This window comes from Acinetobacter sp. UBA5984 (assembly GCF_002429925.1).
Classification (GTDB): Bacteria; Pseudomonadota; Gammaproteobacteria; order Pseudomonadales; family Moraxellaceae; genus Acinetobacter; species Acinetobacter variabilis.
The window spans coordinates 1-48,987 of record NZ_DJBE01000019.1; the positions used below are offsets into that span (position 1 = coordinate 1).

At 44.7% G+C, this 48,987-nt stretch carries 46 protein-coding genes and 2 pseudogenes; 24 read left to right on the top strand and 24 right to left on the bottom strand.

The features are described from left to right. Positions 1-375 precede the first annotated feature (375 nt). The 8 genes from argA to ubiG all read right to left on the bottom strand — a co-directional run bounded on the left by argA (position 376) and on the right by ubiG (position 6,334). Positions 376-1,719, bottom strand: coding sequence for an amino-acid N-acetyltransferase (gene argA / locus B3J29_RS03185; RefSeq protein ID WP_175966556.1), 1,344 nt, complete (start codon positions 1,717-1,719; stop codon positions 376-378). Between the two features lie 132 nt (positions 1,720-1,851). Next, a complete protein-coding gene (locus tag B3J29_RS03190; RefSeq protein WP_175966558.1) occupies positions 1,852-2,214 on the bottom strand; it encodes an RcnB family protein in 363 nt (120 codons plus the stop codon). Between the two features lie 222 nt (positions 2,215-2,436). After that, the gene (locus tag B3J29_RS03195; protein WP_175966560.1) at positions 2,437-2,832 is read right to left on the bottom strand and encodes an RcnB family protein; all 396 of its coding nucleotides are present in this window, start codon (positions 2,830-2,832) and stop codon (positions 2,437-2,439) included. A 307-nt stretch (positions 2,833-3,139) separates the two neighbouring features. Continuing rightward, entirely contained in the window at positions 3,140-3,295 is a 156-nt protein-coding gene (locus B3J29_RS03200; RefSeq protein WP_004781372.1) for a hypothetical protein, read from the bottom strand. A 183-nt stretch (positions 3,296-3,478) separates the two neighbouring features. Then, the gene (locus B3J29_RS03205; protein ID WP_004781373.1) at positions 3,479-3,898 is read right to left on the bottom strand and encodes a hypothetical protein; all 420 of its coding nucleotides are present in this window, start codon (positions 3,896-3,898) and stop codon (positions 3,479-3,481) included. Between the two features lie 226 nt (positions 3,899-4,124). After that, on the bottom strand, positions 4,125-4,871 hold the full coding sequence (locus B3J29_RS03210) for a YciK family oxidoreductase (protein ID WP_125278865.1): 747 nt from the start codon (positions 4,869-4,871) through the stop codon (positions 4,125-4,127). A 48-nt stretch (positions 4,872-4,919) separates the two neighbouring features. Beyond that, positions 4,920-5,609 carry an HAD family hydrolase gene (locus tag B3J29_RS03215; protein ID WP_005232806.1) on the bottom strand — a complete coding sequence of 230 codons (690 nt, stop codon included), beginning with the start codon at positions 5,607-5,609 and terminating at the stop codon, positions 4,920-4,922. Then, positions 5,606-6,334 carry a bifunctional 2-polyprenyl-6-hydroxyphenol methylase/3-demethylubiquinol 3-O-methyltransferase UbiG gene (gene ubiG, locus B3J29_RS03220; protein ID WP_005232805.1) on the bottom strand — a complete coding sequence of 243 codons (729 nt, stop codon included), beginning with the start codon at positions 6,332-6,334 and terminating at the stop codon, positions 5,606-5,608. Before ubiG ends, B3J29_RS03215 begins: the two co-directional genes overlap by 4 nt. A gap of 226 nt (positions 6,335-6,560) precedes the next feature. Between ubiG and B3J29_RS03225 the strand changes: the two are divergent. Continuing rightward, a pseudogene (locus B3J29_RS03225) lies at positions 6,561-7,122 on the top strand (thiol:disulfide interchange protein DsbA/DsbL). A 98-nt stretch (positions 7,123-7,220) separates the two neighbouring features. Here the strand turns inward: B3J29_RS03225 and B3J29_RS03230 are convergent. Beyond that, on the bottom strand, positions 7,221-7,850 hold the full coding sequence (locus tag B3J29_RS03230; protein ID WP_125278864.1) for a TetR family transcriptional regulator: 630 nt from the start codon (positions 7,848-7,850) through the stop codon (positions 7,221-7,223). A 194-nt stretch (positions 7,851-8,044) separates the two neighbouring features. Between B3J29_RS03230 and rph the strand changes: the two genes are divergently transcribed. Together rph and B3J29_RS03240 are read left to right on the top strand one after the other, a co-directional pair. After that, complete coding sequence (gene rph, locus B3J29_RS03235; RefSeq protein WP_004781384.1) at positions 8,045-8,761, top strand: ribonuclease PH; 717 nt, start codon at positions 8,045-8,047, stop codon at positions 8,759-8,761. Between the two features lie 149 nt (positions 8,762-8,910). Next, a complete protein-coding gene (locus B3J29_RS03240) occupies positions 8,911-9,033 on the top strand; it encodes a hypothetical protein (protein WP_005232802.1) in 123 nt (40 codons plus the stop codon). An 87-nt stretch (positions 9,034-9,120) separates the two neighbouring features. Here B3J29_RS03240 and nadC read toward each other — a convergent pair whose 3' ends face one another. Next, positions 9,121-9,966 carry a carboxylating nicotinate-nucleotide diphosphorylase gene (gene nadC, locus B3J29_RS03245; protein WP_108675721.1) on the bottom strand — a complete coding sequence of 282 codons (846 nt, stop codon included), beginning with the start codon at positions 9,964-9,966 and terminating at the stop codon, positions 9,121-9,123. Between the two features lie 181 nt (positions 9,967-10,147). Here nadC and ampD point away from each other — a divergent pair, with 181 nt between their 5' ends. After that, a complete protein-coding gene (ampD, locus tag B3J29_RS03250; RefSeq protein WP_108675722.1) occupies positions 10,148-10,720 on the top strand; it encodes a 1,6-anhydro-N-acetylmuramyl-L-alanine amidase AmpD in 573 nt (190 codons plus the stop codon). 77 nt (positions 10,721-10,797) lie between these two features. Further along, positions 10,798-12,348 carry a murein biosynthesis integral membrane protein MurJ gene (gene murJ, locus B3J29_RS03255; RefSeq protein WP_171248451.1) on the top strand — a complete coding sequence of 517 codons (1,551 nt, stop codon included), beginning with the start codon at positions 10,798-10,800 and terminating at the stop codon, positions 12,346-12,348. A gap of 83 nt (positions 12,349-12,431) precedes the next feature. Here murJ and B3J29_RS03260 read toward each other — a convergent pair whose 3' ends face one another. Next, a complete protein-coding gene (locus tag B3J29_RS03260; RefSeq protein WP_004647174.1) occupies positions 12,432-12,590 on the bottom strand; it encodes a DUF1328 domain-containing protein in 159 nt (52 codons plus the stop codon). A 192-nt stretch (positions 12,591-12,782) separates the two neighbouring features. On the opposite strand from B3J29_RS03260, the gene B3J29_RS03265 reads away from it, so the two are divergent. Further along, the gene (locus B3J29_RS03265; RefSeq protein WP_004781392.1) at positions 12,783-13,235 is read left to right on the top strand and encodes a YcgN family cysteine cluster protein; all 453 of its coding nucleotides are present in this window, start codon (positions 12,783-12,785) and stop codon (positions 13,233-13,235) included. Positions 13,236-13,278: 43 nt separating this feature from the next. Here the strand turns inward: B3J29_RS03265 and B3J29_RS03270 are convergent, their stop codons facing one another. Then, complete coding sequence (locus B3J29_RS03270) at positions 13,279-15,441, bottom strand: putative bifunctional diguanylate cyclase/phosphodiesterase (protein WP_414632193.1); 2,163 nt, start codon at positions 15,439-15,441, stop codon at positions 13,279-13,281. Positions 15,442-15,678: 237 nt separating this feature from the next. Between B3J29_RS03270 and B3J29_RS03275 the strand changes: the two genes are divergently transcribed. Continuing rightward, on the top strand, positions 15,679-16,950 hold the full coding sequence (locus B3J29_RS03275) for a replication-associated recombination protein A (protein ID WP_008305874.1): 1,272 nt from the start codon (positions 15,679-15,681) through the stop codon (positions 16,948-16,950). A 205-nt stretch (positions 16,951-17,155) separates the two neighbouring features. On the opposite strand, the gene purC is transcribed toward B3J29_RS03275, so the two are convergent. The 3 genes from purC to dapA are packed head-to-tail and all read right to left on the bottom strand — an operon-like array spanning position 17,156 to position 19,431. Next, positions 17,156-17,875 (bottom strand): phosphoribosylaminoimidazolesuccinocarboxamide synthase, encoded by a 720-nt coding sequence (purC, locus tag B3J29_RS03280; RefSeq protein WP_004781395.1) that lies wholly within the window; start codon positions 17,873-17,875, stop codon positions 17,156-17,158. 38 nt (positions 17,876-17,913) lie between these two features. Then, on the bottom strand, positions 17,914-18,519 hold the full coding sequence (locus B3J29_RS03285; RefSeq protein WP_004781397.1) for a hypothetical protein: 606 nt from the start codon (positions 18,517-18,519) through the stop codon (positions 17,914-17,916). A gap of 12 nt (positions 18,520-18,531) precedes the next feature. Beyond that, on the bottom strand, positions 18,532-19,431 hold the full coding sequence (gene dapA / locus B3J29_RS03290; RefSeq protein ID WP_008305869.1) for a 4-hydroxy-tetrahydrodipicolinate synthase: 900 nt from the start codon (positions 19,429-19,431) through the stop codon (positions 18,532-18,534). A gap of 727 nt (positions 19,432-20,158) precedes the next feature. On the opposite strand from dapA, the pseudogene mhpT reads away from it, so the two are divergent. The 4 genes and pseudogenes from mhpT to ppk1 all read left to right on the top strand — a co-directional run bounded on the left by mhpT (position 20,159) and on the right by ppk1 (position 25,524). Continuing rightward, positions 20,159-21,365: pseudogene (gene mhpT / locus B3J29_RS03295) on the top strand (3-(3-hydroxy-phenyl)propionate transporter MhpT). Positions 21,366-21,598: 233 nt separating this feature from the next. After that, positions 21,599-22,228 (top strand): bifunctional nicotinamidase/pyrazinamidase, encoded by a 630-nt coding sequence (pncA, locus tag B3J29_RS03300; RefSeq protein WP_034170263.1) that lies wholly within the window; start codon positions 21,599-21,601, stop codon positions 22,226-22,228. A gap of 107 nt (positions 22,229-22,335) precedes the next feature. Next, the gene (locus B3J29_RS03305; RefSeq protein WP_034170262.1) at positions 22,336-23,283 is read left to right on the top strand and encodes a bile acid:sodium symporter family protein; all 948 of its coding nucleotides are present in this window, start codon (positions 22,336-22,338) and stop codon (positions 23,281-23,283) included. Between the two features lie 177 nt (positions 23,284-23,460). After that, on the top strand, positions 23,461-25,524 hold the full coding sequence (ppk1, locus tag B3J29_RS03310) for a polyphosphate kinase 1 (RefSeq protein ID WP_175966564.1): 2,064 nt from the start codon (positions 23,461-23,463) through the stop codon (positions 25,522-25,524). 95 nt (positions 25,525-25,619) lie between these two features. On the opposite strand, the gene B3J29_RS03315 is transcribed toward ppk1, so the two are convergent. Further along, positions 25,620-26,873, bottom strand: a complete 1,254-nt coding sequence (locus B3J29_RS03315) for a hypothetical protein (RefSeq protein ID WP_004781411.1) — start codon at positions 26,871-26,873, stop codon at positions 25,620-25,622. 77 nt (positions 26,874-26,950) lie between these two features. On the opposite strand from B3J29_RS03315, the gene serB reads away from it, so the two are divergent. The 3 genes from serB to B3J29_RS03330 all read left to right on the top strand — a co-directional run bounded on the left by serB (position 26,951) and on the right by B3J29_RS03330 (position 29,544). Next, the gene (serB, locus tag B3J29_RS03320; protein ID WP_004781413.1) at positions 26,951-28,171 is read left to right on the top strand and encodes a phosphoserine phosphatase SerB; all 1,221 of its coding nucleotides are present in this window, start codon (positions 26,951-26,953) and stop codon (positions 28,169-28,171) included. 417 nt (positions 28,172-28,588) lie between these two features. Continuing rightward, positions 28,589-28,924: a ciprofloxacin tolerance protein AciT gene (gene aciT / locus B3J29_RS03325; protein WP_175966566.1), complete on the top strand. Its 336-nt coding sequence runs from the start codon at positions 28,589-28,591 to the stop codon at positions 28,922-28,924. A 140-nt stretch (positions 28,925-29,064) separates the two neighbouring features. After that, on the top strand, positions 29,065-29,544 hold the full coding sequence (locus B3J29_RS03330; protein WP_004781417.1) for an SCP2 sterol-binding domain-containing protein: 480 nt from the start codon (positions 29,065-29,067) through the stop codon (positions 29,542-29,544). A gap of 101 nt (positions 29,545-29,645) precedes the next feature. Here the strand turns inward: B3J29_RS03330 and dtd are convergent, their stop codons facing one another. Then, entirely contained in the window at positions 29,646-30,086 is a 441-nt protein-coding gene (gene dtd / locus B3J29_RS03335) for a D-aminoacyl-tRNA deacylase (protein WP_175966567.1), read from the bottom strand. A 227-nt stretch (positions 30,087-30,313) separates the two neighbouring features. Here dtd and B3J29_RS03340 point away from each other — a divergent pair, with 227 nt between their 5' ends. The 5 genes from B3J29_RS03340 to asd all read left to right on the top strand — a co-directional run bounded on the left by B3J29_RS03340 (position 30,314) and on the right by asd (position 35,751). Further along, complete coding sequence (locus B3J29_RS03340) at positions 30,314-31,828, top strand: catalase (protein WP_175966569.1); 1,515 nt, start codon at positions 30,314-30,316, stop codon at positions 31,826-31,828. Positions 31,829-32,014: 186 nt separating this feature from the next. Further along, positions 32,015-32,542: an ankyrin repeat domain-containing protein gene (locus B3J29_RS03345; RefSeq protein WP_175966571.1), complete on the top strand. Its 528-nt coding sequence runs from the start codon at positions 32,015-32,017 to the stop codon at positions 32,540-32,542. Between the two features lie 128 nt (positions 32,543-32,670). Then, positions 32,671-33,876 (top strand): nicotinate phosphoribosyltransferase, encoded by a 1,206-nt coding sequence (gene pncB, locus B3J29_RS03350; RefSeq protein WP_005232748.1) that lies wholly within the window; start codon positions 32,671-32,673, stop codon positions 33,874-33,876. A 178-nt stretch (positions 33,877-34,054) separates the two neighbouring features. After that, positions 34,055-34,903, top strand: a complete 849-nt coding sequence (locus B3J29_RS03355) for a sulfurtransferase (protein WP_034580384.1) — start codon at positions 34,055-34,057, stop codon at positions 34,901-34,903. Then, on the top strand, positions 34,900-35,751 hold the full coding sequence (gene asd / locus B3J29_RS03360; RefSeq protein WP_005232744.1) for an archaetidylserine decarboxylase: 852 nt from the start codon (positions 34,900-34,902) through the stop codon (positions 35,749-35,751). The genes B3J29_RS03355 and asd overlap by 4 nt, the downstream gene beginning before the upstream one ends. A gap of 163 nt (positions 35,752-35,914) precedes the next feature. Here asd and B3J29_RS03365 read toward each other — a convergent pair whose 3' ends face one another. Together B3J29_RS03365 and argS are read right to left on the bottom strand one after the other, a co-directional pair. After that, positions 35,915-36,529, bottom strand: a complete 615-nt coding sequence (locus B3J29_RS03365; protein ID WP_005232743.1) for an SPOR domain-containing protein — start codon at positions 36,527-36,529, stop codon at positions 35,915-35,917. Between the two features lie 313 nt (positions 36,530-36,842). After that, positions 36,843-38,633, bottom strand: a complete 1,791-nt coding sequence (gene argS / locus B3J29_RS03370) for an arginine--tRNA ligase (protein ID WP_005232742.1) — start codon at positions 38,631-38,633, stop codon at positions 36,843-36,845. 253 nt (positions 38,634-38,886) lie between these two features. Here argS and B3J29_RS03375 point away from each other — a divergent pair, with 253 nt between their 5' ends. Continuing rightward, positions 38,887-39,174, top strand: coding sequence for a DUF2798 domain-containing protein (locus B3J29_RS03375; RefSeq protein ID WP_005232741.1), 288 nt, complete (start codon positions 38,887-38,889; stop codon positions 39,172-39,174). Positions 39,175-39,261: 87 nt separating this feature from the next. On the opposite strand, the gene B3J29_RS03380 is transcribed toward B3J29_RS03375, so the two are convergent. From B3J29_RS03380 to B3J29_RS03390, 3 genes are read right to left on the bottom strand one after another with little or no spacing between them, the layout of a single operon-like run. Further along, entirely contained in the window at positions 39,262-40,563 is a 1,302-nt protein-coding gene (locus B3J29_RS03380) for a DUF445 domain-containing protein (RefSeq protein ID WP_005232740.1), read from the bottom strand. An 11-nt stretch (positions 40,564-40,574) separates the two neighbouring features. Further along, a complete protein-coding gene (locus B3J29_RS03385; protein WP_005232738.1) occupies positions 40,575-41,144 on the bottom strand; it encodes a CC0125/CC1285 family lipoprotein in 570 nt (189 codons plus the stop codon). Positions 41,145-41,185: 41 nt separating this feature from the next. After that, positions 41,186-41,725: a DUF924 family protein gene (locus tag B3J29_RS03390; RefSeq protein WP_004781435.1), complete on the bottom strand. Its 540-nt coding sequence runs from the start codon at positions 41,723-41,725 to the stop codon at positions 41,186-41,188. Between the two features lie 212 nt (positions 41,726-41,937). On the opposite strand from B3J29_RS03390, the gene gshA reads away from it, so the two are divergent. Together gshA and B3J29_RS03400 are read left to right on the top strand one after the other, a co-directional pair. Next, positions 41,938-43,515, top strand: coding sequence for a glutamate--cysteine ligase (gene gshA, locus B3J29_RS03395; protein WP_004781436.1), 1,578 nt, complete (start codon positions 41,938-41,940; stop codon positions 43,513-43,515). An 18-nt stretch (positions 43,516-43,533) separates the two neighbouring features. Further along, a complete protein-coding gene (locus tag B3J29_RS03400) occupies positions 43,534-44,061 on the top strand; it encodes a disulfide bond formation protein B (RefSeq protein WP_004781437.1) in 528 nt (175 codons plus the stop codon). A gap of 88 nt (positions 44,062-44,149) precedes the next feature. Here B3J29_RS03400 and B3J29_RS03405 read toward each other — a convergent pair whose 3' ends face one another. Further along, the gene (locus tag B3J29_RS03405) at positions 44,150-45,481 is read right to left on the bottom strand and encodes an alpha/beta hydrolase (RefSeq protein ID WP_104426752.1); all 1,332 of its coding nucleotides are present in this window, start codon (positions 45,479-45,481) and stop codon (positions 44,150-44,152) included. 247 nt (positions 45,482-45,728) lie between these two features. On the opposite strand from B3J29_RS03405, the gene B3J29_RS03410 reads away from it, so the two are divergent. Together B3J29_RS03410 and parE are read left to right on the top strand one after the other, a co-directional pair. Then, on the top strand, positions 45,729-46,322 hold the full coding sequence (locus tag B3J29_RS03410; RefSeq protein WP_005232728.1) for a YqiA/YcfP family alpha/beta fold hydrolase: 594 nt from the start codon (positions 45,729-45,731) through the stop codon (positions 46,320-46,322). Position 46,323: 1 nt separating this feature from the next. Further along, entirely contained in the window at positions 46,324-48,204 is a 1,881-nt protein-coding gene (gene parE / locus B3J29_RS03415; protein ID WP_005232726.1) for a DNA topoisomerase IV subunit B, read from the top strand. Between the two features lie 62 nt (positions 48,205-48,266). On the opposite strand, the gene B3J29_RS03420 is transcribed toward parE, so the two are convergent. After that, positions 48,267-48,987, bottom strand: a 721-nt coding sequence (locus B3J29_RS03420; protein ID WP_414632194.1) for a hypothetical protein, incomplete at its 5' end; no start/stop codon positions are given.

Here is a 48,987-nt window from a genome sequence, read left to right on the forward strand (position 1 = left end):
ACCGCAGTTTTTGTGAATAATTGAATGTGTGATTGGCACATGAATCAGAACTCCTGAAAATTTAGAAATGTGAAATGAAGAACTTAGGCATACGCTAAAGCTTTTTACTTTTCTAAAAAAATAACTATTCAGGAATTTCTAATGAAGAAAAAAGATAAATAAAAAAGTGCAAAACTTATGCAGGAAAGTGATTTACACATTAATTTAGGAAGAAAGAATTATTTATATAAGGCAATGAAATATAAAATTATTTATTCTAAATAAAGTGGCCAGATATGCTTATTAGAAAATCAGCAATAGGATTTTTATGCTGAATACAGGTTTTATGAATATCGTTATCTAAAATAGAGATATGAGAGCGAATAAAAAGTCACTTTAAAGTGACTTTTTACAGACAATTGAATTGCGCTGATAATTATAAAAAGCCTGTCGGGCATCGGGCAAATCATCTACTGATGCCGGTTCAAAACCCTGTTCCAGAAACCAGTGTGCAGTACGGGTCGTTAAAATAAACAGTTGCTGAATACCCAGACTTTTGGCCTTATCTTCCAGATAATGCAGGATCTGGCTACCGCGGTTGGATTGACGGTAACTTGGATCTACTGCAACGCAGGCGATTTCTGCGGAACGCAGTTCATTGCCCGTAGTCGGAATCGGATACAGGGCAGCACAGGCCAGAATCATGCCGTCACGCTCAATTACCGCGAACTGGTCAATTTCATTTTCCAGACGCTCCCGCGAACGGTAAACCAGAATACCTTCTTCTTCCAAGGGGCGAAGCAAACGGATCAGGCCACCGACATCCTGAATATCGGCCATGCGCACTTCTTCATAATGCGCATCGGTGATCATGGTGCCGGAACCATCCCGGGTGAACAGTTCTTCCAGTAAGGCGCCGTCATAGGTATACGAAATTAGGTGAACGCGATTGACACCATTTCGGGAAGCTTCCTGAGCGGCCTTGAGCTGGAGCCGAATTTCAATATCCTGTTTATCAGAGAGAATATAGTCATCCAGTTGCTGTGGGGTTACTTCCCGTTTTAACTGACCTTTACTGTCGAGCAGACCATGCTGTCGACCCAAGATAATCAGTTTATCGGCTTTGAGGCGAATCGCAGTTTTGGTTGCGACTTCCTCAGCTAGAAGATTAAAAACTTCACCTGTGGTTGAATAGCCGGTCGGACCGAGAATCACAATATTATGATTATCCAGATGACGTTGAATCGCATCAGTATCAATCGCCCGAACTTCACCAGTTAACTGAAAATCGACCCCGTCACGGATGCCATAAGGTTTAGCTGTCACAAAATTTCCTGAAACGGCATCGATGCGCGCACCATACATGGGTGAATTGGCCAGCCCCATCGACAATAGCGCCTCAATCTGTAAACGGATCGATCCTACTGCATTCAGTACACAGCTTAAGGATTCACGAGTTGTGACCCGACGCTGCTGGTGGAAGGGGGTCTCGAAGCCACTCGCAGCCAGATTCTGGTTAATTTGCGGACGCGCGCCATGTACCAGAATCAGGCGGATTCCTAAAGAATTGAGCAGGGCAATATCATGAATGATGTGCTGAAAGTTGCCATGCAATACCGCTTCACCATCAAACATGATCACAAAGGTTTTATTGCGATGAGCATTGATATAAGGCGCAGAATGGCGAAACCAGTGCACATATTGCAAGGTGTTGCTCGGTGAGGTTTCTGCTGCAGTCATAGCTGTGCCTATTTCAATATTTAAAGATCTAGCTTTGATTCTAATGAAAAAATACTGAAGTGGAAGTACAGATATAAAAAAACACCTGAAGCGAGCTTCAGGTGTCTGCTAGAAGGGCAGAAAAGAGAATGATTAGTTGATGATTCGAACAATCTTGTCATTACGATCGTTGACTAGTACATAGTCACCATTGATTTTATACCATTGCTGGTTTTTACCTGCTTTCGGCAAACGGCGTGCTTCATAGCCACTGACTTCAAAGCGACGGTTGTCATACTGGTTTGGCAGTTTTTGACCTACACGCCAGTCACGGCTTGGGTTAACCCCACGGTTGTTGTAACGACGGTCATCCCATTTTTTCGCATCTTTATGATTCCAGTGCGGTGCTGATTTATGCGGTGCATAACGTGGATCATGATGCTGCGGTGCTGCCATTGCAGAAGTAGCAACCAGCGCACTAAGAGATAAGGCAATTGTAGTTAAAACTTTTTTCATGGCTCTCACCTAAAAATCTGTACATGTTTTCGATGAGATTAAATTAGCGAATAAGTAGATAGAAAGCGTGAGGCCAGTTTAGTGGAATTGTTAAATTCATGAAGGAATTTAGGAGATTAGCCACGATTAAAAGGAAAGCTCTAAAATAAGAAAAAGCCTAAAAAGGCTCATCCGAAAAATCAAAAAGCCCAAACGAGGTTGGGCTTTGCATCAGGTTCTAAATCAGTCTCCGATAATCCGGACAATACTGTTATTTTCAGAGTTCACCAGAATGTAGTCATTGTTGACTTTGTACCATTGCTGCTTACGGTCTGGTTTAGGCAGTTTATGGTCCTTATATTCGACCTTGTAGCCATTACTGCGATAATGCTGCGGCATGACATAGCCAAGCTGCCAGCGTAACTGTTGCAGACGTTTAACACCACGTTCTTCACGCATACGACGTTTATCATACTGGTCTTGGTGATCGTCATGGAACTCACGCGATTTCTTGGCCTGATGATGACCCGGACCCCGTTCCATACGCTGTTCATCATTGAAATGAGGGGCAGCGTTTGCAACATTTGCCAGCATGAATGCACTGCAGGACATCGCCAATGCTACCAGAACCTTTTTCATGTTGAACCCTCATTCAATTGTTCATTTTCTACAGTAACTAATGTACGGAAAAATTGCAGAGAAACTGTGAAGAACTGGCTGAAGTTTTATATCAATTACAGAGAAATTATGATTATGCCATGATTTTACATAAGCTTAGGATGCACTTCAGTCAGTTGACCAGTTATGCCCAGCCCCATTGGCATTTCAGCAAAACCGGGATCAAGATGCAAGCGCAATGTCCTGAATTGTGTATCAAAACCGTCTCAAATTAGTGGAAAAAATATTCTTTTTAAACACCGAATCTTGATTTGGTCATTGCAATTTTTCAGTTCCACTGTTCCGTTAAACCCTGTAAGGACTGAATGGCTTCAGCCACAGACTCTGCCTCGACTGCATCTTCTAAAGCCAAAATCAGGGCAGTTGATAACTGCAAGTTTTCAATACGACGAATAGTTTCAGTTTTACGTTTTTGGTCTGCCATTTAATTTTCCTTCGCTTTGATTTAACTTGAAAAGCATTATAAAAATTTTATATTAATTTGGAAAACCGAATAATTCTATATTTTTGATTCATTAAAACGATTTATGTCTGTTTTTTAAAGAATTTAAGGATAAAAAAAGCGCACTATCCGTAAATGCGCTCTTTCGGGATCTAATGAACGATCTTAATAGGCATAGTTCAGATCAGTATAGTCACTTAGAGACTTCTGCACATGTGCCTGAATAAAAGTACGCACATCTTCTGCTGTCATTGCTTTGCCCTGATTGCTGATCACATGTTCAATTTCAGGCTGACCTTCGATCTTGATGCGATAGACAAAGTGTTTCGCTACCTGATAACGATCGTCCAGCTTTTCGATACCCGTCACATAATGATAGGAATGTTCAAAATTCAGATCGGTATGGGAAAAGACAAACTGGTCAAACAGTTTCAGTTTTTGACCATTTTCGAGTGCCTGAATGTCATCGACAATGCTGGCATCAAACTTCATGCCGTATTTTTCAGAGATCGGCTGCTGATCGACCAGCAGAGAGACCATGCCATCTTCCAAAGTCGTCACGGTGATGTTGTTTAAGTCAGTCATGTTGCACTCAAATAAAAATCTGTTGGCGCTAGTATAGGGGAATTTGCAGCGAACTGAATAAAGACAGTATTGTAGAAATAAGAAAGGTCTGGCTGATTCAGTCTGAAATCTGGATGAATTGGGCAGAAGAATAAGCCAGCTTTCAAATGGGTCTTATCTTTATAGAGTTTAAAAAAAACAAAAAGCCAATGCGGACATTGGCTTTTAAATAGGTGTCAATTAAAGATTAGTCCTGCGCATCAATACTTTGACCGTTCATATGCAAGCTATCTTCACCCATCAGGTACAGATAGGCTGGCATGATGGAATCCGGTGTCGGTAAGGTTTTCGGATCTTCATTCGGATAAGCCTTGGCACGCATTGCGGTACGTGTAGCACCCGGATTGATACAGTTAAAGCGGATATTCGAATTGACCCGTTCTTTGGCAAATAATTGGCTCACTGCTTCAATGGCAATTTTTGAAACTGAATAAGCGCCCCAGCATTCCCGGGCTTCACGCCCTACACCGGAACCGGCAAAGACCACAGAAGCGTGTTTGGATTTTTCCAGCAGGGGTAACAGGGCTTGGGTAATCACAAAAGGCGCACGAAGGTTAACCGCCATGACATCATCCCAGACATTAACCGGATAATCTGCCAGTGGTACTCGCTCGCCTAAAATACCGGCATTATGCAAAATCCCGTCTAAACGGCCAAACTGGCGATCGAGCGTGTCGAGCAATAATTCATAATCACGTTCAGAGGCACTAGATAACTGTAATGGGAGAATGGCCGGTTGCGGCGCACCCAAGCTTTCAATCTCATCATAGATAACTTCAAGCTTGTTTAAGGTACGCCCGTGCAGAACTACAGTTGCTCCATGCAGAGCATAGCTGATTGCTGCTGCACGACCAATGCCATCGCCCGCACCCGTGATCAGGATGATACGATCTTTTAACAGATCGGGGCGAGGTTGATATTCTGAATACTTCATTACTACCTCCTCATTATTATTGTTAAGTGTCTTCAGTAGTTTCAGGAATCAAGACAGGACACTTGGCTCGCTCAAGACCAGTTTCTGAATATGCTGATGTAACTCATTCACTGTATTCACTATATAGTCGGCTTGCCAGGCTGTTAAGTCATCTTTGTATTGCAGTGGTAAATAACCGTATGCTGCCAGTATGGTATACATCTTGGCATTGCGGCCTGCATCAATATCACGTGGATGGTCCCCGACATAGATGCAGTCTTCTGCAGCCAGCTGTAACTGCTCGGCAGCCAGATACATTGGCTCCGGATCTGGCTTGGTTCGGGTCACATCTTCCGGACAGACCAGTACGGCACAGCGCTCGGTCAGGTTTAAAGCTTTGAGTAAGGCTTCGCTCAACCAGCGCGGTTTATTGGTCACGATTCCCCAAGGGATATCATTTTCCTCTAACTCTTCAAGTAAAGGATACATTCCGCTGAACAGGTCTGTATCCACAGCAATATCTGCACCATACATATCCAGAAAACGCTGGCGATGATCCAAGAAAACCGGGTCTTCCAGTTGCAGTTCCGGATAGACCAATTTGACCATAGCACGTGCACCTTCTGAAACCTGGGTACGGATCAGATCAGCTTCCACCACGTCACGGCCGGCTTCACGGCACATATGCTGGATAATCCGGATAAAGTCAGCTGCGGTATCAATTAAAGTACCATCCAGATCGAATAGAACCGCCTTCATTGGTCGGCCTCTTGCGTGCTTTCTTTAACGGTGTACACCATATAGTTTACATCGACATTCGGTGCCAGCCAGTAACGCTTGGTCAGCGGGTTATAATGCAGGCCAGTCATATCTTTCAGTTTTAAACCGGCATTACGGATGTCATGCGCCAGTTCAGACGGCTTGATGAATTTGCTGTAATCATGTGTACCTTTGGCCAGCATACGCAGGATATATTCTGCGCCAATGATCGCGAACAGATAAGATTTTGGATTACGGTTAATGGTCGAGAAGAAGACATGACCACCTGGTTTGGCCAGTTTATAACAGGCCTGAATAATAGAGGCTGGATCAGGTACATGTTCCAGCATTTCCATACAGGTCACGACATCGTATTGACCGGCTTGTTCTTCTGCGAGTTGCTCTACTGGAATCTGACGGTATTCAATATTGCTGACACCTTCCTGCTCGGCATGGATGCGTGCCACATTCAGTGGCGCTTCGCCCATATCAATGCCCAGCACCTGAGCACCACGGCGCGCCATGCTTTCTGACAGGATTCCACCGCCACAGCCTACATCCAGCACTTTCTTGCCGCTCAAGCCACCGGCATGTTCATCAATCCAGTTGAGGCGCAGGGGATTGATCATATGCAATGGGCGGAACTCGGAATGCTGATCCCACCATATAGCTGCAAATGCTTCAAACTTGGCAATTTCTTGTGGATCAACATTCAATTGCGACATCGGTGTCACCTCAATCAGTCGTGATTATTTAAAATTTAAGTTCACCCGCAGGCGGTATAAACAGATTTAACTTCTTGTAAATCAGTACACTTGTTTAGTGTAGCGATTCTGGAAAAAAAAGCGATAAAAGCTGTAAAAAAGTTCACAGAATAAAAACGAAACCGGCATAATTACTTTATAGTGAAGCCATAAATTAGACATAATGATTTAGAGGACGATAATCCCAATGAAAAAATTTATTTTAGGCACTGTAGCCGCATCTGTTTTGGCATTTTCTGGCAGTGCAATGGCCGCCAACTTTGTAGCAGGTCAAGACTATCAAGTCCTGGCGAATCCAGTAAAAGTTGAAAAGCCGGGGAAAATTGAAGTCCGTGAATTCTTCTGGTATGGCTGTGGTCACTGCTATTCNNCGTACCCCAGCCGCGATGAATCCGCTATGGGAACAGGCAGCTCGTGCGTATTATGTGTCTGAAGCTCTAGGTGTTCGTCAAAAAGCACATTTGCAGCTATTCCATGATATTCATGCCAAGAAACAGCCAATTCTGGAACAGGCTCAATTAGCCAAGTTCTATACCCGTTATGGTATTTCTGAAGCGAAATTTAATACCACTTATAAATCATTCCCGATTTCTTCAAAAATCGCACAGGCCAAAAATCTGGCTGCGACTTATCAGTTGAGCGGCGTACCAGCGGTAACCGTGAACGGTAAGTATGTAGTTCAGGGCGATGATGCCAAAGTAGTTCAAGTGGTAAATTATCTGGTTGAAAAAGAGCGTAAAGCTAAATAAAACCAGATCTGCATGAATCTAAAAACCCGCAGCTATATGCGGGTTTTTTATGTCAGGATAAAATTGAATTATAAAATAGATTTCACTCAGATGAGATCTCAGGCTTGAGATAAAATTCCACGAAATAACAGTTCTAACTGCTTTAGGCTTTGCGCTTTGAAGTCATTTATTCGCGTTTGTCGCAGTTCGGGATCAGGCTGTACCTGAAGCTGAATCCAGCCCATAGCCCAGTTTAATGCGAGAGGAACCAGGATTTGTGCCAGTGCGGTTAACTCGGCTGGAGAAGGAGATTGCTGGGTGGCTGGAATTTGTTCTAGGGTATGCCGCAAATCTTGGGTCAGATAATGAATTTCCCGCTCAATGCCTTGTCTGAGAATGTTAGAACCGCCCCAACGTTCGGCACTGAAAAATGTCCAGGCTTCGGGATGAGCATCGACTGCCTGAAAAAACAGTTCGATTTTGGCTGAAAGCTCATCTAGAGAAAAATCTGCAGGTCCTAACTGATTCAGCACACCTTTGAGATGAATTGAAACCTGATCCAGAAGTTCCAGTCCCAACTGATCCATATTCTGAAAGTGTCGATAAAATGCGGCAGGCACCAGTCCGACTTCATGAGTGATTTCGCGCAGGCTGATGCTACTAAAGGCATGGCCACGGCTGCTCAATGCCAAGGTAGCATCAAGGAGGGCCTGGCGGCTTTGTTGCTTGCGTTCTTCACGTAAAGACATAGGGATTTTCCTTCCGTAGATCTGCAGTTTAGCAAAAAACACCTGTCCATCGCAGTAGAGCAGATGGACTGAAAAATCTATACAAGCAAGGCATATCTAGTGATTTTGTAAATGATCTGTCCTCTGTTCCAATCTTGGCGGAGGCTTCTGTTATACTGAGCCGCAATTATTTTTAGTCAACAGCAGGACCTATTATGCGTATCGACCAACGAGCATTAGATCAATTACGTGAAGTGAAAATTACCCGTAACTATACACGTTATGCGGAAGGTTCCGTATTGGTTGAATTTGGTCATACCAAAGTGCTGTGTACTGCCAGTGTGGACAGCTCTGTACCACGTTTCCTGAAAGGTCAGGGCCAAGGCTGGGTAACAGCAGAATACGGCATGCTGCCACGTTCAACACATACCCGTAGTGACCGTGAAGCTGCTCGCGGCAAACAAAGTGGCCGTACTCAGGAAATCCAGCGTCTGATCGGTCGTAGCCTACGTTCAATGGTCGACCTGAAAAAACTTGGTGAAAATACCATTACCATTGACTGTGACGTGATCCAGGCCGATGGTGGTACCCGTACTGCATCAATTACGGGTGCTGCAGTAGCATTGATTGATGCCATGAATGTATTGCTTGAGAAAAAGAAAATCAAACAGGATCCACTTAAAGGTCTAGTGGCAGCCATTTCTGTAGGTATTTTTAAAGATGAAGTCCTGCTGGATCTTTGCTATGAAGAAGATTCAAACTGTCAGACTGACTTGAATGTCGTGATGACCCAAGCGGGTGAATTTATTGAAATTCAAGGTACTGCTGAAGATAAGCCATTTACCCGTGAGCAATGCAATGACATGCTGGCCATGGCTGAAAAAGGGATTCAGGAACTGATCAAGAAACAGCAAGAAGCTTTGGGCTGGTAATATTTCCAGAGTTTACAAAACGCATCTTCGGATGCGTTTTTTATTATAGCTACACATTGCCTGACAAAAAATGAACAGGATCTGTCTACTGTGTAACCTCTGTTTTAAGCGATGATCTTTTAACCAAATCTCATTCAGAGGGTTATAACATGAAAATATGGTTGATGGCATTTTCAGTATTTGCTGTACTGGGTTTAACTGCCTGTGATTCGAATTCTCGTGATGAAAACCGTGATGGTGCAAATATGGAACGAGGAAGTGATACCAATTAACAGAGTAGAGGCCATTCAACCTCTATGATTTATATCCTTGAGAATAAGAAAAAGGGTGCTATGGCACCCTTTTTTATGGATAAAACTTTAACTATTAAAACGCATCGATAGGTCAATGGCTTTGACATCTTTGGTCAATACGCCCATCGAAATATAGTCTACGCCTGTACTCGCCACTTCACGTAAATTATCAATAGTGATATTGCCTGAAGCTTCCAGTTTACAGCGACCAGCCACATGTTTAACGGCATCAATCATTTGCTGCTGACTGAAATTATCCAGCATCACGATATCAGCCTCGGCTTCTAGGGCCTGATTCAGTTCATCCCAGGTTTCAACTTCCACTTCAACTGGTTTACCCGGTGCAATCTGGTGGGCCATGGCAATCGCCTGGCGAATGCCGCCGGCTGCCATAATATGATTTTCTTTAATCAAAAAGGCATCGAATAGGCCCAAACGGTGATTCTGACCACCACCGACAGCAACAGCATATTTTTGGGCAATACGTAAGCCTGGCAGCGTTTTACGGGTATCTAAGAGCTTGGTATGCAGACCGTCCAACTCTTTGACATAGGTTGCTGTTTTGGTCGCAACTGCAGACAGCGTCTGTACAAAGTTCAGGGCAGGGCGTTCTACAGTCAGTAGGCTACGTGCAGAACCGGCCAGTTTTAGAAAAGCTTCATTGGCAGCGACATGATCGCCGTCATTTTTTAGCCAGATCACTTCTACACTCGGATCATAGGCCTGAATCAGGGCATTGACCCAAGGCTGACCAGCAAGAACCATTGCTTCACGGCTAATAATCGTGGCAGTCGCCTGTTCATCTTCAGGAGTCAGCAGGGCAGTAATGTCACCATCGCCAATATCTTCGGAGAGTGCCTGTTGAATATTGATCTGAATCGACTGTTCTAGCAAAGCCTGAGATATGCTCATGAGTATTTCCGTATCTTTTTTAGCCGTGAAAAATTGTGCGTTATCTTAACACCGTTACATTAAAATGAGCGATTTTTCATACAGCCTGCCGGGATGAATTGAGATTTGCCTATGAAAGTTTTAGCATTAAGCCGGCTGCAATCCTGATATTGCAGATTTTATTTTTGTACAGGACAGTTTTATGCAACAGGCAGCTGAGTTTCAAATCCGGGACGGGCAATTGCTCGGGGCGCGCCAGATCCCTTCTCCAAATTTTAATCAGCGGCCTGAACATACCGATATCCAGTTACTGGTGATCCATAACATCAGTCTGCCGCCGTCACAGTTTGGTGGCGGCTATATTGAACAGTTTTTTCAGAACCAGCTGGACTGGTCAGTGCATCCGTATTTTCAAACTATTGAAGGCATGCAGGTGTCGGTGCATCTGCTGATTTTGCGTTCTGGTGAAGTGCTGCAGTTTGTGAATTTCAATGACCGGGCCTGGCATGCAGGTCGTTCCAGCTATCTGGCCAAAAAAGAATGTAATGATTATTCCATCGGGATTGAACTGGAAGGCAGTGATGACCTGCCGTTTGAACAGGCACAGTATGATGCCTTGGTCAAAGTTACCACCTGTTTGCAAGACTATTATCCCAAACTGCAGCAGCATATTGCCGGACATTCGGACATTGCACCGGGACGTAAAACCGATCCGGGACCGTATTTTGACTGGTGTGCTTTTCGTGCCCAGTTACAACATTATAAGAACCCATGACCCTTCAGGAAGTCATGTGATTAAGCAATGAACTTCTTTTGCAAGTTTCATTACAATAGGCCCAAATTAATTATTAGGTGAATAGGATGGCGCTTTGGCGTTCGACCGTAATTGTCAGTGCGATGACCATGTTATCGCGGGTTCTGGGATTGGTCCGGGATGTGGTTTTACTGAATGTATTCGGTGCCGGTAAAGATTTCGATACCTTCGTGGTGGCATTTCGTATTCCAAACTTTTTCAGACGGCTATTTGCAGAAGGGGCATTCTCCCAAGCCTTTATTCCGGTACTGACAGAATATAAAACCAGTCGTACCCATGCAGAAGTGCAGATCCTGATCAGCCGGGTATTTGGCTGTCTGGCTACTTTCATGACCACCCTGACCATGATTGCCATCATTGCCGCACCGGTGATCATGTATATCTATGCGCCAGGGTTCCATGGCGATGAAGCAAAGTTTGCGCTGGCTACAGACATGTTCCGCCTGACCATTCCATACCTGCTATTTATGTCACTAACGGCTTTTGCCAGCAGTATTCTGAACAGTTATGGCTCTTTCAGTACGCCAGCCTTTGCTCCGGTCTTATTGAATATTGCCATGATTGCAGGTGCGCTCTGGCTCACCCCTTTTATGGCAGAGCCGATTATGGCGCTAGGCTGGGCAGTCGTAATTGCCGGTATTTTGCAGCTGGCAATCCAGATTCCAGAATTATGGCGTAAAAACCTGTTGATTCCACCGAAAGTAGACTTCAAGCATGAAGGGGTGGATCGCATCATGAAACTGATGCTACCCGCTTTGTTTGGTGTATCGGTCACACAGATCAACCTGTTACTGAATACGGTTTGGGCTTCTTTCATGCAGGATGGTTCAGTGTCCTGGCTATATAGTGCTGAACGGATGACCGAATTACCATTGGGTCTGATTGGCGTCGCAATCGGTACCGTGATTCTGCCGTCTTTATCCACACAGCATACGGAAAAGAACCCGGAAAAATTCCGTGGCATGATGGATTGGGCAGCGAAAGTCATCGTACTGGTGGGTCTACCAGCCAGTATTGCCTTGTTCATGCTGTCAACACCGATTATTCAGGCATTATTTGAACGCGGACAATTCACTTTTGAAGATACCCAGATGACTGCCTTGGCACTGCAATGTATGAGTGGCGGTGTGATTGCCTTTATGCTGATTAAAGTCTTTGCTCCCGGCTTTTATGCCCAGCAGGATACCCGTACACCGGTACGCGTCGGTTTAATGGCAGTAGCAGCCAATGCAATTCTGAACGTGATCTTTATTGGTTTCTTTAAGCTGATTCATTGGGAAGCGGAACATATGGCGCTGGCACTGGCTTCGACCGGTTCAGCCATGGTCAATGCGGGTCTGCTGTATTTTTATCTGCATCAACGCAATATTTTCCGCTTTGGTGCACACTGGAAAAAAATCTTCCTGCAATTCATGTTTGCCAATGTGGTGATGATTGCAGCTTTGGCCTATGCACTGAGCTGGTACAATGGTGATGTATCACAGTGGATGCGTGTACTGGAAGTACTGATTTTATGTGTGGTCGGGGTAGTGGCGTATTTGGCCGCATTGGTCGCTGCTGGTTTCAGACCACGCCATATCAAACCGTAATCCATTTTGGGCGCATAAAAAACAAGAGCCAAATGGCTCTTGTTTTTTCTGTAGGAAACTTTTCCTTAAGCAAAAATCAGTCGCTAGACCTTGCCGCGAGAAAGGAAACCAACAATGGCAAGAATAACGGCAATCACCAATAAGATAATCGCGAAATCCTTAGATAAGCCTGCTACTCCACCGAAACCAAGTAGACTGGCAATTAAGGCAATCACAGCAAAAATAATAGCCCAGCGAAACATATCAATTCTCCATGTGTTTTTATTCTCAAATCCAGTATAGGAATATTCGATTTTGGGCACTGTTAGTGTTTTGTTGATGTACTGTCTCTGATTTAACAATAGTTTACGTGATATTAATAAGATTCACGTCCCTACATTTCCTTTGTTGAGACTTGGTATAATAAGCTGATTTTTACCATAGCCGTTTTGATTATGTCTGATGCCTTACGTCCATACTTCTGGAAAAAATATAGTCTCACTGAGCTGACACCAGAAGAATGGGAAGCGCTTTGTGATGGTTGTGGGCTTTGCTGCCTGATCAAGCTGGAAGATGAAGACACCCACGAAGTTGCCTATACCAAAGTGGCTTGCAAATTACTGGACTGTAAAACTGCCCGCTGTTCGGATTATCCGAACCGGCTGCAATATGTGCCCGATTGTATCCAGCTAACACCTGAGAAACTGGACACCATTCACTGGTTGCCATCAAGCTGTGCCTATCGCCGAGTTGCTGAAGGGAAAAGCCTGCCATCCTGGCATTATCTGAAGACAGGTTCACGACAAAGCGTAATTCAGGCCAAAAAATCTGCTGCTGGTCGCTGCTTAAGTGAAGTCGATATTGATGAAGATGAAATTGATGAATATATCGTACGCTGGGTGCGCTAGCTGTTAGCGCAATCCAACCTCGTCAAATGATTAAATAAAAAAATTAAGCTGCCTGTTGTAGCAGTTGCTGTGCTGAAGACCCCGACATAGGTCGGTAAAAATAAAAACCTTGTCCGATCTGGCAATCACAATTGATTAGCGTGTCCAGTTGTTCAGTATTTTCAATACCCTCGACCAGTACATCCAGAGAAATACTGGAACCAATCTGGGTAATGGCTTTGACAATGGCCAGCGCAGACGGATCATTGTTCATGCGTTCTACAAAGTTGCGATCAATCTTGATGCAGTCGACCGGATATTCCTGTAAACGGGTCAGGGAAGAATGACCGGTACCGAAGTCATCCAGAGAAATATGAATTCCATGTTTTTTTAGCAGGTTTAGTGCCCGGATCACATAATTGGCTCCGCCTTCGGATAAGCTCTGCTCGGTAATTTCCAGTTCAACCTTATGTGCAGGAATATCGAATCGGGATAGACGAGCCAGGAATTTCTCAGCATAGTCATCGCGCAGGAATTCAACTGGAGCTGCATTGATTGAAATTGGCAGTATATCCAGACCCTCGGCTTGCCAGCGGCTCATATCCTCAAAGACTTTTAGCTGCATGGTTTCACTGATGCGCGAAGCTAAATCATAGTCCTGGAAAGCAGAAAAAATATGAGAGGGTAACTGGATCTGATGCTGTTGATCCTGCCAACGCAGTAAGGCTTCGAAACCAATCACCTCACCATCAGAAAGGTGAACCTTAGGCTGATAATAAGGAATAATCTGATCCGCATGAATAATCTTGCGTGCCAGCGTCAGTTGTTTGGTCATGTTTTCCAGTGACCTGAACATCTCCTGATTAAACATGCGAATCCCGCCACGACCACTATTTTTCAGATCATTCAGGGCAATATCGGCACATTTCAGCAGGTTGGAACTATTCTGGGCATCACGCGGATAAACGGTACAACCGATACTCATACCGATACTCATACGATGGCCGACATAACTCACTGGTTGTTCCAGTTGGGCATAGGCCAGTTGTGCAGTATTAATCAGCTGGGCTTCGTTTTCCAGGTTTTTGACTAAAATAGCAAACTCATCGCCACCCAGACGGGCAACGACTATATTATTGGAGCCAAAACAGGCCTGAAAACGCTTGCCCAAGACATGCAGCAAATGGTCCCCGGCAATATGACTCAAAGTGTCATTGATATGCCGGAAATAGTCTAGGTCGATCAGGAGCAGGCCAACCATTATTTGCTGTTGCTTGGCTTTTAGCAGTACCTGTTTAAAGGTCTTATAAAAGGCATTGCGGTTATACAGTCCGGTCAGCTCATCACGCTGAATTACGGCTTTTAAACGGCTTTCAACTATTTTTTGCTGACTGACATTGCGTGAAACACACAGGATATTTTGGGGAATATTATTTTCGTCCAATACTGGAGTCAGTAAATGATCCCAGTATTGTGGGTCCTCATTCTCCGTCTGGGCTTTTTCTACAAAACGGCTATTTAAACCTTGAGCAGCCTGTTTTAAAGCGCGTTGTCCGGTTTTTTTAACTTCAGCGGGTAACAGGCTTAACCATGAATGCGGGGCAGGCTGCTGTTCAGGATCAATCCCTAACTTATGACAGGCTGACTGATTGATATGACGGATTTCGCCTTGTGGAGACATCACTTTAATACAATCGACACTGGCATCCAGCATGTTTTTTTGGGTAGAAATCACCTGAGACAGTTGTTGCTGAATCTCAAAATATTCATGGATATCGGTCAGTGATACCGACCATTGCAGCAGATGTTCTGCTGTATGCTGAAACTTGATGGCCAAGGCACACATACGGTAGCTGGAATCAGCCGATTTAATCCGGCACTGGGTATTAAAGCCTTGTTGCTGATTCAGGCCAGCATGCCATTGCTCAGAAAACGTTGGCTGATCATCTGGATGAATCAGGCTTTGCCATTCTTTAGGACCATATTCACTTAAATTGGTACCTAAATAATCCGAAAGTGCCTGATTAAAATATTCAATATTATCCTTGCCCAGCACCCAAAGCGGATGCGGCACATCATTGATCAGATCTTGTAATAATCTGGATTTTGCCTGTTGTTCATTAGAAGATTGTATCAAGGTTGAAATAAGCGAATCAGCGCATTCTGCAGTTGTTCGTCTAGATTTATTATGCTTCATGCATCCCCACCGATACCACCCAAAGAGCATCCAATCAGTTGCTCAAGTCCATTCTAATTAATATGAGATAATGTGAAATTTACAAGGTTATTAACCTGTAATTAATCATGTTCTATTTATCTACTTTTCATAAGATTAATCCATTCATTGTAAAAAAAATAGAGATTTCTTACATAAATTAAATTTTTCTCATAAATGTTTGAAATATTGGAATCAAAACTACCAGTGTTAGAATGAAAGCAGAATTTAATTTGAGCCAATAATAAGATGTCAGACAGTCATATCCCGCTTCCAGAACGCTTGCGGCCTCGCGACCTTGCAGAAATTATCGGGCAGGATCACTTGCTTGGAGAGAATGCACCTCTACGTCAGATGATTGACCAAGGGCATTTACCATCGATTATCTTCTGGGGTCCACCTGGAGTAGGTAAAACCACGATTGCCTTGCTACTTGCCCAAGCGGTGGACCGGCCATTTATCAGCCTGTCTGCACTCAATACCGGTGTGAAAGAATTGCGTGAAGTCATTGCGGAAAGTGTTGATCTGCTGACGCCTGTAGTGTTTATTGACGAGATTCACCGTTTTAATAAATCCCAGCAGGATGCACTGCTGAATGCCGTCGAAAAAGGCAAAATTACCCTGATTGGCGCGACGACGGAAAATCCATCTTTTGAAGTCAACAGTGCCTTGCTGTCACGTTGTCAGGTCTATACCTTGAATGCGCTGAGTGACGAAGCGATTCAGACTTTACTAACTCAGGCGATTCAGACTGACAAATTCCTGCAGGAACGCTATATCCAGATTGAAGAATTTGACGCCTTATTGCAGTTTGCCGCAGGGGATGCGCGTAAGGCACTCAATCTACTAGATCTGATTGCCAGTACTTTTGAGGCTGATCAGGAAAATATCATTACTAATGCGATTGTGGTCAAAGTCGCACAGCAGAATATTGCCCGTTATGACAAGTCTGGCGAGCAGCACTATGATCTGGTTTCGGCCTTCATCAAGTCGATTCGTGGTAGTGATCCGGATGCTGCCCTGTACTGGATGGCACGTATGCTGAAAGGTGGTGAAGATCCGGTCTTTATTGCCCGCCGTATGCTGATTGCGGCATCAGAAGATATTGGCAATTCCAATCCGAATGCCTTGTTGCTAGCGGGTGAATGCTTCCGCTCAGTTCAAGCGATTGGTATGCCGGAATGCCGGATTATTCTGGGACAATGTGCGGTTTACCTGGCGACCAGTGCCAAAAGTAATAGTACCTATCTCGCGATTAACAAGGCGATGGATCTGGCTGAAAAAACGGCCAATTTGCCAGTGCCTTTACATCTGCGTAATGCAACCACCAAGTTGATGAAAGAGCAGGGTTATGGAGTGAATTATCTGTATCCGCATAACTATCCGGAACATTTTGTTTTGCAAGATTACCTGCCGCCTGAGCTGAAAGGCACCAAACTGTACGAATCGGCACGTAATAAGCGTGAAGTGGAAGGCGAACGTCTGCAACAACGTCGCTGGCAGGAACAACAGCAGCAGTAAACAAAAAAAAGCCCAATTCAAGGAGAATTGGGCTGAAATAGGATGTCTTGGGGGAGATACATCCTAGAGGGTAAGGGTATAAATCTNNATGCATTGAATAATGTAAAAACGATCATTTTTATTAATAAAATTCATTTTTTCGATCATAAGATTAGACAATAAAAAACCGGGCTATTTGCCCGGTTCTTTGAAGCATTATTAGTGCTTAGATATCTTCAAGATTGATACCTAAACGTGCTGCAACTTCTTCGTACGCTTCAACCACACCGCCTAGGCCTTGACGGAAACGGTCTTTATCCAGTTTTTTCTTGGTGTCTTTATCCCATAGACGACAGCCGTCTGGAGAGAATTCGTCACCCAGTACGATACGGTCGTGGAACACACCAAATTCAAGTTTAAAGTCAACCAGAAGCATATTACCCGCTTCGAATAATGCTTTAAGCACATCGTTCACTTGGTAAGTCAGTTCTTTCATTTTTGCCAGTTGTTCAGCAGTCGCCCAACCTAAAGCAATCGCTTGAGATTCGTTCACCATTGGATCGCCTAGCGCGTCATCCTTGAAGAACAATTCGAATGTTGGAGGCGTTAACTCTTTACCTTCTTCTACACCAAGACGACGGCATAAAGAACCCGCAGCATAGTTACGTACTACACATTCTACTGGAATCATTTTAAGTTTTTTCACCAGCACTTCAGTCGGTGTCAGCAGTTTCTCAAAATGAGTTTCAATACCAGCAGCAGCCAGCTTTTCCATGATGAAGGCGTTAAAACGGTTATTCACCTTACCTTTACGATCCAGTTGTTCGATTTTTTCGCCATTGAATGCGGACGCATCGTCACGAAAAACTAAAATCAGGTGGTCTTCACTGTCCGTGGTATAGACAGATTTCGCTTTACCAGTATAGAGCAAGGTTTGTTTTAACATGAGGGAACCTTCTACAAAAAAAAATGCCTAGAAAATGTCTAGGCTGGCCAATTTTGGTAAATCTGGTTTAACAGTTCTGCTGCTTTTTCGCGGTCGGCAAAACTGTTATCGGGATTAAACACAGCCAGGGTGTTACTCGAACCTGCGGGAGAGAGTCTTAAAACATAGGTTTGCTGATCGACCTGAATCGCTACTTCATAACGATCTTTATTTTGACCAACGATAGAATGGTTAAGGCTGCTAAGCGTGGCAAGAGTGTATTGCCATATTGTAGCAGCATTTCCATCAATTTTGAGCAGTGGATTTTGATTTCCGTCAGTGACTAATTGCGGCTTTCCCGAAAAATTTTCTTGAGTTTCATCTGCTTGAGTTGAATTTACTGGCTGTGCAGTAGGACGTGGCATCGCAAAGCGGTTACCACGCTGATTTTCAAGCTTTGGTGCATTTTCCAGGGCAAGCGGATCTACGGTCGGAGCAGGGTACAAAGGCGTTGCAGGACGAACCATTGACCCTTCAGGATATTGTAATGGTTGCAGCGTGGTTGTCTCTTTATAGTCCAAGGTACCGTTTTTAAAGGCCATTGAACTACAACCTGCTAAACTGAATACTGAAAGTGCCAGGGTAAGTCCTAAACGTAATTGCATAATCGTTGCTCTTTATTTAATGACGCTCGCTTCTACAAGTGCCTCATGAAGCGGAGCGCGATATTGTTCTGCAAGTGGTGTTAATGGAAGGCGAATACCTGTACCAATTAAGCCCATATCATGGAGAGCCCATTTCACAGGAATTGGGTTTGATTCGCAAAATAGAATATTGTGTAAATTTGCAACCTGAGCATTGAGCTCTTCAGCACCTGCCGCATCGCCTGCAATGGCTGCAGCACATACTTCACTCATGACTTTTGGTGCAACGTTAGCAGTCACAGAGATATTACCTTTGGCACCATGACCCATTAACTCATAGGCAGTTGCATCATCACCTGAGTAAACAGTCATGTTTTTGCCTGTCAGACCTTCAATCAGGGCAGCACCACGGGCTACATCACCTGTTGCATCTTTAATGCCCACGATCTGTGGAATATCTGCCAGACGGATCACGGTTTCGTTGGCCATATCTACGCCAGTACGACCTGGAACGTTATAAAGAATTTGAGGTAGGTCAACCGCTTCAGCAATCGCTTTATAATGCTGGTATAGACCTTCCTGAGTCGGTTTGTTGTAGTAAGGAGTAACCAGCAGGGCAGCATCAGCGCCAAGTTCTTTGGCTTCCTGAGTCAGCTCGATTGCTTCACGAGTCGAGTTTGCGCCTGTACCGGCAATGATAGGAATACGTTTGTTGGCAACACGAATGATTTCTTTGATCACTTGAGTGTGCTCGCTCATGCTGAGCGTTGATGCTTCACCAGTAGTACCAACCGCGACGATACTGTTAGTGCCTTCTGCAATATGCCACTCAACCAGCTTCTCGAGACCCTTCCAATCTACGCTGCCATCTTCAAACATGGGGGTGACGATTGCGACAATGGAACCCTGAATGGTCTGTGCTTGCTGAGTCATTTTAAAAAACTATCCTATTTGTCCATCCGAAGAGAATGAGAAAACATATTTGGGATGGGTTTGTATTTTGATTTGTAGCAAATTCAATAGATTTGCACTGAATTGAATATTGCTTATGCAAATTATGACTGATCAAACGCATAAGAACAATATGCTTTAGTAAAAGCCACTGAATTCTTTATACAAAGCCTCTAGGCAACAATCAAGTTTTAATCGTTATGATTTTTTGCTGTCCAAATCATCCTTTATCCTCCAGCAGTATGAAAGCTAATGAATTCATTTTTTCAGTAAAAAATACACAGAATAAGTCACTTAAGTGAATTAAATAGATTTAGAAAACATTCTTTTATGGCGTTTTAGGGGAGTATTAATATTTATATTTGATGAATTAAGAGCTAAAATATATCGAATAATAAACCTCATTTATGATGAATAAAAAGCAAAAATGCCTGAACTAATCTTTTTTTCGTATTAGTGATCGGCCCTGAATTTTTCTCACTGTTGAATTTCCGGGTTTGATGTATAAGTCTAAATCCAAAAATACTGGGATTTTAATACTTCTCATTAATTGCTTTTTTGACTTTATCGAACAGCATCTTAAAGTCATTAATTTTCTGGATTTTTCAGTATATCCGAGCAAATTGTTCAACTTATTGGTAGTTAATTCTCTTTAGCGGCTCATAGATGATGGCCTCTCTTTTGAACGCTGATTGAACAAGGATATTCCATGGAAAAATCAGACAATAAGCACGCGATCATCACGGTAGGGATCTGCTTTCTGATCGCTGCGATTGAAGGCCTGGATATTCAGGCTGCCGGGATTGCCGCTGCTGGTATTCGTGAGCACTTTGGTCTTGATAGCTCACAATTGGGTGTATTTTTTAGTGCAGGGATTCTGGGCTTATTGCCTGGTGCACTGGTCGGTGGTCGATTCGCGGACCGTCTTGGTCGTAAGAAAGTTTTAATCTGGTCAACCACAATTTTTGCACTATTTACCTTATGTACCGTGTGGGTGAACAGTTTCCACAGCTTGCTGGCAGTTCGTTTTCTGGCGGGTGCGGGTCTTGGCGGTGCAATGCCGATTCTGATCACTTTAGCTTCTGAAGCCGTGGCTCCACAAAACCGTGGACGTGCCGTGGGCCTGATGTACTGTGGTATGCCAGTGGGTGCTGCAATCTTGTCTTTAATCGCAGCAACTGAATTCGGTGCAAACTGGAAAAATGTTTTTTTACTTGGGTGGTTTATTGCCCATCATTGTGATTCCTCTGATGATGGTGTGTCTGCCTGAATCTAAAGAATACATAAAGGCACAAAACAAGACAGCCGCAGAACGTGCAGCATCTCCTCAGGGTTCATTCAAGGATTTGTTTAACTCTGACAACCTACTTCGTACGCTGTGTATCTGGGTGAGCTACTTCTTCACCCTGATAGTGGTGTACATCATGTTGAGCTGGTTGCCTTCACTCTTTATGGAGCTGGGCTTCACCCGTAAAGATGGTTCAACTGCACAGTTCTATTTCATGGCGACTGCAACGATTGGTACCGTGATTCTGGGTATGCTGACGGATCGCCTGAAAAAAGCGTATGTCATTCTGTTGATGTACGGCGGTATCCTGGCGGGTTTATTAGCGTTGAACGGTGCAAGCTCACTTGAACAGATGTACATGGCCGCAGCATTGGCAGGTGCCTTCGTGATTGGTTGTCAGGGCGTACTCTATGCCTTTGGTAGTATCGTTTACCCGACTGAAGTACGTGGTACAGGGGTAGGTGTTGCTTCTGCAGTTGGTCATATCGGTGCCATGCTTGGCCCTGCAATTGCGGGTCAGCTACTGACAGCAGGCTTCGGTGCAGCAGGGGTGATCTCGGCAGCGATTCCATGTATCGTAATCTCTGCGGTATGTATGCTGTTCCTGGTCAGCCGTACCAAAGTTTAAAAATAAAAAGATGAATATCCAAAAAGCCTGCACTGATGCAGGCTTTTTATTTTCTAGTATCAGTTCAGCTAAAGACAAATTCTGTCTATGTTTTGCAGAGCAATAGCTTTTACAGTTAACTCATCATACGTTTTATCAGAATGCAGAGTCATTCTATTTTTACCTAAAGGGCTAAAAATTTTCTTTAGTTTTAAGCTATGCTTGGATGCAAACTCAGATTTCAAGGGATGAAAATGATGCAGAATGCGGCGCTGATTGTGGTGGATGTACAAAAAGGATTTACCCCGGGTGGAAATCTGGCTGTTACCAATGCCGATCAGATTATTCCGAATATCAACCGATTGGGGCAGTACTTTCAGAATATTGTACTGACTCAGGATTGGCATCCGGCAGAGCATATCTCCTTTGCAGACAATCATCCTGCTCAAGCAGCCTATGACACGATTCAGCTGAATTATGGTTCTCAAGTCCTCTGGCCGAGTCATTGTGTACAAGGGACTGAGGATGCTGAATTTCATCCGGAGCTGAACCTTCCGCAAGCCCAACTGATTATCCGCAAAGGCTTTCATCAAAATATCGACAGTTACTCCGCCTTTATGGAAGCTGATCAAAAAACCAGTACTGGTCTGGCCGGCTATTTACGGGAGCGTGGCATTGATACCGTATTTATCGTGGGTATCGCGACCGATTTTTGTGTGGCCTGGACCGCGATGGATGCCTGTAAACTCGGCTTTAAGGCCTATGTCATTGCGGATGCTACCAAAGGCATAGACCTGAATGGTTCGCTACAACATGCCTGGCAGGACATGCTGGCACAGGGTGTAAAACGGATTTATCTGAAAGATATTATTAATGCTGCCTAAGCGCTGACTTAAGGCGATTAGGGCCATTTACCATTATGCAATGGTTTGTTTACTTTGAGGCATCCACAGATGCCTTGATTTCTTTTTCATGATCCCTGGATTTCCCCATGTCAGCACTCCTTCAATTTAGCCAGTTTGTCCAAAAGACCTTTGCTCTGTGGGTCATTCTATTTTCAGCGATTGCTCTGATGCTGCCGGATCTTTTCGTCTGGTTACGCGCCTATATTCCTTGGATGTTGGGTCTGATCATGTTTGGTATGGGCATGACCATGACGCCAGGCGATTTTAAAAGTATCTTGCAAAGTCCTAAGGCCGTCGCGATTGGGGTCGTGGCTCAGTTTATGGTGATGCCAGGGTTAGCCTTTTTGCTCTGTCAGCTATTCCAGCTTCCGGCTGAAATTGCGATTGGTGTAATTCTGGTGGGCTGCTGTCCAGGTGGCACCGCATCCAATGTGATTACCTATATGGCCAAAGGTAATACGGCCTTGTCTGTAGCGTGTACTTCGGTATCAACTTTATTGGCACCGCTTTTGACTCCGGCAATTTTTTATCTGCTGGCCAGCCAATGGATTGAAATTAATGCCTTGTCCATGCTGATTTCGATTCTGCAAGTGGTGCTGTTTCCAATCATTTTAGGTTTGATTATCCGCGCCCTTCTAAAAACCAAGGTAGAAGGCTATATCCAGGTAATGCCAGTAATTTCAGTGATTGCCATTGTCGCAATTGTGGCGGCAATTATTGCCGGCAGCAAAACCCAGATTCTGGAATCTGGTTTAATGATTTTAGGGCTTGTGGCTTTACACAATGGGATGGGCTATTTACTGGGTTATTGGGCCAGTCGCATATTTCACTTGGCAGAAATTGACTGTCGTGCAGTATCCATTGAAGTGGGGATGCAGAATTCTGGTCTGGGTGTGGCCTTGGCGGCAACCCATTTTGCTGCATCTCCCATTACTGCGGTTCCAAGTGCCATTTTCAGCCTGTGGCATAATATTTCAGGACCTGCTTTAGCCACTTATTGGGCTGGCAGACAAACTGAAAAAACGGACACTTAATTGCAATTTGATGACGGCGCCCAACGAGCCATAGCATGATTTTTTATAAGGTGAAAAATTAAAATATTAATTTATATGGATTTATCGAGCTTTGTAACATAAGTGTCATGAAGTCTGCCTAAGATCGCCCCTCAATGATGTGAAACAACAGACTGTAATCAGCAGCATTGAGAGGGCATGGAACAATTTCAGCATTCGTCAGCGACCTATTTTAATCGGGAACTTTCCTTATTTGGATTTCAGCGTCGTGTCTTGGCACAAGCACTCGATCCGAATTTACCGATTTTAGAGCGCTTAAACTTCCTGATTATTTTTTCCCGTAACCTGGATGAGTTTTTTGAAATCAGGATTGCCGGGCTGATGAAACAGCAAGATCTGAATGCGACTACCCGGACGCCTGATGCTGTACCCACCGAGCTGATTCTACAAGAACTGTCCCAGTCCATTCATGCCACAGTGAACAAACAGTATGAGGTTCTGAATCATGCAATTTTGCCTGAACTCCAGGCGCAGGGGATTCAGTTTCTTCAATACCAGGATCTTCTGGAAAAACATAAGGCCTGGATTGCAGCCTTTTTTGCCAAAGAAGTGCAACCGGTACTGACCCCGATCAGTCTGGATCCTTCACATCCTTTTCCACGTTTGGTGAATAAAAGTTTGAACTTTATTATCAGCTTGGAAGGTAAAGATGCCTTTGGCCGTGAAATCGAGATGGCAATTGTGCCGGCACCACGTTCCTTACCCTGCCTGATTAAAATTCCGGAAGATGTCACCGGAAACAATACCACCCAGATCTTTCTGACTGCGATCATCCAGCAGCATATCAGTGATTTGTTTCCCGGCATGAAAGCGACCGGATGTTATGCCTTTCGGGTTACCCGCAATGCCGATCTGGTATTGTCGGAAGATGTCGATGATCTGGCGTTGGCTTTAAAAGATGAACTGTGTTCGCGCCGCTTTGGTCGTGCAGTACGTCTGGAAATTGAAAATGACTCTCCACAGAACATCATCGACTATTTGCTGGATGAATTTGATCTGACGGAACAGGAGCTGTACCGGATTGATGGACCGATCAATTTGTCCCGCCTGAGTACCAGCTTTGAGCGTCCGGAATTAAAGTATCCGCATTTTAGTCCGGTCATTCCGAAAATTTTCCGTAAACAGAAAAGTATTTTTGAAATTTTAAAGGCACAGGATGTGCTGCTGCATCATCCTTTTGATTCATTCCAGCCGGTGATTACTTTACTGCGCGAAGCGGCCAAGGACCCGGCGGTGCTGGCGATCAAGCAGACGCTATATCGCAGTGGTCCGGATTCGGAAATTGTTCAGGTGCTGGCAGAAGCCGCACGGAATGGCAAGGAAGTCACGGCCGTGATTGAATTGCGGGCGCGTTTCGATGAAGAATCCAATATTATGGTGGCCAATATCCTGCAAGAAGCCGGGGCAGTGGTGGTCTATGGCATCGTCGGTTATAAGACCCATGCCAAAATGATTCTGATCGTCCGGCGTGAAAATCAGGAACTACTGCGTTATGCGCATCTAGGTACCGGAAACTATCATGCCGGGAATGCCCGTATGTATACCGATTACGGCCTGATGACCACACAGCCGGATATCTGTGAAGATGTGCACCGCATGTTCCAGGAACTGACCGGCATGGGCAAAATGGCCAAACTGAAAGCCTTGCTGCATGCACCGTTTACCCTGCATAGCGAACTGCTGAAACTGATTGAGCAGGAAAAGGCATTTGCCCTAGCTGGAAAAGCCGCGCATATCATCATCAAAGTGAATGCGTTGACTGAACCGCAATTGATTGCTGCCCTCTATCAGGCGTCACAGGCCGGGGTGAAAATTGACCTCATTGTGCGTTCAATCTGCTGCCTGATTCCACAAGTCACCGGCATGTCAGAAAATATCCAGGTCCGTTCAATCGTTGGACGTTTCCTGGAACATACCCGGGTTTATTATTTTGAACATGGCGGCGCCAAGAAACTGTATTGTGCCAGTGCCGACTGGATGGGGCGCAACCTGTTTTCCAGGGTCGAAACCTGTTTCCCGGTGCTGGATCCAGAGCTGAAAAAACGGATTTATAAAGATGGCCTGATCAGCTATTTAAAAGATTGTCAAAATGCATGGGAGTTAGATGCCGAGGGTCAGTGGCATAAAGTCCCCTGTCAGGATCCGGCCCAGCCTTATAATGCCCAGCAATATCTGCTGGAACAAAAACAGTTAAAAATTTAAAGGGTAGTCCAAGACACGCTGGCGTATTTGTTTTGTACCCATCAAAAAGCCGGATATTGGATCCGGCTTTTTTTAATTGCAACATTCAGGGACATTTATGAGGCTTTGGATTGTTTGGATTTTAGAATTTCGGTTCTAAAAGTCTGTGCCAGCTCGGCGCTTTCAGCATCCATCCCATTCACCACAAAAGCATGACGGGTCAGGACATTGGTCGGATTGGGCATGCTGACCAGCTCAAAGTGGTCCGCGATTTGTTTCAACAGGGCATTAGGAACATGCAGTGCACTTTCCTTAGCGACCAGTTGCTGAACCAGACGTTCTGCGGCTTGAACTGAATTAAGCTGCATTTCTTCAACAGCTGAAGAAATCGCACTACGTGTCTGCAGGACAAAACGTTTTTCTTCACGATAACGCTTATACAGGACTTCCGAAAGTAACTGGAATACTGAACTGATCATGGTCAGACAGACGAGGGCATCTGGCTTGTCTGCCGCAATACTGATACTGGCACCTTTTTCATCAAACTTGTGCACGGTACAAATATCCGTGCTGTTCAGTTTGTAGTGCTGGATGCACAGTTCAGTGGCTTTGTTCAGGAAAATCTGGCACAAATTGAAATAAGGAACCGATACCGTTTTATTCACACTATCCAGCAACTGTTTTGGATCATAGAACTGAATGTTCAAGCTCAGGCTATCGGTATCCAGTACCACCGGTTTGCTGTCTTTTTCTTTCGGTTTGTTTTTCAGAGCTTGCTGTGCCTGGGCAATGGCGAGGGCGGCATTATGCTTTTCCTGTTCCAATGCCTGAGTCAAAGTCTGAATCTCGAATTTCAGTCGCGATTCATTATTGATACGTGCCAGATACTCGGTACGGCTTGGACGCGCTACCGCACGATAACCGACCCAAAGCAGACCATGAATAATAAAAGAAAACAGAATGGCAAGCCATTGAGTCCGCAGAATTTCACCAATACTTGGCTCAATCAGGGTGATTTCAATCACACCGACTTTTTTCTCGTTTTGTAGGGCATCACGGACAAAAACTTCCCCATTACGGGTCTTGGTCAGCCCACCAGTGGCTAAAACCTGACCATTCGCATCCAGGATGCGAATTGAAGCAACGCTTGGGTTAGTCGCATAACGGTTGGCCAGAAGTGCCAGAGAAACGCGGTTCGCCGGTTCAAGCTCCGCCAGGCTGTCTGTGACCAGTTGGCTCGTCATGAGCTGTCCCTGGTTGACACGGTTATCATTCAGTTGGTGAGTCGTTGCCAATACCAGTAAAAAGGTATGCAGAGCAAAACTTACAATCAGTAGGCTAGCAAATAGCCCTTGTCTAGGCGCATTCAACGTAAACTTCCAAGGCAATTCTGTTCAATTTCGATTATGATTCTAACAATAGTTGTAGCTCAGACCCGAGTCAATTCATGCGAGAAATCATTCTTATATCATTCTTAGGACCCGACCAGCCTAATCAATTTACACGATTAATGCAGGTTTTGTCCGCTCATTCCTTACAGATTCTAGATGTGGGGCAAGCGGTCATTCATAATCAACTGACCTTAGGTATTGTTGTATCGTCTGATGACCAAACTGCAACAGCATTAGCCATGAAGGAAATCCTGATTCTAGCACATGATATCGGGTTAACAGTGCGCTTTAAACCAATCTCTGCTGCTGAATATGAACAGTGGGTAAGAGAGGGCGGCCGCACGCGTTATATCGTAACGGCATTGGCCCCGGAATTAAATGCCTCTCATCTGCAAGCCGTGACCCAGATTGTGTCGAGTCAGGGCTTCAATATTGAAACCGTGACCCGTCTTTCTGGCCGTCCTGAGCTGGATGGTTCCAATACTGGCCCTAAACGTGCCTGTGTACAGTTTGGTCTGAAAGGCCAGATGCTGGATGCAGCAGCCATGCGTGCAGCCTGCTTAAGCCTGTCGAATAACCTGAATGTCGATGTGGCAGTACAAGAAGATAATGCTTACCGCCGTAATCGCCGTCTGGTCTGCTTTGACATGGACTCGACCCTGATCGAGCAGGAAGTGATTGATGAGCTGGCGATCGAAGCAGGTGTGGGTATTCAAGTCTCTGAAATTACTGAACGCGCGATGCAGGGCGAGCTGGACTTCCAGCAAAGTTTCCGTGCTCGTGTTGCTTTATTAAAAGGCATGGATGCATCGGTATTGCCAAAAATTGCAGAACGTCTGACCGTGACTGAAGGTGCAGAACGTCTGATTTCAACCCTGAAAGCACTGGGCTACCGTACTGCGATTCTGTCTGGCGGATTCCAGTATTTTGCAGAATATCTGCAAGCCAAACTAGGAATTGATGAAGTTCATGCCAACATTCTGGATGTGCAGAATGGCGTGGTGACAGGCGAAGTCAAAGGTCATATTGTGGATGGCGCACGCAAGGCTTTATTGCTCCGTGAAATTGCCGACAATATGGGAATTTCTCTGGAGCAGACCATCGCTGTGGGTGATGGTGCCAATGACCTGCCAATGCTTTCAATTGCGGGTCTAGGGGTGGCTTTCCGTGCCAAACCTTTGGTTCGTCAGAATGCCAATCAGGCCATTTCCAGTGTGGGGCTGGATGGCGTGCTCTACCTGCTCGGTGTACATGATAAAGATCTGAGCCGCGCGTAATACATAGCTTTGCGGTAAAATCCAACGCGGCCTTAGGGTCGCGTTTTTTTATATTTTTAGCTTAACTTTTATCGAGGGACGGCGCAGCTTGTCTATAAATACCCCGATCATCTTAAACGGAAAATATTTTTTTTAAGTCGATGAAAGGGCATATGATTTTGTAATGACACGCCAACATCGACGCAGCAATTGATCCACAAATACTGTGAAAATAAAAAATGTAATGACAAAATAATATCGCGACAGAGTATGTCGTAAGGGGAGAAAACAGGACTTTTTTTATGCAAAAAACTCAGCATAATGCATGCATAGAGATACAAATCAACACATTCCATTTTATTGATTTAACGAAATTCAATAGGTAGTACGGTTGCAATATCAAGCATACACACTGTTCTTTTGGATGGAGGGGTTTATATGGTAACAGCGAATCTAGCAACTCTCGTAGGCTTTAGTTTAGTCGCCGCGGCTGTGCTTGCTGTTTTCTTCTCGCCTTATCGTCGCTGGTTAAGTTTTATGACTGCGGGAATGCTGGCCTGGGGCCTGATCGAAGTGATTCGAGTAGGTACTCAAGCCTTGTTTGAGCTCCCGATGACATATAGCTATCTGACAGCTTTAACGGCCGTGATGGTCGTAGTGACCTTACTGTTATTGCGTGAAGATCGACGTGCAGAGCGTGCTTTGGCTAAACGCCGTTATATCGAACATACACCAGTATATGAAGATGACCAGCAGCAGCTATCTAGCCGTTAAGTTCTCTAATATCAGCGAAATAATGCACCTGCGGGTGCATTTTTCGTTTAGAAATATGATACAAAGTCCTGCATCTGCCTAGCTTTGATCTATGCTAGGATATTTGTCAATTTTCGTACAATTAGAATAGGCATAATTTCATGAAACTGTCCTCCATTCCTGTGCTCAAACTTCCTCTGGTTGACCTCAGTACCGATCCACTTGATTTGCTGGTCGCAGGTCTTGCATTACGTATGAAGCAGTTAGCACGCACCAGTCCGAAATTTATTGAATTGGTACATGAACGCCAGTTCCGTATCCAGATCGGAACAGATGAGGGAATGGCACGTCAGATCGTTGTGAATAATGGTCATATCGATACCGTTTCAGGTGATGCAGAGAAAGCTGATTTTGTGCTGCAATTTGCTGATAGTGAACAGGGTGTAAAAACGTTGCTTAAAGGTGATCCGACTGCATTCATGACCGGTATGCAAAGTGGCACGATTAAAATGGAAGGTGATTTTGGTCTGCTAGTCTGGTTTAACCAGGTTGCGAAAATGATTCCGCCTAAACTGCCAAAACCGGTCAAAGATAAAGTGAAAATGGCACGTCAGTTTATTAAAGAGAAAACTGGTAAATAACTGCTAATTCCCCTGCTTTAATTAAAGGAGGGGTTAGGGGAGGATTATCATATAAAAGCCCTCATTTAGAGGGCTTTTTTTCATTCTGAAACAATGACGGTTTATTCAACTTCCAGATTAAACGTTACCGGTCCATCATTGATCAGATGCACTTTCATATCGGCCGCAAAAATACCGGTTTGTACATTTTCGAACTGGCTTTGCGCATATTCAACCAACTGTTCATATAAGGCCTTGGCATCGCTTGGCGGCATGGCTGGACCAAAATCTGGACGTAAGCCTTTTTGGGTTTGCGCCATCAAGGTAAATTGGGACACCAATAGTAAACCGCCACCGGCCTGACTGACATTCCAGCCCATCTTGCCTTGCTCATCATCAAAGAAGCGATATTTCAATATTTTATCAATCAGTTTTTTGCCTTTTTCCAGATTATCTTCTTTACCTAAGCCCAGAAAAACCAGAATACCTTTGCCAATTTCTCCGGTGGTTTCACCATCGACCACGACTTTGGCTTCGAGTACCCGTTGTAATAATGCACGCATAATCAATTTCAGTCAGATTCAAAATTGCCGCCATTGTAGCAAGATCAGACTCATCTATTATTAAGATAATGTCTAAAAAACAGGCTTAATTTATTGATTATCATTGATAATATTTTAAACTATCTAAAAACACGATCGTAATCATAAAAATTATCTGTTTTATCTATTTTTTGCTCTCAAGTATCTTAGCTGCATGCAGGAAAGGTATTAAATTGAGAGACTTAGAAATGTTTAAGCGTTCATTACTTGTTGCAATGCTTGCAACGGTGACAGCTGCCCAAGCTGCGCCATTAACCAAAGATAACGGGGCACCTGTCGGTGATAACCAGAACTCGATCACTGCAGGTCCACAAGGTCCAACTTTGTTGCAAGATGTACAACTGGTTCAAAAACTGCAACGTTTTGGCCGTGAGCGCATTCCTGAACGTGTGGTTCACGCACGTGGTACAGGTGCTTATGGTGAATTCGTTACTACGAAAGATCTGTCTGATGTAACAATTGCTTCTTTATTCAAGGCCGGTACCAAAACTCCAGTTTTTGTGCGCATGTCTACCGTCATTCATAGTAAAGGTTCACCAGAAACCCTACGTGATCCTCACGGTTTCGCCATCAAATTCTATACTCAGGAAGGTAACTGGGACTTGGTCGGTAACCAGACGCCAGTCTTCTTTATCCGTGATGCGATCAAATTCCCGGATTTCATCCACGCGATGAAACCAAGCCCGGTCACCAATGTACAAGATGCCAACCGTGTGTTTGATTTCCTGTCTAGCCAGCCTTGGGCAACCAACATGCTGACTTATGTTTATGGCAAGCAAGGTGTCCCAACCAGCTACCGCGAACAGGACGGTTTCGGTGTACATGCCTACAAACTGTATAACGACAAAGGCGAATACAAGTACGTAAAATTCAACTTCCGCTCTAAACAGGGTGTGAAGGGCCTGAACGTCAAAGAATCGGCTGTTCAACAAGGTAAAGATTTCAACCACTTGACCAACGATCTTTATAACAACATCTATGCAGGTAATTTCCCGAAATGGGATCTATATATTCAGGTGCTTGATCCTAAAGATCTGAACAGCTTTGATTTCGATCCGCTAGATCCAACCAAAATCTGGCCAACCAATCTGGTTCCAGAAGTAAAAGTCGGTACATTGACGCTGAACCGTATGCCGAAGAACTTCTTCAATGAAACTGAACAGGCTGCATTTGCACCAGGTAATCTGGTACCAGGTATCGAACCCTCTGAAGACCGTTTGCTTCAAGGCCGTATCTTCTCTTATTCAGATACACAAATGTACCGTCTAGGTGTGAACCATCAGCAAATTCCGGTCAACCGTCCTGTGGTGAATGTGAACAACAACAACCAGGAAGGTCACATGAATGTGTCTGAACGTGACTCTGATGTGAACTACGAGCCAAGCCGTAAAGAGCCTAAACCGGCGACTGAAAAAGCGCGTGCAGTTGAAACTCCATTGACTGGTCATGTTCAGCAGATCGGTACCAAAGAGCAAAACTTCAAGCAAGCCGGTGAACTTTACCGCTCTTATACTGCCAAAGAGAAAGATGACCTGATCATGAACCTGGCGGCTGACCTGGGCAATGTCAAAGATTCAGAAACCAAGCACATTATGTTGTCTTACTTCTATAAGGCAGATGCGGACTACGGTATGCGTATGACCAAAGCTGTAAATGGCGACATCGCCATCGTTAAGGCCAAAGCTGCAAAATTAAAAGACTAATTCCGATTGGTCTTGAGGAACTGGTGACTAGGGCATAGCGCATCACCTCCAAAAAGTCCTGTAATACTCCAAACCTTTCCTGCACCCTAGGGGGAGTTTTACAGGCACTCCGTTTTTTATTTCATCTCAGGTCAATTGAGTCTTTCAAGACTTAAATTTTCCTTTCGATTTCTGTTGGAGTTCATCATGAAAGTTCTGCCACACGCATTTTTAGCTAGTATTCTTGCTTTTAGCTCCGCATTCGCAACTGCTGCTGAAGTGAAGAATGTCTCCCCTGCAAAAACTGCGGCAAGCGTTCAGATGACCTCACAACAGGAATTGATTGATCTGTTTTTTGCTGCTGCTAAAATCGGCAATAGCGAAGTGATCAATGAATTTTTAAAACATGGCTTTCCAGTCGATGTACGCAATCAAGATGGTTATACCCCGTTGATGATGGCGACCTATTATGGCCATCAGGGTATCGTGACTACCTTACTGACCAAAGGGGCAGACCGCTGCGCCCGGGACAACCGTGGCAATACGGCTTTGATGGGCGCCTTGTTTAAAATGGAATTCTCCATTGCCAAACAGCTGCGTCAGGTCGACTGTGATGCCCAAGCCAAGAAAACCGGACAAAAAACCACAGCTGAATTTGCCAAGGTGATCGGTCAGGAAAAGCAGCTACAGAAAATTATCAAGGAACAGGAAAATGGGCTGAAAGCAGTCAAATAACCGAGCAGGAAGCAGTTTATTTTCTTGAACTTTTGTCGATAATTCAGCTAGCTGTACGTAAATCCTGCAATATTGCCTAAACTTTTATGCTTTAATGCGGGATAAGCACAGCGATATTTCCCTTAGTTATGGCTCCAATTATCCACTCTTTGTTAGATACTGACTTGTATAAATTCACCATGCTACAAGTGGTATTACACAAGTTTCCACAAACGCATAGTGTCTATCATTTCCGTTGTCGCAACCTGGAAGATACGGAATATCCGCTGACGGATATTCTGGATGATTTGAATCACCAACTGGATTTGCTGTGTCAGCTCAAATTTAAAGAAGACGAATTACAATATTTACGCAGCCTGCGTTTTATCAAAAGCGATTTTGTGGATTATCTGGAACTATTCCAGCTCAAACGCCGTTTTATTAAGGCCACCATCGATAATGAAGGCCGCCTGGATATTACTATTGAAGGCCCCATGGTTCAGGCAATGATGTTTGAAATCTTTGTACTGGCCATTGTGAATGAACTGTATTTTAGCCGCATTCGTACACCCGAAGTCCGGGCTGAAGGTGAGCGCCGTCTTAAGGCCAAAATCGAACTTTTAAAACAGTATGATGCCGCGCAGAATCCGAATGATCCGCCATTCCTGGTCTCGGACTTTGGTACCCGCCGTCGTTATAGTTTTGACTGGCAAAAGCATGTCATCGAAGAATTCAATAAAGCTGCACCACACGTGTTCCGTGGGACCAGTAATGTGTATTTAGCCAAAGAGTTGGGTATTACCCCGATTGGCACCATGGCGCATGAATTTCTGCAAGCCTTTCAGGCGTTAGATGTGCGTCTGCGTAATTTCCAGAAAGCCGCCCTGGAAACCTGGGTGCAAGAATACCGTGGTGACCTTGGAATTGCCTTAACTGATGTAGTCGGTATGGATGCTTTCCTGCGTGACTTTGACCTGTACTTTGCGAAACTGTTTGATGGCTTGCGTCATGACAGTGGTGATCCCTATGAATGGGGTGACAAAGCTTATGCGCATTATAAAAAGCTGAAAATTGACAGCAAAACCAAAATGCTGACTTTTAGTGATGGTCTGAATCTGGAAAAAGCCTGGAAATTGCATCAATACTTTAAAGATCGCTTCCAGGTCAGTTTTGGGATTGGAACCAATCTAACCAATGATATGGGACAGACACCGCTAAATATCGTATTGAAACTGGTGGAATGCAACCGTCAATCCGTGGCGAAAATTTCCGATAGTCCAGGAAAAACCATGACGGATAATGATACCTTCCTGGCATATTTGCGTCAGGTATTCAATATCTCAGAACCTGCCTAAAAATATCTGCTTTATTCAAAAAACCGCTTCAATCATGAGGCGGTTTTTTCTTAGAGGATGGTCTTTCTTGAATTAGCTTTAGCTAAAATTATGCTAAGGATCTAGATAAAAACAACATAATTGAAAAAATGAGCTGTGCTAAGATCAAAAGGATTTAACCGCAATGACAACTACTAAGATGACAGCTTCCGCCTTTGACTTTGGTCTGCTGATTGAAGCAGAAGATTTGGTTCCACATTTGGGACATGAAAAACTTCGAATTGCTGATTTAAGCCGGGCGTCGGTTTATGAACAATTGCATATTCCACATGCCTTACATCTGCAACCCAAGCTGCTGGTTCGTCAGGAGGAAACAGCCATGGGCCTGTTACCGGATGCGGAAGGGCTGGAAGCTTTAATCCGTTATCTGAATATTTCTCCTGAACATCATGTCGTGGCTTATGATGATGAAGGCGGTGCGTGGGCAGGGCGTCTGCTCTGGAACCTGCATTGTTTGGGCTTTGAAAATACCAGTTTACTCAATGGCGGCATTCATGCCTGGCTGGGTGCAGGACTACCGACTTCATCAGATCAGGAAATATTTACACCTGTCGATCATCTGGTTCCAGTCAATCTTGAAAGAAAGGCTGAATTTCAGATCGATTATAATGAACTAAAACAACTCATTGAAAATGAAAATATTCAGGTATGGGATTGCCGTACAGAAGATGAATATACTGGCCTGCGTCTAGCCGCGCGACGCGGTGGTCACATCCCGGGCGCACGTCATTTTGAGTGGAGTACTGCCCTTAACCGGCAAAATCATTTAAAATTACATCCTTTACCACGTACTCAGCAGCGTCTGGAACAACTGGGATTTGATCTGGATCAACCAGTTGTGGTGTATTGTCAGTCCCATCACCGTTCAGGTCTGGCTTATATTCTGGGTCGCTTATTCGGCTGGAAAATTCGAGCCTATGATGGTGCGTGGAGTGAATGGGGCAACCGCCTCGATAGTCCAATCGCTACAGGAGAGGTGCCATCTTGAGCATCACATCGCGTCTAAAACAACAACTGTTTATCCAGGCCCAAAAAGTGGTGCCACAGCATCGCCTGTCCCGTGTGGTGGGAAAAATTGCAGCCAGCGAAAATCCGATTGTAAAAACAGCCGTGATCGCAGCGTTCAAGACCAAATACGGGATTGATATGTCGATTGCCGAGCAGACCAATGCCTTAAAATTCAAATCATTTAATGATTTCTTTACCCGTGGACTAAGAACCGGGGTGCGTGCGGTCGATGCTGATTCAACTGCGATCGTATCTCCGGCAGATGGCGCGATTTCCCAACTGGGTAAAATTGAAAATGGCGATGTGTTCCAAGCCAAAGGTCAGAAGTTTACGGTTGAAAACCTGATTGCTGATCCACAGCTGGCACAGCCATTCAAGAATGGTGAGTTTGCGACAGTGTATCTGTCACCACGTGACTATCACCGTGTCCATATGCCATTTTCCGGGACTCTGACTGAAACTTTATATGTACCGGGTGAACTGTTCTCAGTCAACCAGACCACGGCCGAAAATATTCCGGGCCTGTTTGCCCGTAATGAACGTATGGTATGTCTGTTTGATACCGAACTTGGTCGTATGGCAGTGGTTCTAGTTGGCGCGATGATTGTGGCTGGCATTGAAACTGTAGCGACTGGCAAAGTAAAACCCTCTGGCCGTATTGAGCTAAACCAGCATAATCTTTTCTTAGAAAAAGGTGCCGAGCTGGGCCGTTTTTACCTAGGTTCAACCGCTGTTATTCTGTTTGAAGAAAACAAGATGCAATGGGATGAGAAGTTTAAAGCCAATTCAACCGTATTGATGGGTGAGGCGCTAGGTAACACTATTTAAGTTCCCAAAGCCTCCCTTTTTCAAATGGAGGTTGGAGGGATTAAATATTTGCTGACTCAGAATAAGTAAATTCCCCTCATTCCCCTTTTATTAAAGGGGGAGATTTTCTCTCCTTTTAGGAGAGGGAAAAAAAGCGCCATCTGGCGCTTTTTATATTTAAACCTTATCGTTTGACCACGATCGAATCAATACCACTATGCTGTAAGGTTTGCTGTGCAATAATCGCAGATTCTGCTGAATCATAAGGTCCAGACACGACACGATACCAAACCTTGCCATTTTCCACGCTGCGGACTACATCTGCAGATAAACCGTTGAGAATAATTTCTGCACGGCGGGCATCTGCCTGATCCGGGTCATCAAAACTACGAACTTGTAAAATATAGCTTGCAGAAGCAGGAGTTGGGGCTTCGGTTGCATCCAGACCTGGCTCAGTTGCTGTTTCTGATTCATCAACTTCAGGTCTTGGTGCCTCTACAATCACCACTGCTTCCTGATTTTTTGCTTCAGGAACCGCTTTTTCAGGAATCGGTGTCACTTGCTGCTGTGGCAACAGATCATAAAAACGGTAGTCTTTATTGGTATCTTCTTCTTGAGAATGCTCAGCCGTAGCCTGGTTTTTAGGTTTAACAGGTTCCCATGGCTTCCACAGCATGAGTGCCATTAAAAAACTTAACACGATTAAAATGATCACGAGTGTGCCGAGCCAGGTAGGAATAAGTGGCTTTTTGGGCTTATTCGGTCTTTCAGATACACCGCGCTGCGTTTTTCCAAACACTTGGGATTTCCTCTTATTTATCGGGGCAAATAGAAAAGGCATAACAGCAGTTATGCCCCTACTATAACTTCATCCTATGTGATCATGATAGAAAAGTCATTATCTAGATCACAAATCACACAGAATTTTAATTTATCTACATCTTCAAGCACATAGCTAACGTTACAAAATGTTTATTCAGCAGATAAACGGCAATGACTAGCATGCTTACTTTAAGCACAGCTCTCGCCTTGCGAGCATGCAAAACAGTGTTTTGCTTACATGCTCACTTCGAGCAGAGCTCTTCGTCTTGCGTCAATGTAAAAGCAGTGCTTTACATTGACTCAGGCGCAGATACACCAAGCAGTTCCAGACCGTTACGCAGCACTTGGCGAACATTTACAGATAACAATAAACGTGCCTGAGTTAATTCTGCATCATCGCCCAGAACCTTGTTGTCGTTGTACCAGCCATGGAACAGCGCAGCCAGCTCTTTCAGGTAGTTACCAATCTGATGCGGTTCATAGCTGTTTGCAGCACGAACAACAATCTCTGGATAAGCTGCCAGTTTTGCCAGAATTTCAGTCTCCGCTTCCAGCTCAAGTTTGGCTGCCAGACCACGTGCAGTGGCTGCATCAAAGTTCACACCTGTAGAGGCTGCCTTTTCTAACATACGGCAGATCCGCGCATGCGCATACTGGATGTAATACACGGCATTGTCCTTGCTTTGAGATACGGCAAGATCAAGGTCGAAGTCAATGTGCTGTTCAGATTTACGCATGACATAGTAGAAACGCGCTGCATCATTCCCGACCTCTTTGCGCAGGTCACGTAAAGTCACGAACTGGCCTGAACGAGAGGACATCTGTACCATCTCGCCACCACGCCACAGGCTGACAAACTGAACCAGAAGTACAGTCAGTTTTTTCGAGTCATAGCCCAGAGCATCAATCGCGGCTTTTACACGTGCGATATAACCGTGGTGGTCTGAACCCCAGATATCTATAATATCGGTATAGCCACGTTGTAATTTGTTTAGGTGATACGCAATATCAGAGGCGAAATAAGTGGTTTGACCATTACGGCGTTTAACCACGCGGTCTTTTTCATCACCAAATTCAGTTGACTTGAACCAGATGTTGCCATCTTTTTCATACAGGAAGCCACGCTGATCTAGAGTTTGTAGCGCTTCATCAATTTTTTCAGTTAAAGTCGCTTCACTGAACCATTGATTGAAAGTCACCCCGAATTCACCGAGGTCATCTTTAATATCATCAAGAATGGCTTTTAACGCAGCCTGATGGAAGACGCGGTAACCTTCATTTAATAAAATTTGTGAGTTAAAGATCAGGCCATCAATGTGTTTTTCTTTATCACCTGAAACAACCACTTTATTGCCTTCAGCATCCGATTCGGCAGCATACTGTACGTCTTCAGGGACATCTTTATAAACGTCTGCAACAGGGCGAACATAGATATCGCCGTCTTTATCAATAATGCTTTGTGCGATTTCTTTGACGTAGTCACCTTGATAGGCATTTTTCGGGAACACCAGTTCCTGACCCGTCAACTCTAAATAACGTAAATAAGTTGAAGTCGCCAGAATATCCATCTGACGGCCAGCGTCATTGACATAATATTCACGGTCAACTTTGGCACCTGTCGCTTCAAGCAGATTTGCAACAGTCATACCATAAGCAGCGCCACGACCATGACCTACATGCAGGCTAGAAGTCGGGTTCGCAGAAACAAATTCAACCTGAACGCGTTTTTCCGCATTGGCCTGGGTACGACCATACGTTGCCTGTTGAGCCTGAATCTGATCCAGCACAGCAAAACGCTGGTCTGCATTTAAAAAGAAGTTAATAAAGCCTGGGCCTGCAATTTCTGCCTTGCTGATATCCGCCACTTCAGGCAGGGCAGCAAGGATTTTTTCTGCTAAATCACGCGGTTTCATACCCGCAGCTTTAGACGCGATCATGGCAATATTTGATGCAAAGTCACCGTGGCTGCGGTCTTTGGTACGCGTCAAATTACTTGTATTGTTCCAGTCAGATGGGAGTACGTTTTGTGCCTGTAAAGTTTGCACTGCATGATCGAGAGCTGCTTGGATTGCCGTATTCATAATCAGTCGAAAATAGATATCGCAGAAAAACAGCAAATATAGCAAATTTCCGACTCTTTAGGTAAAACCATTTATGGGGAATAAAAAATATACGATTAACAGCCTATGGTTTCTATCCATCGGTCGGTCATCAATGAAGGATCACATGAGAAAGAGCAGAATAAATAAGTTGCAAACTTTGCTATAAAAAATGAATCATCCAGCAATCAAAATGGCCTATATTAGCCTGATTGAAACAATAAAAAGAGTCAGCATGGATTCAAAACAGCACCCGACCATCATCGGCAATATTCCCAAACTTCCAGCCAAATGGGCCTTGGTCATTGTGCCTTTTATCTTGTCCTGTCTGATGAGTGGGATTATTTCCATGATCAACATGCTGCGCAATCTGGGCTGGATTGAAGGCTTCATGGCGCTCTGGTTTCATAACTGGATGATTTCCTGGGCAATTGCTTTTCCAATTGTGGTAACGCTTTTGCCTTTTGTACGCAAATTTGCCGGATTGCTGGTCGATATGTCAGGAAATCAGCCACCCAAATAATTGTTTTCTATCAATGAGAATTAAGAAAGAAGTTTTAGAAGGTAAAAAACATTCGCTAACAGATGGGATCTCTAGCTAAAACACCAATTAAATCAGATGCTCGACTGCAGCGCGGATGATCCCAAGGATCAGACCAATACAGGCTCCGACCACGACACCATTGACCCGGATCATATGTAGGTCACCACCGACTTCGTTTTCAATCTTGTCGATCATCTCGGTCGAATCCCATTCATGAATACGTTCACTGATAAAACGAATCACTTTCTCACTGTACTGGTCACTTAAGTCTACAGCGATACCACTGAGACGTTTATTCAGTAACTCACGCACTGAGGTATTTGAAATAATATTCTCACCGACTTGCTGAATGGCAACTCGCAGATTCTCTGCAATCCCTGAATCCGACTTTTGCAAATCCGCCTTGATGGCATCGCATAAAATGACCACTGCACCACTGATAAAATTCAGCACTTGTGGACTGTCGAGCAGGGCATCTTTGGTTTCATTAAGTCGCTGGCTGGCCATACTTTCAGAATCTGCCAATTGCTGCATCAGTTCTTGAGCAGTTTCTTCAATTTTAAGCCGCCAAGGATGGTCGGGATCTGCCAACATGGCTTCCACCCGCTGAATCACGGAATCGATACTGCGCTGCTGCACATCAATGCCGATCCAGCTGGCGCCTTTGGCCAGTCTCCAGACCCCCATTTCCTTGAATAAAGTGCGGGTCAGCTCACGAGTCTGTTCGGGATGTGAGGTCATCCAGGCATGCACCACATCCAGGCCGCGTTGCAGCACATCCTGATGGAAATCATTTTTTAAAACAGCGCGTAACATTTCGCTGGCCAAGGTATTGATCTGGGTATTTTTGACCCATTGCACACTGTTGCTCTGAATAAATCCGGCGATCTGTTCCTGCCCGACAAATTCAAATACTTTAGGTACAGTCTGCTGAATCACTTGTGTGACTTGAGCATTATTCTGTGGATTGGCCAGCCAGCGGCCGGCAGCCAGACTTAAATCGGTACTGGCCAGGCTGCGCTGCACGATTTGCGGAGAAAGGAAATTTTCCTGCACAAAACGACCCATAGATTCGGCAATCCGGGCTTTATTGCGTGGAATAATTTCAGTATGGTCACGTAAAAATTTTGGAATCGGCAGCCGGCCAAAAGGATTACGGAACAGTACGGTAATTGCATACCAGTCTGCCAGACCACCGACCACACCCGCCTCAGCAGAGAGCATCAGGATATGAATCAGCCAGACATATTCAGGCAGCAGTTTGGCAGTAATCATCAGCGCCAGCCAAGCCAGTACTGCAACGACCAGTGCAATGGTCGCGAAGCGTTTACTGCGTTGTAAGCTTGATGACGGCTGCTCTTTCTGCATAAATCATCCTGTTATTGAGGCGTGGCCGGCTGTGGTTGTAGTACTTGGCCGGATGGACTTACTCCATATTTAGCGCCAAGTGATTGTAAAATCAAGCGGGCATCAAAGGCATCTTTCGGTTCCTGACCGGCTTTAAAGCACTCAATGGTATAAGCCACTTGAGCAGGATCTAAAGTAACAGTATAGGGCTGATCATAGAATGGATCAGGCCAGAATCCCGGATAGCGTCGGGAATAACCATAAGGACGATAATAGCCGTATGGATAGATGCTAGGCGCCGGATAGACAATTGCCTGACGCGGTGGTTGCTGGGTACGGTTACTAGGATCGTTCAATACCTGGAAAAACTGGAAGCCATTTTGTACCGTAGTTTGAGCGGCTTTCAGCAGGGTGATTTCTTCGGCCGTACCGAAACTCATATTAGGTCGCGCCTGAAAACTGATGCGGTAGGTGTTGGCGTTCAGTGGGGTGGTGCTGTACTGGCCGAGCTGGTCAAAGGTCAGCGGCTTAGACGGAGTCGTTGCACAGCCAGAAAGCAGGGCTGCCGTCGCAAGGGTCAGGGCAATGACAGTTTTTTTCATCTTCGTTCTCCTGATAGGATGATCCAGCGAATTACAGACCTTTAGAAGCTGCTATCTGGCTGGGTCAGGAAACTCAATTCTTCCTCGGTGGATTCACGACCCAGAATCTGGTTGCGATGTGGGTAGCGTCCGAAACGGTCAATAATGATTTTATGCTTAATTTCATATTCGAGGTTTTCTGGATTGCCGAGGCGCTGAAATAATTTTAGCGCAAATTCATGGATTAATTTAGATTCGCTATGCATGAAAGGCATATAAAGGAAGGAACGTTGCTCCGGGCTCAGCTGCTTGTCCAGATCCTGGCTGATGGCTTCCTGAGCCAGTGCCAAAGCCAGACTGTCTTGGGCAAAAGCACCCGGCGTATCCCGAAAAATATTCCGTGAAAACTGGTCCAGAACAAGGATTTCTGCTAACCGGCCGTCAGCATTCTTACGCCATGACCATAGTTCAGCCTTACTCGCCTGTTCCAGAATATCGCCAAATTTTTCCTTCAAACTTTGGTCGAACTGGTCACTTTTGGCAAACCAGTTGGGTTGAGTCTCAGGACTAAACCAGAAATCTAAAATATCTTGATAATTCATAATGTTTACAATTTATTAGCATTTATTTGTCAATAAAATCACAAATTTCACATGTCTTATAGAGAAACTTTGTGTTAAAAATTTGCCTAACTAAAAATCAATGGTTTGCTTGAAAACTAGGCAGGGCAGCATGTGCTGTCTGGAAATCGCGGTATACTAAGCTAAACCGATGATTCTATTTTAATAGTTACCCCCCATTAAGCGAGATTGTAATGAGTCAACCTGAATCGACTGCCCATGATGTATTACCGGAATGGGTAGATTCGTCGCTCATCAAAGGAATGCTGCGCGGTATCGAGCGTGAGAGCTTGCGTATGCAAAGCAATGGTTTCCTGTCACAGGAACCGCATCCTCATGCCTTAGGTTCAGCTCTGACACATCCGCATATTACGACCGATTATTCTGAAGCCTTGATGGAGTTTATTACTCCACCGAAAGAGAGTATTACTGAAGCCCTCAACTATCTGACTGACATTCATGCCTTTGTACACCGTCATCTGAAAAATGATGAAAAGCTCTGGCCGATGTCTATGCCGTGCATGCTCGACAGTAAGGATGAAAATATCCCGCTGGCGCAATATGGCAGCTCCAATATTGGCTTATTTAAAACGCTGTATCGTCATGGTTTAGGCGTGCGTTATGGTCGCCGTATGCAGACCATTTCCGGGGTTCACTATAATCTGTCTTTCCCGGATCATTTCTTTATAGCGCTACAAGAACAGGAAACTGATGAAGAGCTGCGCGCTTTAAGCTTGCAGGATTATCGCAGCCATCGCTATATGGGGCTGATCCGTAACTTTATTCGTTTAACCCCGTTGGTGATTTTCCTGGTCGGCGCCAGTCCAGCAGTTTGCCAGTGTTTTATGACTGGACGCGATCACCATTTATTCCCGCTGGTACGCGGTACTTTATATACGCCTTATTCGACTGCATTACGGATGGGACGTTTTGGCTACCAGAATTCAGCACAGAAACAGCTGGGTATTCACTACAATAATCTGCAGGATTATCTGGAAGGTCTGCAAAAAGCGGTTAAAACACCGTACAAACAGTTTACCCGTCTGGGTCTGGATGATGCCAATGGTCAGCCAATTCAGATCAATGACCATGTGCTACAGATTGAAAATGAATACTACAGTCTGGTGCGTCCAAAGCAGGTACCTCAAGAAGGCGAAACTCCATCACAAGCCTTGCAAAATCGCGGGATTGGCTATGTCGAGCTGCGTGCTGTCGATGTCAATCCGTATAGCGCGATCGGGATCAATGAAGATACTGCCGGCTTCCTGGAAGTAGTGGCACTGTACTGCTTATTGCAAGACAGCCCGGCGCTGTTGGATGCCGAACAGGAAATCATTGACCAGAATCAGGCTGAAGTGGTCAACCGTGGTCGTGCCTATAACGCTGCGATTATGGAAAATGGCCAGCGCTATATGATTGAAGACTGGTGTAATCTGCATTTGCAACGTATGCAGCCACTGGCTCAATTGCTCGATCAGGCTTATGAAACTAATCTATATAACAATGCTATGCAAGCCATGCAGATCCGTGTTGATGAAGTTGATGCGACCTTGTCAGCCCTGATTGTCGGAGATATCCGTAGTCACAGCAGCATGTGGCAATTTGGCCAGCATTTGGCCCATCAGCATAGCAATCTCTATGAATCACATCGATTAAGCAAAGAAACACTTAAATATTTCAATGAATTGTCACAAAAGTCATTGCAGCAACAACAGCAGCTCGAGCAAGATAACACGATCAGTTTTACTGAATATTTAGCCCAATATCGATAATAAATAAGAGGATTAACCATGCAATGGGGTTATCGCTTCGTGAGTGGTGTGTTGTTTTTGGCATCTGTTGCCGGGATGGCATTTGCTTTGTATCTTGAGCATGGACAGGGGCTGAATCCTTGCCCATTGTGTGTGTTTCAACGAATCGGATTAATCGGACTGGGGATTATCTCCCTGATTGCTTTGCTGCATAATCCGAAATCCAATGCCATGAAGCGTGGTTATGCTTTCTTAGGCTCGCTCAGTATCTTATGGTCAGTCGGTGTCGCTGCACGGCATGTCTGGTTACAGAATCTGCCCCCAGATCGAGTGCCGAGCTGTGGCCCAGGTCTGGATTACTGGCTGGAAACTTTGCCGATGAAATCGGTATTACAGCAGGTACTGAATGGGTCAGGTGAATGTGCTGCCATTGACTGGACGTTCCTGGGGCAATCTTTACCGGTCTGGTCATTGGTGTTCTTCAGTATCTTATTGCTGATCAGCCTGTGGCAATTATTCCGCAAATATCAGACTGCGCCCGTCAAACGTCTAAGAGATAAATACTGATTTTCAAAATCTGAATCAAAAAAAGCCAGTCTACAGACTGGCTTTTTTTATTACTCTCTTAGAGGCGAACCAAATTTTTTACCTTCGATCAGGTCAGGGCAATGCCTTCAATACTGTCCAGATCGGTCACATATTCATGAATTTGCGTATAGGCTTCATCTTCCACACCTGGATAGAACCAGCGCACAATCTGTTCAGCTACCAGTGGATGATACTGAATTTCAAAATGATTTAGGCCATAGAAAATCGCCTTATGGGCATCAGGTACTTTCAGGTCAAAACGCGGATGGGAATGTTCGCCCAAGGCACTTTTGACACTGACCAGATAATCGCCGATCACATTAAGCGTTTTGTTGGTATGGTGTTCAAACTCGATCGTACCTGCCACCAGATAGGCATTGATATGCGCAGGAATCGGTGCAGGTTTACGGTTATCGTCCATAAAGCCAATCCGTACCGGATTATATTCCCAGTCATCATCCCGAACACTGCCATGACGTAAGTCCAGAATCCCGTTACTGCGAATATTCACCACATGTCCCACAATTTTCACTAAAGGAAAATGTCCAATTTTTTCCTGCAAGCTAAAACCAAAACGTTCCAATACCGCACCATGATGCGGTGAACCTAGACAGACCAGATTTTCCACCATCGGAATCCAGTCATAGACATTCTGTTTGCCATAGAATAGGGCACTGCGTGACACCAGACCGCCCATACTGTGTCCGATCAGATCAATACTGGTAATTCCCGGATTACGTTTGACCAGATCTTGCAAGGTATTGGCCAGACTGCGGCCATTGGCTGAAATGCGGCGTCCGGTATTATAGTTCAGGTACAGCATGGTATTATGGTCGCGCTGAGCCAGCAATTTTTCCCCAATACCCGGGTATTTACGAGTTGACCAGTCCAGATGGTTCATGCACAGACCATGCACAAATAGGGTAATGCGTCCGGTTAGCTCACCTTGTTGCAGAGAACCATAATGATCGTAAATAAGCATCGGCAAGGCGAGAGGATTCTGATATTTCAGCAGATAATCGCCAATAATCCCGTTCAGGGCACTGACCATAAAATGCATGGTCGGGGTCAGGGGTTTATTATGTAATTTGGGAAATCTTTCAATAATGCGGCGCAGTCCAGGCGCGATCAGGGTATTGCCATAATGAAAGATCATGTCATAAGACATTTGATACAGACGTACGATATAAGGAATATTCTGGAAAGTTTTGGAATTTTTTTCACTCAGCCCGAATACGCTCATTAAAATTTCACGCTGAATCGATTTAATCAGCTCCTGTACTACATCACTAAAGCGCATGGTGACCAATTGTGCCAGGCCTTCCAGGACATCTGCCTGGCTAAGCGGAGTTCGGTCCCATCGACAATAGGTTTCATGCAATGGCGTTAAACTTGGCATTTGATCCTATCCTTTATATGAGCCGTAGACATCTTTCTTTTTTGAGCACTTCACGGTATAAATTCTTTTTTCAGTATTCTTGATTCTCAATTTATTCGGAATACTCTTAAAATAGCGAGAATTGCATAACATTAAAGGCTTTTTTGTCAGACAATTTAAGCAATTAAGTTAAGCGGTTATAAAATGAAGTGTATTTCACACTTTTAAATTAAATTTTGACATTTTGTTTGTTTTTTATTTATTGCCGATGAATATCATTTACCTGCATGGGTTCAAGAGTAGTAGCAGCTCGATTAAAGGCCAGTTATTGGAACAATACTGTGCCAAGTACCCGGATATTCAGGTGCATTTACCCGATTTGAACATGCCGCCGATGGCTGCAATTCAGAAGATTTCTAAATTGATCCAGTCGATGGATCAGGTGGCATTGGTCGGCAGTAGTCTTGGGGGATTCTATGCGACATATCTGGTCGCTCAAGCGCATGTGCCGGCTGTACTGATCAATCCGGCAATGCGACCATGGCAACTGTTTCGTGAACTGTTTGATGATGAATTGCCCCTGCAGGTTCATCCGAACTGGTGCCTGAATGACGCAGATCTTGGCCAGCTCGAAGCCATGGCACTACCAACTGCGCAAGATGCAGACAAAATATTAGTGCTGTTACAACAAGGCGATGAAGTTTTGGATTATCGTGAAGCACATCGCTATTATAGTTCAGCTCGTCCACCTGCACTGCTAATGACCGAGGCCAATGGCAGCCATGGCATGGATGATTTTGCGGAGAAAATTCCGCTGCTCTTACAGTTTTTATCCGACTGCATAAAAAAGGAAACCGAATAACGTGTCTAAATATACGGCTCAATCTCTTGAAGTTTTATCTGGTCTAGATCCGGTGCGTCGTCGTCCGGGCATGTATACCGATACCTCTCGTCCAAACCACTTGGCGCAGGAAGTGATTGATAATGCGGTCGATGAGGCACTCGCGGGACATGCCAATAAAGTCACGGTCACGGTGTATAAGGATGGTTCATTATCAGTTGAAGATAATGGCCGTGGTATGCCTGTCGATATTCACCCAGAATATGGTCAGAGCGGGATTGAAATTATCCTGACCAAACTGCATGCCGGTGGTAAGTTCAGTACCGATAATTATCAATTTTCTGGCGGTCTGCACGGGGTGGGGATCTCGGTCGTCAACGCGCTTTCTAGCCGCGTAGAAGTTGAAGTTCAGCGTCACGGCAACCTGTATAAAATGGCCTTTGAAAATGGTGAACCGACTGCACCGTTAGAAGTGTTAGAAGGTAAGGCACCGAAACGTGCCACAGGGACAACTGTTCATTTCTGGCCGGAAACCAAATATTTCGATTCTCCAAAATTCGCGCTTAAAGCCCTAAAACATAACTTAAAAGCTAAAGCGGTATTGGCTGCTGGTCTGCAAATTAACTATATCGACCAGATCAATGATGAAAAGATCACCTGGCAGTTTGAAAATGGTCTGGTCGACTATTTGATGGATGAGCTGGAAGACCGTGAAATCATTCCGGCTCCTGCTTTTGTGGCGACAGGTGACGCTGAGCGTGCCAGTGCAGAATTTGCCATCTGCTGGAATGTGGAAGGTGGAGAAAGTATTCAGGAATCCTACGTCAACCTGATTCCAACCGCACAAGGTGGTACTCACGTGAATGGCTTACGTTCTGGCGTGACCGATGCCATGCGTGAGTTCTGCGAACTGCGTAACCTGTTGCCACGGAATATGAAACTGTCTGCAGAAGATGTCTGGGACGGGGTGAACTACATCCTGTCACTGAAATTCCAGGAGCCACAATTCTCTGGTCAGACCAAGGAACGTTTATCCAGCCGTGAAGCTTCAGGCATTGTACAGAATATTGCCAAAGATGCGTTTGCACTGTGGCTGAACCAGAATTCAGACATCGCTATGCAACTGGCAGAAATGGCGATTTCCAAAGCAGGTCGCCGTCTAAAAGCGGCCAAGAAAGTTGAGCGTAAGAAAATTGTCGCTGGTCCAACTTTACCTGGGAAATTGTCAGATTGCGTCGGACATGATCTGGATCAGTCTGAACTGTTTATTGTGGAAGGGGACTCTGCGGGTGGTTCAGCCAAGCAGGCACGGGACAAGAATTTCCAGGCGATTATGCCGATTCGCGGAAAAATTTTAAATACCTGGGAAGTCTCTTCGGATGAAGTGCTGGCCTCTCAGGAAGTTCATAACATTGCAATCGCGATTGGCGTCGATCCAGGTTCAGATGACCTGTCTGAACTGCGTTATGGCAAGATCTGTATTCTTGCCGATGCCGACTCGGATGGCTTGCATATTGCGACTTTGTTATGTGCACTGTTCGTAAAACACTTCCCGATTCTGGTCGAAGAAGGGCATCTGTTTGTGGCGATGCCACCCTTATTCCGTATCGATGATGCTAAAGATGTGCACTATGCGCTGGATGAAGATGAACTGGAAGGCATCCTGAAAAAATGTAAAAGCAAGAACCCGCAAATCACCCGATTCAAAGGTTTAGGTGAAATGAATGCCAGCCAGCTTCGCGAAACGACTTTAGATCCAAATACTCGTCGTCTGGTGCAACTGGATCTGGATGATGTGCACCTGACTTCAGGTTTACTGGATAAACTGCTAGCAAAAAAACGCGCCAGTGACCGTAAAGACTGGTTGGAACAGAAAGGTAATCTGGCAGATATCGTTGTGTAAACTGATTTGCTGCTAATACCTATTAAAAAGCCCGCAATCGCGGGCTTTTTTAACAACTCCATTTAGGACTCAACTTTTAAATAATGCCCATCTGCATAGACATTATGTCCAAAGCCACAACCTGAACTGCCACTGTCCTGTTTTAAAATCACCTGCTGCCCCTGTTTAGGATCAAAAGCAAAATTGAGGTTAATTTTGCAATCATCTGATCGATAGGCCGTTTGATTTTTATTAACAGGCATTGTGGTTTTAAATTCACCTATATTTGGACCATAAATCATGCTATTTAGTCCCATATATAACCCATTAAAATGAATCTGATAAGAATTTTTAATCCGTTTGACTTGAATGGTATTCCAGTGACCAAAGCCAGCATGCTGTATATAGATGCCAGCCAAGTTTTGAGTTTTTTGCGGGGGAGGAAGCTGTTTTAAATTAAATTGACTGCTTTTGGCCTGAGGAAAGACTGAAAACCAGGCCCGTGCCCATTGTGGCTTTCCTGATTTAAAATAGCTTAAGCCGACATTATTAAAAGCAGTGGTAATGGCATTTTCGGAAAAAGATACATCGCTATTTTCACTATGCATTGCACAAAAGGCAGACCAGGAAGCTTGCTGTTGAAATTGTCCTAGCGCATTTTGATACTGTTTCTGATCATAAAATTTTCTTCCCGAGTTGGCATAGCTTTTCACCTTGGCACATTCGGATCGGAGTTCAGTTTCAAAGTCTGAATTGGCGAAACTAAAACTACTCAGAGGGAGAGAGGTGGTCCCACTTGTTTGA

Bases quoted from the DNA above. Each gene is read 5' to 3' on its own strand.
- B3J29_RS03330 (WP_004781417.1), top strand. From the start codon at position 29,065: ATGAAACTGTCCTCCATTCCTGTGCTCAAACTTCCTCTGGTTGACCTC.
- B3J29_RS03215 (WP_005232806.1), bottom strand. From the start codon at position 5,609: ATGAAGGCGGTTCTATTCGATCTGGATGGTACTTTAATTGATACCGCA.
- dapA (WP_008305869.1), bottom strand. From the start codon at position 19,431: ATGACTCAGCAAGCACAGACCATTCAGGGTTCCATTGTCGCAATCGTC.
- B3J29_RS03210 (WP_125278865.1), bottom strand. From the start codon at position 4,871: ATGAAGTATTCAGAATATCAACCTCGCCCCGATCTGTTAAAAGATCGT.
- B3J29_RS03230 (WP_125278864.1), bottom strand. From the start codon at position 7,850: ATGTCTTTACGTGAAGAACGCAAGCAACAAAGCCGCCAGGCCCTCCTT.
- B3J29_RS03190 (WP_175966558.1), bottom strand. From the start codon at position 2,214: ATGAAAAAAGTTTTAACTACAATTGCCTTATCTCTTAGTGCGCTGGTT.
- purC (WP_004781395.1), bottom strand. From the start codon at position 17,875: ATGTTAAAACAAACCTTGCTCTATACTGGTAAAGCGAAATCTGTCTAT.
- B3J29_RS03410 (WP_005232728.1), top strand. From the start codon at position 45,729: ATGAATATCATTTACCTGCATGGGTTCAAGAGTAGTAGCAGCTCGATT.
- rph (WP_004781384.1), top strand. From the start codon at position 8,045: ATGCGTATCGACCAACGAGCATTAGATCAATTACGTGAAGTGAAAATT.
- ubiG (WP_005232805.1), bottom strand. From the start codon at position 6,334: ATGTCGCAATTGAATGTTGATCCACAAGAAATTGCCAAGTTTGAAGCA.
- B3J29_RS03380 (WP_005232740.1), bottom strand. From the start codon at position 40,563: ATGCAGAAAGAGCAGCCGTCATCAAGCTTACAACGCAGTAAACGCTTC.
- dtd (WP_175966567.1), bottom strand. From the start codon at position 30,086: ATGCGTGCATTATTACAACGGGTACTCGAAGCCAAAGTCGTGGTCGAT.
- B3J29_RS03405 (WP_104426752.1), bottom strand. From the start codon at position 45,481: ATGCCAAGTTTAACGCCATTGCATGAAACCTATTGTCGATGGGACCGA.
- ampD (WP_108675722.1), top strand. From the start codon at position 10,148: ATGCAACAGGCAGCTGAGTTTCAAATCCGGGACGGGCAATTGCTCGGG.
- B3J29_RS03205 (WP_004781373.1), bottom strand. From the start codon at position 3,898: ATGACTGACTTAAACAACATCACCGTGACGACTTTGGAAGATGGCATG.
- B3J29_RS03285 (WP_004781397.1), bottom strand. From the start codon at position 18,519: ATGCAATTACGTTTAGGACTTACCCTGGCACTTTCAGTATTCAGTTTA.
- B3J29_RS03345 (WP_175966571.1), top strand. From the start codon at position 32,015: ATGAAAGTTCTGCCACACGCATTTTTAGCTAGTATTCTTGCTTTTAGC.
- B3J29_RS03265 (WP_004781392.1), top strand. From the start codon at position 12,783: ATGTCTGATGCCTTACGTCCATACTTCTGGAAAAAATATAGTCTCACT.
- argS (WP_005232742.1), bottom strand. From the start codon at position 38,633: ATGAATACGGCAATCCAAGCAGCTCTCGATCATGCAGTGCAAACTTTA.
- B3J29_RS03355 (WP_034580384.1), top strand. From the start codon at position 34,055: ATGACAGCTTCCGCCTTTGACTTTGGTCTGCTGATTGAAGCAGAAGAT.
- B3J29_RS03400 (WP_004781437.1), top strand. From the start codon at position 43,534: ATGCAATGGGGTTATCGCTTCGTGAGTGGTGTGTTGTTTTTGGCATCT.
- B3J29_RS03275 (WP_008305874.1), top strand. From the start codon at position 15,679: ATGTCAGACAGTCATATCCCGCTTCCAGAACGCTTGCGGCCTCGCGAC.
- argA (WP_175966556.1), bottom strand. From the start codon at position 1,719: ATGACTGCAGCAGAAACCTCACCGAGCAACACCTTGCAATATGTGCAC.
- B3J29_RS03240 (WP_005232802.1), top strand. From the start codon at position 8,911: ATGAAAATATGGTTGATGGCATTTTCAGTATTTGCTGTACTGGGTTTA.
- ppk1 (WP_175966564.1), top strand. From the start codon at position 23,461: ATGGAACAATTTCAGCATTCGTCAGCGACCTATTTTAATCGGGAACTT.
- B3J29_RS03195 (WP_175966560.1), bottom strand. From the start codon at position 2,832: ATGAAAAAGGTTCTGGTAGCATTGGCGATGTCCTGCAGTGCATTCATG.
- B3J29_RS03375 (WP_005232741.1), top strand. From the start codon at position 38,887: ATGGATTCAAAACAGCACCCGACCATCATCGGCAATATTCCCAAACTT.
- gshA (WP_004781436.1), top strand. From the start codon at position 41,938: ATGAGTCAACCTGAATCGACTGCCCATGATGTATTACCGGAATGGGTA.
- B3J29_RS03270 (WP_414632193.1), bottom strand. From the start codon at position 15,441: ATGCTCTTTGGGTGGTATCGGTGGGGATGCATGAAGCATAATAAATCT.
- B3J29_RS03260 (WP_004647174.1), bottom strand. From the start codon at position 12,590: ATGTTTCGCTGGGCTATTATTTTTGCTGTGATTGCCTTAATTGCCAGT.
- B3J29_RS03385 (WP_005232738.1), bottom strand. From the start codon at position 41,144: ATGAAAAAAACTGTCATTGCCCTGACCCTTGCGACGGCAGCCCTGCTT.
- pncA (WP_034170263.1), top strand. From the start codon at position 21,599: ATGATGCAGAATGCGGCGCTGATTGTGGTGGATGTACAAAAAGGATTT.
- B3J29_RS03200 (WP_004781372.1), bottom strand. From the start codon at position 3,295: ATGGCAGACCAAAAACGTAAAACTGAAACTATTCGTCGTATTGAAAAC.
- nadC (WP_108675721.1), bottom strand. From the start codon at position 9,966: ATGAGCATATCTCAGGCTTTGCTAGAACAGTCGATTCAGATCAATATT.
- pncB (WP_005232748.1), top strand. From the start codon at position 32,671: ATGGCTCCAATTATCCACTCTTTGTTAGATACTGACTTGTATAAATTC.
- serB (WP_004781413.1), top strand. From the start codon at position 26,951: ATGCGAGAAATCATTCTTATATCATTCTTAGGACCCGACCAGCCTAAT.
- B3J29_RS03390 (WP_004781435.1), bottom strand. From the start codon at position 41,725: ATGAATTATCAAGATATTTTAGATTTCTGGTTTAGTCCTGAGACTCAA.
- aciT (WP_175966566.1), top strand. From the start codon at position 28,589: ATGGTAACAGCGAATCTAGCAACTCTCGTAGGCTTTAGTTTAGTCGCC.
- B3J29_RS03340 (WP_175966569.1), top strand. From the start codon at position 30,314: ATGTTTAAGCGTTCATTACTTGTTGCAATGCTTGCAACGGTGACAGCT.
- B3J29_RS03305 (WP_034170262.1), top strand. From the start codon at position 22,336: ATGTCAGCACTCCTTCAATTTAGCCAGTTTGTCCAAAAGACCTTTGCT.